Here is a 50,074-nt window from a genome sequence, read left to right as displayed (position 1 = left end):
CCAGGCCGACCGTGTACATGTGGTGCGCCCACACGACGAAGCCGACGACGCCGATCGCCACCATCGCATAGGCCATTCCGAGATAGCCGAAGATCGGCTTCTTCGCGAAGGTCGAGATGATGTGGCTGATGATGCCGAAGGCCGGCAGGATCATGATGTAGACTTCGGGATGACCGAAGAACCAGAACAGATTCAGGAACAGAGTCGGATCGCCGCCGCCCTCGGCCTTGAAGAACGAGGTGCCGAAGTTGCGATCGGTCAGCAACATCGTGATGGCGCCGGCAAGGACCGGCAGCGCCAGCAGCAGCAGGAACGCCGTGACCAGGATCGACCAGGCGAAAAGCGGCATGCGGTGCAGCGTCATGCCCGGCGCGCGCATGTTCAGGATGGTGGTGATGAAGTTGATCGCACCCAGGATCGAGGATGCACCCGCGATGTGCAGCGAGAAGATCGCGAGATCCATGCCCGCGCCCTGGTTGATCGTGAGCGGCGGATAGATCGTCCAGCCGGTGCCCACGCCGCCGCCGATCAAGGCGGACATCAGGAGCAGGATAAAGGCCGGCGGCAGCAGCCAGAAGCTGATGTTGTTCATGCGCGGGAACGCCATGTCGGGCGCCCCGATCATCAGCGGCACGAACCAGTTGCCGAAGCCGCCGATCAGGCCCGGCATGACCACGAAGAACACCATGATCAGGCCGTGCGCCGTCACGATCGTGTTCCAGAAATGGCCGTCGGGCGTGCCGTCGGCGCCGTTGAAATACTGGACGCCCGGCTGCATCAGCTCGAGGCGCATGTAGACCGAGAAGGCCGCCCCGATCAGCGCCGCCATGATCGAGAAGATAAGGTACATCGTGCCGATGTCCTTATGGTTCGTGCTGTAAAGCCACCGCCTGATGCCGGTCGGCGTGTGGTGGTCGTCGTGCCCGTGGGCGGAGTGGTCGTGGGCGGCGCCGTGCGCGGTGGCCATTCTTGATCTCCTGCGGAGAAGCGCTTAGCGGTTGGCGGGAGTGGCGGCGGAGGCGACATCGGTCGCGGGCGCGAGCCCGGCGGCCATCTTCTTGTCCGCAACCCATTTGTCGAAGTCGGCCCGCGAGACCACGCGGATACCGATCGGCATGAAGCTGTGGTTCTGGCCGCAGATCTGCGAGCACTGGCCGAAATAGAGGCCCTCTTCCTTGACGCTGATCCAGCCCTCGTTGAGGCGCCCGGGGATCACCGTCTTCTTGATGCCAAAGCCCGGGACCGTCCAGCCGTGCATGCTGCCGCCCTCGGCCGTGCCGATGATGCGCACCACGGTGTTGGCCGGGATCACCATCTCCTCGTCGACGGCGAGCAGGCGCGGCACCTGCGGCTTGGTCTTGGCGCGGTCGGCTTCGCTCAGCATGCGGCTCTCGACCGTGAAATCGCCCTGGTCGGGATAATTGTACGACCAGTACCACTGATGGCCGGTGACCTTGACCGTCAACGCCGCGTCGGTCGCCTTGTCGCTGTAATAGAGCAGGCGGAAGGACGGGATGGCGACCACCACCAGGATCAGGATCGGGATGATCGTCCAGGCGATCTCGAGCAGCGTGTTGTGCGTCACGGTCGTCGGGGTCGGGTTGCGACCGGCATGGAAACGCCACACCGCGTAAACCAGCAGCAGCAGCACGAAGACGCAGATGAGGGTGATGATCACCAGCAGCAGATCGTGCAGCGATTCCACCCGCTCCATGATCGGCGTGTAGGGCGGCGGGAAGTTCAGCTGCCAATCGTGCGGCACACCGATGACCTTCTGCGCCTGGGCCGGCGCAGCCAGGCCGAATCCGGCCATTGCCGCCAACAGTCCAACGACGCCCAATCCACGCTTAACGACCATGCATCCGTCCCCTCGGCGGTTCAGATCCGGCAGGCTTTTCCGACCCGCAAAATCCCCCGCATTTCAAACGGGTTAGTACCAGATATAGCCGTGGGTGGTAACGGGTTTTCGGCCTCCGTCGGTATGTGGCGGCCAGTCGCAGCCGCGCCCTGACGACACTGTACGCAGGTGCAGCATACCGCTCCGGAAGCGCCCCGAAGTTGCCGCTTGTCTTTCGGGGACCGGCCTATAAGGTCCCGCCCGCCGCGGCAGGACCGCGGAATCGCCTGAGGAAATCGTCATGCGGCTCGCCATTCTGACGCCCGTCCTTGCCGTCGTTCTCATGTTCGCAGGAGCAGCCTCCGCCATGGATAAGGAAAATACCCTCTACATCGACCTGAAGGACGGCCGCGTCGTCATCGAGATGCGCCCCGACCTCGCCCCCAAGCACGTCGCTCAGATCAAGAAGCTGGCGCGCGAGGGCAAGTATGACGGCGTGGTGTTCCACCGCGTGATCGACGGCTTCATGGCCCAGACCGGCGACCCGACGGGCACCGGCACGGGCGGCATGGGCGAGACGCTCAAGGCCGAATTCTCGAAGGAGCCGCACAGCCGCGGCGCGGTCTCGATGGCCCGCACCAACGACCCGAACAGCGCCCGCAGCCAGTTCTTCATCGTCTTCAAGGACTCGAACTTCCTCGACGGCCAGTACACCGTCTGGGGCAAGGTCACGTCCGGCATGGAGTTCGTGGACAAGATCAAGAAGGGCGCGCCGGGTTCGGGCGCCGTCTCCGCCCCGCCGGACAAGATGATCAAGGTCCAGGTCGCGGCCGACGCGAAGAGCTAGGCTCCTCGCGCCCCCGCTCATTCATCTACCTGGTGACGGTGTGGAAGGCCTTGGCAATGACCTGCCAGCGGCCTTCTACTTTTAGAAGGGTCAGATAGTCGGTGAAGTAGCGCGGCGGGATCTGGCACTCGACCTTGGCGAAGGCCGTCGCCGGGCCGGAAAAGTCGATCGAAACGATACGGTCGCGGCGCTCGCTGCCACTGTCCTTGGCCGACTTGCGGCTCTCGACCATATTGAACCAGTCGGCACGCGGCATGTCCGCGGCCTTGCCGTCGGGGCTGGCACTGTACAGGTGCGAGGCCGGATGGAAAGCCTCGCCCAGCTTCTTCGTGTCGCCCTCGTACAGGCCGTCGAAATAGACCTGAAGCACCTTCTCGATCGCCGCGACGTCGGAACTCATTCTTCCACTCCCTCGTTCAAATCGCGCCGTTGGGCGCCACCAGGATCTTGCCGTTGCGCCCGCCTTTGTCGGCATGCGCCAGCGCGTCCTTGATCTTCTCGATCGGATAGACCGTGTCCACCGGCGCGTACAGCGTCCCCGCCATGACCTGTCCGGCCAGCTCCGCGTAGATTTCACGGATCTTCGCCGCATTGCGCCTGGCGAGGCCGCGCCCCAGCATGAAACCGGTTAGTCTGACGCCACGGTAAATGAAGTTGCTGCGCCCCACCTTGGGGTCCTCGCCGCTCATCGAGCCATAGTGCACGACGGTGCCCTCGGTCGCTACGCACTCGACGAGGCGACCGGTCGCGGCGCCGCCGATCGCCTCGATCCCCAGCCGGATCGCGGCCTTGCCGGTCGCGCCCGCGACGCGGTCGGCGAGATCGTCGCCGTCGACCAGCACGACGTCGGCGCCCAGCGCCTTCAGTTCGTCCGCAAGCTCGGCGCGGCGCACGACATTGGCCGTGCGCAGGCCGCGCTGATGGGCCTGCACGATCAGCAGCCGGCCGACCGCCGAGTTGGCGACGTTCTGGATGACCCATTCGCCGGGCGCGAGATCGACGAAGTCCGACAGCATGAGCCGCGCCGTCGGCGGGTTGATGCGCACCATCGCGGCCTGGCGCAGGTCGATGCCGGCCGGCAGCGGGATGGCGTCGTCGCCCTTCACGCGCCGCTTCTGCGCCCAGTTCTCGCGCTGCAGGTTGATGACCGGGTCGCCCGCCTTCACGTGCTTCACGGCCGAACCGACCGCGGTGACCCGACCGACGCATTCGGCGCCAGGTGTCGCGGGTAGCGGCGGCTTCAGCCTGTAGCTGCCCTTGCAGAACCACATGTCCGCCGGATTGATCGGAAAGGCCAGCACATCGAACACGACCTCATCCGCTGCCGGTTCGCCGACGTCGGGTACGTCGGCGCAACGCGCCACGTCCCAGGGGGTCCCGTACCGATCGATCAGCACCTGCTTCATGCCGCGCCTCCGCCCGATGACCGCGGGCACTTTGTTGGCCCGTCGATTGCTTATATGGTTATTTGACAGGGGGTGAAATGCCGGATGGCGGTCAAGGCATTCGATGAGATGAACTCGGGCACGGACGGTTCGATCCGGGTGCCCTATCGAGGTGTCGCCGACTGGCTGGCGCGGACCTCGCCCGAACGGGTGGCGGCCACTCGTGCCGAAGTCGACCTTTTCTACCGTCGACACGGCATCACCTTCGGCGCCTACGGCGCGGCCGAAGGTTCCGAGACGACGATCCCCTTCGACATCATCCCGCGTGTCATCGCGTTCGACGAGTGGCAGTTCCTGCACAAGGGCCTGTCGCAGCGCGTGCGCGCCCTCAACGCCTTCTTGAGCGACGCCTATAGCCAGCGCGAAATCTGCCGCGCCGGCATCATCCCCGAAGAGCAGATCCTGATGAATGGCGAATTCGTTGCCATGGCGCAGGGACTGCAACTTCCCGGTGGCGTGCACGCCCACATCGCCGGCATCGACCTCGTCCGTGTCGGCGAGAAGGATTTCTACGTCCTCGAGGACAATGTGCGCACGCCGTCCGGCGTGTCCTACGTCCTCGAGAACCGCGAAGTCATGATGCGGCTGGCGCCGGAGCTTTTCGCGGCCATGAGCGTGCTTCCCGTGGCCGACTATTCCGAAGAGCTGCTGGCCACGCTGCGCTCCGTGTCCTTCAGCGACGATGCCGAACCCAACGTCGTACTGTTGACGCCCGGCCATTACAACAGCGCCTATTTCGAGCACGCCTTCCTGGCCGACGAGATGGGCATCGAGCTGGTGAAGGGTTCCGATCTCTTCGTCGACGAAAGCCGCGTCTTCATGCGCACGCCGCGCGGGCCGCAGAGGGTCGACGTGATCTACCGCAGGGTCGACGACGCCTTCCTCGATCCGCTGGCAATGCGGCCCGACTCCTTCCTCGGCGTCGCGGGCCTGCTGGGCGCCCTGCGCGCCGGCCGCGTGAACATCGTCAACGCGCTGGGCAATGGCGTGGCCGACGACAAGTCGACTTACACCTATGTTCCGGAGATGGTGCGCTTCTATCTCGGCGAGGAGCCGATCCTGCAGAACGTGCCGACCTGGCGCTGCGACCGACCCGACGACTACAAATACGTGCTCGAGCATCTCTCCGAGATCGTGGTGAAGGAAGTGCACGGATCGGGCGGCAAGGGCATGCTGGTCGGCCCGACCTCGAGCAAGGCCGAGATCGAGGAATTCGCGTTGCTGCTGAAGGCGCGGCCGGACAACTACATCGCCCAGCCGACCCTCTCCTTGTCGACCTGCCCGACCTTCGTGAACCAGGGCGTGGCGCCGCGGCACGTCGACCTGCGTCCGTTCGTGCTCTCGGGTAAGAAGATCACCATCGTGCCGGGTGGCCTCACGCGCGTCGCCCTCAAGGAAGGTTCGCTGGTCGTCAATTCGAGCCAGGGGGGCGGCACCAAGGACACCTGGGTGCTGGCACCGGACCAGGCGGATGGCAGATAGGCCCCTCCCATGTTGAGCAGCACCGCGAAGAATCTCTACTGGATGGGCCGCTACCTGCAGCGCGCCAAGTCGACGGCCCGGCTGATCGAGGCGACCCAGCGCATGGCCCTGCAGTCGCGCGGCGAGGAAGCCGCCGGCGTCGCGGCGATCTTCGGCATGGAGGACGAGTTCCGCCAGAGCCAGGCCCAGGGCGATCGTCTCGCCAGCCTGATCGACTTCCTGGTGCTCGACGAGAACAACCCCTCCTCCATCGTCAATTCGATCGGTGCGGCGCGGCGCAACGCCCGCGAGGAGCGCAACAACATCACCGTCGATGTCTGGGAGAGCCTGAACGCGCTCTGGCTCGAACTCAGCGCCCGCCTGCGCGGCAACCGCGCCACACTCGATCGCGGGGCGCTGATCGAGTCGGTGAAGAAGCAGGCGGTGATGATCTTCGGGGCGGCGCAGGTGACCCTGCTGCGCGACGAAGCCAACAACTTCCTGCAGCTCGGCGCCTTCCTCGAGCGCGCGGACAATACCGGCCGCATCCTCGACGTGAAGTTCCACCTGCTGCGGCCCGACGGCAATCCCAGCGCCGAGGGGCTCGACTACTTCGCCTGGTCCGAGCTGCTGGCCTGCATCGGCGCGGTGCGGACATACCGGCGCATCTACCGCAGCTCGCTCAATCCCATGAAGGTGGCGGAGCTGATGATGCTGCGGCGCGACGTGCCGCGTTCCGTCCATCACTGCCTCTGGATGGTCGACCTCAACATGCGCGAGCTGGCTGACACTTACGGCACGCATGGCGAGGCGGACCGGCTGGCCGGCGAGCTGCACGCGCGGCTGCGCTACGCGCGGATCGACAGGATATTCGACGTCGGCCTGGCGAAATTCCTGGGCGGTCTGCGTGGCGACATCGGCACGCTGTCGGACGAAATCGGCCGACAGTTCCTCCTGGATTGAGCAGAATGATGCGCTTTTCCGTCCACCACGCCACGCGCTTCCAGTTCGACCAGCCTTCCGGACATTCGATCCACGACGTGCGTCTCACGCCCAAGCCCGCGGCGGCGCAGCGCATCGTATCGTGGCGCATCGACGGGCCCGGCAAGAAGTCGGAATGGAAGGACGGGCACGGCAACCAGGTGACGACCTTCTCGGTCGCCCAACAGCACGACAACGTCGAGATCGTGGTGCAGGGCATCTATGAATACAGCGGTACCGACCAGTGGCTGCGCTATGTCGAGGAGCCGACCCTGCCGGCGCCCTTCTGGCTGCGCAACTCGGGCCTTGCGCGTCACGATGCGACCTTCGATCCGGTGATCGAGGGCTTCGCCGAGCGCGCCGCGGAGCCCGCGCAGCGGGTCACCGTCCTGCATGAGCTGATGGAGCGGATCTCGGCGCGCGTGGCCTACAAGACCGGGGTCTCGACCGTGGACACGACGGCCGCCGAGGCGCTGACGCGCGGCGCCGGCGTGGCGCAGGACGAGACCCACATCTTCATCGCCTGCTGCCGCCGCCTCGGCGTGCCCGCCCGCTATGTCAGCGGCTATCTCCGCAACGACGATCCCGAGCTGCATGTCGGCCGGACCAGCCATTCCTGGGCCGAAGCCTGGGTACCGGGGCTCGAATGGGTGGGCTTCGACCCCGCCAACGGCATCAGCCCCCGCGGCGACAGTCTGCGTGTCGCGGTGGGCCTCGACTATCGCGATGCCGCGCCGGTCAGCGGACGCCGGGTCGGCTTCGGCGATGCGAAGATGACGGTGGACTGTTCCGTCCGGCTGATCGACTAGGTGGGGTTTTCCCGGACGGTCCTGCGCCGCCAGAGCGTGGCGAGCAGCACGAAGACGTGCCGAGATTGAATGATCGCACCAATGGCAATGAGGACGACTGAAACGGTCAGCAGCGTGTGCTCGTAGCCGGTCGTGTTCACGATGCGGTCCGGCAGGCTGATCATCGCGACCGCGATTTCGGCGAACAGGCCGAGGACCAGCTGCGCTACCCCGTATTCATGGCACATCTCGTCGATATGCACCTGCCGCTGCTCGTCGGGCACGCCGGACACGCCGAACCGCTTGCGGATCACCCCCCGCTCCTCCAGCGCCACGCCCCAGCCGATCATGATCAGGGCGATCGTGGAGGCTATCGTGACAGGCTCGTGGGTGTCGGCATGCCGGTTCACGCTCCGCACGATGTCGATGATCGACAGCACTGTCGGGAACAGGATCATCACGTTGACCGCCGCGATGAAGACCGGGGAGATGACGAACCGCAGCGGAACCAACAGGAACTTCATCCAGGCCTCACTACCCTCTTGCCCTAGCGACGGTACGGCCCGCCCGACGATAAATACGGGTCGTCGCCTTGCGGAAAGCCGGCGTCGCGACTAGCTTCGCGCCGCTCATAAAAATGCCTGAAGGAGGCATATTCGTCATGGCTTTCATCGCCGATCGTCTCAGCCGCATCAAGCCGTCTCCGACCAATGCCGCGCAGGGCAAGTTCCTCGAGATGAAAGCGGCGGGCAAAGACGTGATCGGCCTGGCCGCCGGCGAGCCCGATATGCCGACACCGGACCACATCAAGGAAGCGGCAATCCAGGCGATCCGCAACAACGATACCAAGTACACGGCGGTGCCGGGCACGCCGGCGCTGCGCCAGGCGATCGTCGCCAAGATGAAGCGCGACCATGGCCTCGACTACAAGCCGTCGCAGACCGTGGTCACCTCGGGCGGCAAGCAGATCATCTTCAATGCCATGCTGGCGACGCTGAATCCCGGCGACGAGGTGATCGTGCCGGCGCCGTACTGGGTCTCGTACCCTGAGATGGTGCTGTTCGGCGATGGCACGCCCGTCATCGTGCAGTGCCGGGAGGAGAACGGCTTCAAGCTGACGCCGGAGGATCTCGACCGCGCCATCACGCCGAAGACCAAGTGGATCATCCTGAACTCGCCCAGCAATCCGACGGGTGCGGCCTACTCGAAGGCCGACCTCCGCGCCTTGTGCGATGTCCTGCTGAAGCATCCGCACGTGTACATCCTGACCGACGACATGTACGAGAAGCTCGTCTACGACGACTTCGAGTTCTTCACGCCGGCCCAGGTCGAGCCAAAACTGTACGACCGCACGCTGACCATGAACGGCGTATCGAAGGCCTACAGCATGACGGGCTGGCGCATCGGCTACGCGGCCGGGCCGCAGGAACTGATCAACGCCATGATCACCGTGCAGTCGCAGAGCACCTCGAACGCCAGTTCGATCAGTCAGGCCGCGGCCGTGGCCGCGCTCAACGGTCCGACCGACTTCATCCCGAAGAACGTTGCGATCTTCAAGCAGCGCCGCGACCTGATCGTGTCGATGCTGAACCAGACCAAGGGCCTGAAGTGCCCGCGTCCCGAGGGCGCCTTCTACGTCTATCCGTCGTGCGCCGGCACCATCGGCAAGAAGACGCCCGACGGCAAGGTCATCAAGGACGACACCGACTTCGTGAACTACCTGCTCGAGGCCGAGGGCCTCTCGGTGGTTCAGGGCTCGGCGTTCGGCCAGGGCCCGGCCTTCCGCATCTCCTACGCCACGGCGACGGAGCTTCTCGAAGAAGCCGGCCGCCGAATCCAGCGCGCCTGCGCCGCGCTGTCGTAAGCACTGCTGACCTAATTTCATCCCCGCCCGGCGTTTGACTCAGCCAGGCGGGGATGAAACGCTTTTCATGACAAGTGGGCTTCGCTCCGGCTGATCGTTCGGAAGCGTAACGTCTATTCTGCGACGTCCGTCCGGAGCTTCTGCGCTTTCTGCGAAGAAGGAGGACGTTGTCATGGCCGAATTCAGGACGGAGACGATCACCGGCGGCAGACCAGGCAGCGGCGCGCATCGCGTCGTCGCGCTGTGCGGGCCGTATCTGTCGGGCAAGACCAGCCTGCTCGAAAGCATCCTGTACGCGACCGGCGCCATCGGCCGTCGCGGCTCGACGCGCGCAGGCACCTCGATCGGCGACGGCGCCGCCGAAGCGCGCAAGCGCGGCATGGGCACCGAGATCAACGTCGCCTCGGTCGACTATCTCGGCGACCAATGGACCTTCCTCGACGTGCCGGGCTCGATCGAATTCCAGCACGACGCCTTCGCAGCCCTTGCGGTGTGCGATGCCGCCGTCCTCGTCTGCGAGCCCTCGCCCGAGCGCGTGATGACGCTCACGCCGCTCCTGAAATTCATCGAGGACCGGCACATCCCGCACGTCATCTTCGTCAACAAGATCGATTCCGCCGAGGTCCGCGTGCGCGACCTGCTTTCGGCGCTGCAGTCGGTGTCGCGACGCAGGCTGGTGCTGCGGCAGGTGCCGATCCGCCGCGCCGCCGCCGACGGCAGCGAGGAGACGGTGGGTTATGTCGATCTCGTGAGCGAAAGGGCCTATCGCTACCGCAGCAGCGGCGCCTCCGACCTGATCGAGATGCCCGCAGAGGTGCTGCCACGCGAGGCCGAGGCGCGGCGCGACATGCTGGAGACGCTCTCGGAGTTCGACGATGCGCTTCTGGAACAGCTCATCGAGGATATCGCGCCGGAAAAGTCGCTGATCTACCGCGACCTGCATGACGAGTTCTGCACCGACCAGATCTCGCCGGTCCTGCTCGGCGCCGGCGACCGCGAGAACGGCGTGCGGCGCCTCCTGAAGGCGCTGCGCCACGATACGCCCTTCGTCGAGCAGACCGCACAGCGGCGCGCCTTGCCTTCGCACGACGCTCCGACGGCCGAGTGTTTCAAGGTCCTGCATCAGAGCCACGCCGGAAAGCTTTCGCTCTGCCGCATCTGGTCCGGGACGATGGCCGAGGGACAGTCGGTCGGCGGACAGAGGATCGGCTCGATCCTGCGCCCGTTCGGGCAGAGGGTCGACAAGATCGCCGGCGCGCGCGCTGGCGAGATCGTGGCCCTGGCCAAGGTCGAAGCGCTGTCGTCGGGCCAGATCCTCAGTCCCGCGGGAATCGCCGCCTCGGCGGATTTCCCGGCGGCCGACGCCCCCGTGTTCGGCCTGGCCCTCTCGGCCCGCAACCGCAACGATGAAGTGAAGCTCTCGGGGGCCCTCCAGAAGATCGTCGAGGAAGATCCGTCGCTCTCCTTCGAGCAGCGCGGCGAGACCCATGAGCTGCTTCTCAGGGGCCAGGGGGAGATGCACCTGAAGGTTGCCGTCGACAAGCTCGCCGGGCGCTACAACGTCGCCGTCGAGACGACGACGCCGCGCGTCGCGTATCGCGAGACCATCCAGGCCGGCATGCAGCAGCATGCACGTTACAAGCGTCAGACCGGCGGTCACGGCCAGTTCGCCGACATCAAGGTCGAGATCAAGCCGCTGCCCCGCGGGTCGGGCTTCCGCTTCGTCGACCGGATCGTGGGCGGCGTGGTGCCCCGCAACTTCATTCCAGCCGTCGAGGAAGGTCTGCGCGAGTACCTGAAGGAAGGGCCGCTTGGACAGCCCGTGGTCGATCTCGAAGCAACGCTGTTCGACGGCCAATACCATGCCGTCGACAGTTCCGAGATGTCGTTCAAGATGGCCGCGCGCATCGCCATGAGCGAGGCCATGCCCAAGTGCAGACCGGTCCTGCTCGAACCCATTCTCCGCGTCACCGTCACAGGACCTGCCGAATCGACGCCGCGGCTGCAGCGGCTGATCTCGGGCCGACGTGGGCAGCTTCTCGGCTACGATGCCCGGCCCGACTGGCCGGGATGGGACGAGGTCTCGGCCCTGATGCCGGAGGCGGAGATCGCCGACATGATCGTGGAGATCCGGTCCGTCACACAGGGCATCGGCACCTTCCGCGTGGAGTTCGACCACCTGCAGGAACTGGCCGGCCGCACGGCCGAGCGCATCGTGGAGGAGACGAAGAAACGTCAGGCCGCCTAGTCACAAGGCGGTGAGATCGGGCCGACGGACCTTCCGGGCCGAGGTCCCGCTTCTCATATTCGCCCCGTGGAATGGTTCCACGGGAGTGATGTTCATGATCAACAGACGGTCTGTGATGGTGGGCGGCCTGGCGATGGCCACCGCATCGTCACTGGCCCGCGTCGCGAATGCCCAGGCTGGGCGCCCGACGCTGGTGTTCGTCGGCCACGAACTTTGAGGCGGCTGCAAGATCTGGCGTGCCCAGTCAGAGCCTGATTTCCTCAAGTCGGCCGCTTTCAAGAAGATGGACTATCAGGTCGTCCATCCGGCCAATGCAGACCTTGTGATGGTCGAAGGAAGCTGGCCCGTGCCGGCGAGACCCATCCGTGCCGCTTTCCTGCTCAGCGAGGAAGGCCAGAAACGCCCCAATGCCACGCCGCGCTTCATCCTCTTCCAGGATGGCAGGATCGTCCTCACCGTCACCGGCAACGGCGACTGGAAGGACAAGATGTGGCCGATGATCCAAGACGTGACGGCTACCAAGGCCTAGTTTCCGGCCGGGCCAGGTTGCTCCATAGTACCCTCGTGGGATTCGTCACGAGGGGGACGCAACTTGATGTTGAAGAGACGTAGTGTGATCGCGGCCGGCCTGTCGCTGGCCGCCGCGCCGGTGTTGGCGCGCACCGCCGCCGCCCAAGGCGCGACAAAGGGCACCAAGCCCATCCTGATCTTCGCCGGCGACGAGACATCCGAGGCCTGCAAGGTCTGGCGCACGCAATGGGAGCCGCTCTTCAAGCAGGCCCCGGTGTTCCAGAAGGTAGACTATCGCGTGGTGTTCCCGAAGACGCCGGCGCTCCTGTTGAAGCCTGCGAGCTGGCCCTCGGACCTGCGCTGGGTGCTCGACGCCTTCCTGATGAGCCAGGTCGGTGTCGAACAGGGCGCCGAGACGCCGCGCTTCTTCCTCGTGCAGAACGGCCAGATCACCTTCACCGCCGTCGGCAACAACGCCTGGCGCGACGTCATGTGGCCGACCCTGCTCGACGTGACCAATTCGCAGCCGTAAAGCCGCGTCACGGGGCAGTGAGCAGGGTTGATTTGCGACTGCCCGATGCCGGGCCCATCTAGAGGCACGGCGTAAACAGGAGCGAGGAACGATGCTGATCAAGCGCGCGAAAGGCTGGGAGCTTCCGGAGTCGAAAACGACGCCGGAGAGCCACTACCTCAACCGGCGCGCCATGGTGCGCGCGATGGGCTTCGGCGCGGCCTCGATCGCCCTGCCGGCCCAGCTCATGGCACAGGACAAGTCGGCCGATCCGTCGGCCGGGCTCTATCCGGGCAGGCGCAACGACCGGTACGGCGTGCCGACGCCGATGACCGCCGAGAAGCTGGCCACGACCTACAACAACTTCTACGAGTTCGGCACCGACAAGAGCATCTGGCGCGACGCCCAGAAGCTCGAGGTTCGGCCCTGGACCATCAAGGTCGGCGGCATGGTCGAGAAGCCGTTCGAGATCGGCATCGACGACCTCCTGGCCAAGGTGCAGCTCGAGGAGCGGGTCTATCGCCATCGCTGTGTCGAGACCTGGTCGATGATCGTGCCGTGGAGCGGCTTTCCGGTGCGCTCGCTGGTCGAGCTCTGCAAGCCGCTGGGCAGCGCCAAGTTCATCGTGATGAAGACCTTGTCCAAGCCGTCGGTCATGCGCGAGCAGCGCGACCTCCTCTACCCCTGGCCCTACACTGAGGGGTTGGCGATGGACGAGGCGATGAACGATCTCGCCTTCATCGCCACCGGCCTCTACGGCAAGCCGATGCCCAAGCAGAATGGCGCGCCGCTGCGTCTCGTGGCGCCCTGGAAGTACGGCTTCAAGAACGTGAAATCGATCGTCAGCGTCGAGTTCACCGACAAGAAGCCCAAGACGTTCTGGGAAGGGCTGCAATCCAGCGAATACGGCTTCTGGGCCAATGTGAACCCCGAGGTCGCCCATCCGCGCTGGAGCCAGGCCACGGAAAAGCCGCTGGGCAGCGACCAGCGCATCCCGACGCTGCTCTACAACGGCTATGCCGAGTTCGTGGCCGGGCTCTACACCGACCGCAAGGCGGAAAAACTGTTCATGTAGCCTGCCCTCCTTTGCCTCGCCGCGCCGGGCCGCTAAAACGGAGCCCGGCCGGACGAGGCCCCAGGAGGAAACGTGAAACTCAACCGTCGTACGACCCTGGCCGGCGCCGCCGCACTGGCCGCGGGCTCGCTGTCCAGGGCCGCCTTCGCCCAGGCCTACCCCAACAAGCCAATCAAGCTCGTCGTTCCCTTTGCGGCCGGCAGCGCCACCGACCTGACGGCCCGTGGTCTCGGCGCCAAGCTGCAGGATATCCTGAAGCAGCCGATCGTCATCGAGAACAAGCCCGGCGCCAGCGGTCAGCTCGGCGCCTCCGCCGTCGCGACGGCGCCGGCCGACGGCTACACGCTGATGATGGGCACCAACACGACCAACGCCGCCAACGGCGCCCTGTTCAAGAAGCTGAGCTACGATATCGACAAGGATTTCGCGCCGATCATGCGCTGCGTGATGGGCGTCAACGCGCTGGTCGTGAACAACGACCTGCCGATCAAGACCACGGCCGAGCTGGTCGAATATGCCAAGAAGAACCCCGGCAAGCTCAACTATGCCGAGGCCAGCGCCTCGCAGCGCCTCTCGGGCGAGATGTTCAACCAGCTGGCCGGCGTGAAGATGGAGCGGGTGCCCTACAAGGCGAGCCCGCAGGCACTGGGTGACGTGGCCTCGGGCCAGGTCCAGGTGATGTTCCCCGACCTGCCTCAGGCGCTGACGCAGATCGAGGCCGGCCGCGTGCGCGGGCTCGCGACCACCGGCCCCAAGCGCACGACCGTCACACCCAACCTGCCGGTGATCGCCGAAACGGTGCCGGGCTATTCGCTGGTCTACTGGCTGGCCGTCTTCGCGCCGGCCGCGACGCCGAAGGACGTCCAGAAGGTCCTCGCCGACGCCATCGCCGAGGCGCTGAAGGATCCGGCCACCGCCAAGGCGATGACGCAGGGCCGCATGGAGATCGCCCCGCTCGCGCTCGACGAGTTCGCGGCCTACGTGAAGAGCGAAACCGCCTGGTGGACCAAGGAGATCAAGGCCGCCGGCATCGAGCCGGAGTGAGCGACGCCATGAGCAAGGTCATCATCGAGAAGAGCGGCCCGGTCAAAACCATCTGGATGAACCGGCCGGAGAAGCGCAACGCGCTCGACAGCGAGCTGATGCGCGAGATGATCGAGGCACTGCAGGCGCCCGTCGCGCCAGAGGATCGCGTCGTCGTCGTCCGGGGCAAGGGCGACGTGTTCTGCGCCGGCCTCGACATGGCGGAGCGGCGCGAGACGATCGGCGGCGGCAATGCCAGCGGCATCGAGGTGATGCTGCGCGCGGTCGAGCTCTGTCCCCTGCCCGTCGTCGCGGTCGTCCATGGCGACGCCATCGCGGGCGGCAACGAGCTGGCGCTGCATTGCGATCTCGTGGTGGCGAGCCAGAAGGCGCGCTTCGGCATGTCGCTTGCGCAGGTGGGCCTGGCGCCCAACTGGTTCCTCGCCAAGAAGCTGATGGAAGTGCTGGGGCCGGTCACGACCCGCGAGATGCTGCTGCTGGGCGATCCCCTGCCCTCGACCAAGCTGCACGCGCTGGGCCTGATCGCCCGCTGCGTGCCGGCCGACCAGCTCGAGGCCGAGGCCTCGAAGGTCGTCGAACGGCTGGCGGCCAACGCGCCACTGTCGCTCAAGGCCATGAAGGCGCTGACGGTGAAGCAGCTCGAGTTCCGCGACGGCATCAAGCACGACGATGTCGACGCGCTCGTCCAGGCCGCGATGAAGAGCCAGGACGCGCAGGAAGGCATGAAGGCGCGACTGGAAAAGCGCACCGCGAAGTTCCAGGGAAAGTAACCATGTCCCTGCGGCTGCGCCTCGACAAACCCTGGCAGAAGCTGACCGCGGAGACCGCGCAGCGCCTGCCCGGCCAGCTCGGCGTCTATCAGGTGGCCGATGCCAAGGGCACCGTGCTGTTCATCGGCCAGGCCGGCGCCCGCTCGCCGTTCGGCCTGCGCTCCGAATTGCAGCGCGAGCACAAGGAACGCGGCGACGGCTGCCAGTTCCGTGTCGAAGTGAACCAGCAGTACCGCACGCGCTGGTTCGAGCTCTTGATGGTGCACAAGGCCGATCACGGTGCCCTGCCCCCCGACAATGCTAAGAACCCGCCGCCCCTGGGGCGGTTGAGTCCGTCTTGAAGCATCACCCTTTCTTCCTCCTCTCCCCGCTAGGGGGAGAGGCAGGGTGAGGGGGCGATGCACCACCTGTAACCCCCTCACCTGACCTCTCCCCCTATCGGAGGAGAGGAACAAGAGGAGAGAGAAAATGGATTTCGAACCGTCCGAAGAGCAGCAGATGCTGATCGAGCAGGTCCGCCGGTTCGTGCGGGAGGAGATCATTCCGCTCGAAGCCAAGCTCGATCCCGACGCCTCGGAACTCGATCCCGCAGATCATGCGCGGCTGGTCGAGAAGACCAAGGCGATGGGCCTGTTCGGCATCGACATCCCCAAGGAGTATGGCGGTCCCGACATCGACATCGTGACGCGCGTGCTGCTGGCCATCGAAATGGCGCAGCATCGCGCCGGTCTCTACGTGCCCTGCTACGGCACCTTCGGTGGCGCGGGCCTCGCGCAGATCTTCGAGGCCAACGACGACCAGAAGGAGCGGTATCTCTATCCGACCCTGCGCGGCGAGAAGAAGGCCTTCTTCGGCCTGACCGAACCGTCAGGCGGCAGCGATCCCGCGCGCGCCATCCAGACCAGGGCCGAGCGCAAGGACAATGGCTGGGTATTGAACGGCGCCAAGATCTTCATCTCCAACGCCGACCGCGCGCAGTACGGCATCGTCTTTGCCCGCACCGATTCGTCGAAAGGCCGCGCCGGAATCACCTGCTTCATCATCGACAGCGACACGCCGGGCTTCCATGTGCGCCGCGTGGTGCACACCTTGCGCTCCTCACATTATGCGACGGAGCTCGAGTTCAAGGATTGCTGGGTGAGCGATCACCAGGTGCTGGGCGAGGTGAACAAGGGCTTCGCGGTCGCCAACGACCGGCTGACCCGCCAGCGCATCCCCTATGCCGCGGGCTGCATCGGCGTCGCCATCGCCGCGCACGAGATGGCGATCGAATGGGCCAAGATGCGCACGACCTTTGGCGAGAAGCTGTCACATCGCCAGGCCGTGCAATGGATGCTGGTCGACAATGAGATCGACATCCGCACCGCCAGGCATTTCACCCTGGAAGCCGCCGAGAAGGCGCGCCGCGGCCTGCCCTTCAGGATCGAGGCCTCGATCGCCAAGCTGACCGCCTCCGAGGGTGGGGGCCGCGTGGTCGACCGCGCAATGCAGATCCATGGCGGCATGGGCATGACCAAGGACCTGCCGCTGGAGCGCTGGTACCGCGAGATGCGCATCCGCCGCGTCGGCGAAGGCCCCAGCGAGGTGCAGCGCATGGTGATCGCGCGCGAGATCCTGGGGAGCAACCTTCGATGAACGCCGCACCCGGCCCCCTCTCAGGCATCAAGGTCATCGAGTTCGGCCAGAACCTGGCCGGCCCCTATTGCGGCCAGATCCTGGCCTTCCTGGGTGCCGAGGTGATCAAGGTCGAGCGGCCCGAGGGCGACGATGCGCGCAAGTGGGGCCCTCCCTTCGTCGAGGGCGATGCGACGGGCTTCATCGCACTGAACCGCGGCAAGAAATCGATCACCTGCGACCTCGCCGATCCGGCCCAGCGCGAGGCCCTGATCGAGCGCATCGGAACGGCAGACATCTTCGTGCACAACCTGCGTGCCGACGTGCCGGCGAAGTTCGGTTTCGACGGCGCCACGCTCACCAAACGCTTCCCGCGCCTGATCTATGCCGACCTGGGCGCCTTCGGCCATGCCGGGCCGTGGAAGGATCGGCCGGGTTACGAGCCGATCATCCAGGCCGTCGCCGGCCTCATCTCGCTGAACGGCGACCCCACGGGGCCCGAGGCCCGCATCGGCGTCTCGATCATCGACCTGTCGACCGGCATGTGGACGGCGATCGGCGTGCTCGCGGCGCTGGCAAAGCGCACCGCCACCGGCGAAGGCAGCCTCGTGAACACCTCGCTGTTCGAGAGCGGGCTGATGTGGGCATCGAACCATGTCGCCGGCTGGTCGGTGACCGGCAAGATGCCGCCGCGCCAGGGCACCGGCCATCCGTCGCTGACTCCGTACCAGGCGTTCGAATGCAGCGACGGGCCGCTGATGATCTGCCCGGGCAACGACCGGCTGTGGCGCAAGTTCGCCGAGGCGCTGGGCCAGCCCGAATGGCCCGACGAGGAGCGCTTCCGGACCAACGTCCAGCGCGCGGAGCGGCGCGAACTGCTGCTGGGCATGATCGCCGACATCATGAAGGAGCATCCCCGGGCCTATTGGCAGGCCAAGCTCGATGCGCTGGGTGTGCCCAATGGCCCGCTGAACACCGTGCCCCAGGTGATGGAGCTGGCGCAGGTTGCGGCGCTGGCGATGTTCATGCAGCCCTACGCCGGCTCGAACGCCCTGTTTCACGGCCTGCCGCTCAGCATCGATGGCCAGCGGGCCGGCGGAATGGAAACGGCGCCGAAGATCGGCGAGCACAACGGGACGGATTAGCCGACGAAGCTCAGGCAGTAGTCGCGCACCTGCTGGAGGGGGATGCGCGCGTGGCTCTGCACGATGATGAACTTGCCGCCGGGATCGGTGCCATTCGGCAGCCTGACGAGGCGCTCGAAATCGTCGGCGCCCCAGACGCAGGATTGTTCCGAGAACAGCTGCACATCGGACGTGTAACAGGTGTCCCACTCGGCGTGATAGTCGAAGAGCGTGCCGCTGATCTCCGCTGCGCTGGTATAGAGGGAATATTCCGTCCACGGCACCTGGAACGGCTTGCGGGCCTTCCAGAGCACCAGCGAGGTCATCGCATTGAAGCGGGGCCCCCGCAGCTGGTCGAGGGTCATCCGGGCCAGGTCGCCGTGCAGGATGTTCGGCGTGACCGAGAGGCCATGCGACCTCGGATCGTAGGGAACGCCGATCACCTCCGACGCGCTCTGCCACCAATCGTGATGCTGCTTGGGTTCCCAGCGGGACAGAGCGCGGTCATATTGCACGAAGGTCCGCGAATCGAAGTCGCCAACGCAGCAGACGTCGGAATCGAGCGTGAAATAACCCGCGAATCCCAGGACCGCCGGCACGTGCAACTTCACGATCTGCTGTCGGTACCAGCCGGTCATCCAATAGAAGGAACTGAAGGCCGGGAAGAAATCGCGCTCTCGGCGGACGGTCACTTCGATGTTCGGAAAACGCGGCAGATTGGACCGCAGCAGGTCTGCGTCGCGGTTGGGAGCAATGATCAGGAGTTCGAAGGGCTTGCTGTCGCGCCAGTGCTTGGCCAGCGACTCGATCAGGAGACCGGCACGCTCCAGATCGCCCAGGCGCTTGATGTTGCGCAGGGCGAGCGGGAGGATTCCTTGTCTGATCTCAGAGAACATTCGGGGCTACACTCTCCAACTATATATGGGCATCGCCAACTCCATATCAATCGATAGGTTAAATCATTGCACTAGCCACTGAGCGGCAGATCGACCCACGTCCGCAAGAGGGGATCGCTCCATGCAGGGCGCAAAAAAAACGCCGGGCCCAAGGGCCCGGCGAGTCAAACAGGGAGGCTTCACGTCTGGGAGACGTGGGATCATGAGGATCCCGAGTTTCGAACGCGATCAGCCGAAACCGTTCGTGTCGAAGACCTGTATTTAACCTATGCCTCATGAGCGGGAATGGCAGTGGTGAAGTTTTGGACACTGGCATGCGGCATGCGCATGCCTTTCACCAACTATGCAATCCTGCACGTCTGACGGATCAGAAACGTGTCTCCGCCACCTTCCGCAGCAAGAAATCACGGAACACGGCGATGCGCTTCGAGTGCCGCAGTTCCTCAGGATAGGTGAAATACACATCGGTGGTACGGACATTGAGATCCGGCAGCAGCATCTCGAGCTTGGTCGATTCACGCGCCAGATAGTCGGGCAACGAGGCAATGCCGAGACCGGACTCGACGGCGCGGAAGATGCCGTAGGTGTTGTTGACCCGGAGCACCACGAGCCGCGGATTCTGGTCGGCATTGCCCTCGCGCAGCAGCCAGTTCACGTCCTGGACGGGCGCGCGTGCATCCTCGCCGAAGATGATGAGCCGATGCTGGTCGAGTTCGTCGATCGTGGTGGGCTTGCCGTATTTCTGGACGTAGCCATGCGAGGCGTAGACGTGGCTGCGGACCGTCAGCAGGTGACGCTGCACGAGTCCTGGCTGGCGCGGCATGACCATGCGGATGGCCACGTCGGCCTCGCGCATGCCGAGGTCGAGCTCGTTGTCGGACAGCACGAGGCTGACGTCGATCTCGGGATAGAGCGCGATGAACTCGTGCATCTGGGTCGTCAGCCAGGTCGAACCGAAGCCCACCGTGGCGTGAATCTTGAGCCGCCCGGCGGGCTTGTCCTGGTTGGCGCGCAACAGGGCCTCAGCGGTGTTGACCTTGGCGGCCATGTCGCGCGCCGTGCGGTAAAGCAGCTCGCCCTGCTCCGTCAGGATGAGACCGCGCGCATGGCGATGGAACAGCATGACGCCGAGCTGCTCCTCGAGCGCGCCGATCTGGCGCGAGATCGCCGACTGGCTGAGCTTCAGCGATTCGCCCGCATGGGTGAAGCTGCCGGCATCGGCCACGGCCTGGAAAATCCGCAGCTTGTCCCAGTCCATTTCATTGCCTCCCTGTCCCTGCCTGCTGCTTCATTCGGCGGCTTGGGCGTGGCGCGTGTCCTGTCCCGCCAGCCACCGCTCGGCCTCGAGGGCGGCCATGCAGCCGGTGCCCGCGGCCGTCACCGCCTGCCGAAAGACCTTGTCCTGCACGTCGCCGGCCGCGTAGACGCCCTCGATGTTGGTCCCGGTCGAATCCGGCCGGGTGATCAGATAGCCCTCGCCGTCCATCTCGAGCTTGCCCTTGAACAGCTCGGTATTGGGCGAGTGGCCGATCGCCACGAAGAAGCCGTCCGTCTTGACGTCGTGCACGGCCCCCGTCTTCACGTTGCGCAGTCGCGCACCGGTGACGATCGGCGCCGGCGTCTTCTCGCCGAGAATCTCGTCGACGACGTGATCCCAGACGACCGTCACCTTCGGGTTCTTGAACAGGCGATCCTGGAGGATCTTCTCCGCGCGGAAACTGTCGCGGCGGTGGACCAACGTCACCTTCGAGGCGTGGTGCGTCAGGTAGAGCGCCTCCTCGACGGCCGTGTTGCCGCCGCCGACCACGACCACTTCCTTGTTGCGGAAGAAGAAGCCGTCGCAGGTCGCACAGGCCGACACGCCGCCGCCGCGGAACGTCTCCTCGCTGGGCAGGCCCAGCCACTTCGCCGTGGCGCCGGTCGCGATGATGAGGGAATCGGCCTCATACCGGTCCCCTGAATCGCCCAGGCAGACGAACGGACGCCTGGTCAGGTCGACGTCCACGATCGTGTCGAAGAACAGCTTCGTGCCGACATGCTCCGCCTGCTTCTGCATCTGCTCCATCAGCCACGGGCCCTGGATCACATCCGCGAAGCCCGGATAGTTCTCCACGTCGGTCGTGATCGTGAGCTGCCCGCCGGGCTGGATTCCCTGCACGAGCATCGGGTTCAGGCTGGCGCGGGCAGCATAGATCGCCGCCGTGTAGCCGGCTGGTCCCGACCCCAGGATCATTACCTTGCTGCGATGAGTTTCTGCCATGTGTGCTCCGCATCCCGCCAACCGCATATCTTCGACATATATGCAAACCTCGCCGGAGTTGCACGGATAGATGTCGATTTCACACGCAATTGTTCACAGCCAACCGGCGAATTCTCGCAACTTTATTGCGCGCCCGGCACGGTTCTGGCATAGACCGCGGCCAACGGAGGAAAACGGATGGCTCGGGCCAAGCTCGATCGAATTGACCGGCGAATTCTCAGCGACCTGCAGTCCAATGGACGCATGACGAACGTGGAACTGGCCGAACGGGCCGGGATATCGGCGCCGCCCTGCCTGCGCCGCGTGCGCGCCCTCGAGCGGGCCGGCATCATCAAGGGCTACCATGCGGAATTGAGCCCCGAAGCGCTGGGCTACAGCGTATCCGTGTTCGCCCTGGTGGGGCTGAACAGCCAGGCCGAAGCCGACCTCAAGTCCTTCGAGGAGCTGATCGCCAAGTGGGACGAAGTCCGCGAGTGCCACATGCTGGCCGGCGAGGCCGACTTCCTGCTCAAGATCGTGGCAGAGACTTGGGACGACTATCAGAAATTCCTCACGACCCGCCTCACCTCGGCGCCCAACGTCAGCCACGTGAAATCCATGATGGTGTTCCGCACCGCCAAGGAAGTGCCCGGGGTTCCCATTTCGACGGAGGCGTAGAGTGACCGACGTCACCTTCGAGATCCTGCACCGCGTGGCCGACGCCTTCGCCCGGCGCGACGTCGACGGGATCGTCGATTCCTTCGCTGAGGACGGTGAATTCCGCAACGCCAAGGGGCCCGACTACTGGGGCCAGAGCTTCAAGGGCAAGGCGGCGATCCGCAGCTACTTCGAGCCGCTGTTCGCCAGCACCGGCGACGTGAAGTGGACCCACACGAATGAGTTCATCTGCGGCGACCGGGCGGTGACCGAATGGCACCGGACCGCCACCTTGGCGAGCGGCGAGCGCCAGGAATGGCTGGGCTGCGACCTCTATACCTTCCGCCGCGGCCTCATCGTCATGAAGGACACTTACATCAAAGTCGTCGTCTGAGCCCCTTGCAGGGAACGCTGTGTATTGATAGCGTGGTTAAATACACAACGTTGTCACAAAGACCGAAGGTCGCGAGCCATGCGGAATCTGCTCCAGGCGTCCAAGATCCTGCTGCTCGATCTGGCATCGACGCTGCTGTTCCTCGCCATCTACGTCCTCACCGGAAATCTCTTCCTCGCCGTCGGGCTCGGCATGGCGCTGGGCATGGCCCAGATCGGCTGGCAGCTCGTCCACAGGCAGCCGGTCGAGGCGCTGCAATGGCTCAGCCTCGTCATCATCTTCACCTCGGGCGCCGCCACATTCGTGACCGACGACCCGCTCTTCATCATGCTGAAACCCAGCGTCATCTACGTCATCGTCGGCATGGTCATGCTGAAGCGCGGCTGGATGACCCGGTACCTGCCGCCGATCGCGCAGGCGACCGTTCCCGACCTCGCCATCACCTTCGGCTATGTCTGGGCCGGGCTGATGTTCTTCTCGGCCGTGCTCAACATCGTGCTCGCGCTGGCGCTCGACGTCACGAGCTGGGCGGCCGTGAAATCGGTCTGGGCGATCGGCAGCAAGATCTGCCTGTTCGGCATCCAGTACGCCATCATGAAGTCGACCGGCATTCGCCGGGCGCGCGCCATGATGGCGGCTAGTTGAACTGTACGCCCACCACTTCGTAGGACTTGCCGCCGCGAGGCGTCTGGACCTCGACGGTATCGCCGACGGTCTTGCCGATCAGGGCCCTGCCGATCGGCGACGTGATGGATATCCGGCCCTTGGCGAGGTCCGCCTCATAGGGGCCGACGATCTGGTACTTCACCTTCTCGTCGGTGTCCTCGTCGGCCAGGCGTACGGTGGCGCCGAACTTGATGACCTTGCCGGTGAGCTTGGAGAAGTCGATCACCTCGGTCCGCGAGATGATGTCCTCGAGCTCGGCAATGCGTCCCTCGATGAAGCTCTGCTTTTCGCGCGCGGAGGTGTACTCGGCATTCTCCGAGAGATCGCCATGCTCGCGCGCCGTCGCGATCGCCTTGATGATCGCCGGGCGCTCCACGCTCTTCAGCACTTTCAGTTCCGCCTCGAGGCGCTGAAGCCCCTCGGCCGTCATCGGAATACGTTCCATTTCCAAATCGTCCTTGATCACTCGTACGGCGTCAACGCCCAACAACGCAGCCGGAAACGGAGTGCAGTCCGGCGCGTTGCGGGCGGGAGCGGAGGTGAAAGGGCCTAGAAGGCAGTCTTGAAGTAGGATTGCAGCGGCGCCACGTCGAGGGCGCCCTCCTTTACCGCAGCAATGCCCTCGACCGCCGCCTTGGCGCCGGCGACCGTCGTATAGTAGGCAATCTTGTGCATCAGGGCGGTGCGCCGGAGCGTGAAGCTGTCGGTCAAGGCGCCCGCGCCGTCGACCGTATTGAAGACGAGCTGCACCTTGCCGTCCTTCATGAGGTCGACGATGTGCGGCCGGCCCTGAAGCACCTTGTTGACCTGCTGCGCCTCGATACCGTGCTTGTGCAGGAATTCCGCCGTGCCGCGGGTCGCCACCACCTTGAAACCCAGATCGACCAGGCGCTTCACCGGCTTCACCATGGCCTGCTTGTCCTGGTCCTTGACCGAGACGAACACCACGCCCTCGACCGGCACCTTGCTGCCGGCGCCGAGCTGCGACTTTGCGAACGCACGGCCGAAGTCCATGTCGAGACCCATGACCTCGCCCGTCGAGCGCATCTCGGGCCCCAGGATGATGTCGACGCCGGGGAAGCGCGCGAAGGGAAACACCGCCTCCTTGACCGCGATGTGCTTGCCCTTCGCCTTCTTGATGCCGAGCGACTTCAGCGCCTCGCCGACCATCAGGCGGGCCGCGAACTTGGCGATCGGCTGGCCGGTCGCCTTGGCGACGAACGGCACGGTACGGCTGGCACGCGGATTGACCTCCAGCACGTAGACGTCGCCGTCCTTCACGGCGAACTGCACGTTCATCAGGCCGACGACGTGCAACGCCTTGGCCATCGCCTCGGTCTGCCGCGCGATCTCGGCCATGATCCTGGACGACAGGGAATAAGGCGGCAGCGAGCAGGCCGAATCGCCGGAATGGATTCCCGCCTCCTCGATGTGCTCCATGATGCCGGCGACGAAGACGTTCTGGTCCTTGTCGGCCAGGGCATCGACGTCGACCTCGATGGCATCGCGCAGGTACGAATCGATCAGCACGGGATTGCTACCCGAGACCTTCACGGCGTCGCGCATGTAGCGCTCGATCGCCGCGCGATCGTAGACGATCTGCATGGCACGACCGCCCAGCACGTAGGACGGGCGAATCACCACCGGATAGCCGATCCTCTCGGCGATCTCGATCGCCTTCTCCTGCGACGTCGCCGTGCCGTTGTCGGGCTGGCGGAGCTTCAGCTCCTGGATCAGCTTCTGGAAGCGCTCGCGGTCCTCGGCGAGGTCGATGGCGTCGGGCGACGTGCCCAAAATCGGGATTCCCGCGGCCTCGAGCGGCTTGGCGAGCTTGAGCGGCGTCTGGCCGCCGAACTGCACGATGAGACCCAGCAGCTCGCCTTTCGAGCGCTCGACCTCGACCAGCTCGATCACGTCCTCGGCGGTCAGCGGCTCGAAGTAGAGCCGGTCAGCCGTGTCATAGTCGGTCGACACGGTCTCGGGATTGCAGTTGACCATGATGGTCTCGTAGCCGGCCTCGCGCAGGGCGTAGACGGCGTGGACGCAGCAATAGTCGAACTCGATACCCTGGCCGATGCGGTTGGGACCGCCGCCCAGGATGATGACCTTGCGCCGGTCGGTCGGCTGCGACTCGCACTCGGCAGGCCGCACGCCGTCGCCCTCGTAGCAGGAATAGAGGTAGGGCGTGCGCGATTCGAACTCGGCGGCGCAGGTGTCGATGCGCTTGAAGACCGGGCGGACGCCGAGCGCGCGGCGCTTCTTCGCCACGCTGGCCGCCGGCTGCTTCGTGAGTTCGCCCAGCCGCTCGTCCGAGAAGCCCTTCTTCTTGAGGTCGAAGAACGCCTTGGCGTCCTTGGGCAGGCCTTCCTTCCGGACGCTCGCTTCGATGGCGACGAGCTGCTCGATCTGGCGCAGGAACCACGGCTCGTACTTGGACGCCCGGGCGATCTCCTCCACGGTGAGGCCGTGGCGGAAGGCCTGGGCGATCACCAGGATGCGGTCAGGCGTCGGCAGGGCCAGCGCGCCGGCGATGGCGGACTTGTCGGGCGCGCCCTTGATCTCGACTTCGTTCAGGCCGGTGAGGCCCGTCTCCATCGAACGCAGCGCCTTCTGGAGCGACTCCTGGAACGTCCGGCCGATGGACATGGCTTCGCCGACGCTCTTCATCGACGTGTTGAGCAGGGCTTCGGCGCCAGGGAATTTCTCGAAGGCGAAGCGCGGCATCTTGGTGACGACATAGTCGATCGTCGGTTCGAACGAGGCCGGCGTCTCGCCGGTGATGTCGTTCAGGAGTTCATCGAGCGTGTAGCCCACGGCCAGACGTGCCGCCACCTTGGCGATCGGGAAGCCCGTCGCCTTCGACGCCAGCGCCGAGGAACGCGAGACGCGCGGATTCATCTCGATCACGACCATGCGGCCGGTCGCCGGATCGACGGCGAACTGCACGTTCGAGCCGCCGGTATCGACGCCGATCTCGCGCAGGCACGCGATCGAGGCATCGCGCATGATCTGGTATTCCTTGTCGGTGAGCGTCAGCGCCGGCGCGACAGTCACCGAATCGCCGGTATGCACGCCCATCGGATCGACGTTCTCGATCGAGCAGATGATGATGCAGTTGTCGTTGCGGTCGCGCACGACCTCCATCTCGTACTCTTTCCAGCCGAGCACGGATTCCTCGACCAGCACCTCGCCGACCGGCGAGGCGTCGACGCCGCCGGCCACGATCTCGAAATATTCGTCGCGGTTGTAGGCGATGCCGCCGCCGGTGCCGCCCAGGGTGAAGGACGGGCGGATGATTGCCGGCAGGCCGACGCGCTCGAGCGCCGTCGTCGCCTCCTCGCGATTGTGCACGACCTCGCTCTTGGGGCATTCGAGCCCGATCTTCGTCATGGCGTCGCGGAACAGCAGCCGGTCCTCGGCCTTGTCGATGGCCTCGGCATTGGCGCCGATCAGCTCGACGCCGTACGTCTTGAGCCGCCCGTCACGATGCAGTGCCATCGCCGTGTTGAGCGCCGTCTGGCCGCCCATGGTCGGCAGGATGGCGTCGGGCTTTTCCTTCTCGATGATGCGCGCCACGAAGTCGGGCGTGATCGGCTCGACATAGGTCGCGTCGACCAGGCCGGGATCGGTCATGATCGTGGCCGGGTTGGAGTTGATCAGAATGACGCGATAGCCCTCGTCCTTCAGCGCCTTGCAGGCCTGGACGCCGGAATAGTCGAACTCGCAGGCCTGACCGATGACGATCGGGCCGGCGCCGATGACGAGGATGGATTTGATGTCAGTGCGCTTGGGCATGATTACCTGTCACTTGCCCTTGCTCTTGTCGATCATCTCGACGAACCGGTCGAAGAGATAGTGGCTGTCGGTCGGGCCGGGCGAGGCTTCGGGGTGATACTGGACCGAGAAGGCCGGCTTGTCGGTGCAGCGCAGGCCTTCATTGATGCCGTCGAACAGCGAGACGTGCGTCACCTCGGTGTTCTCGGGCAGCGATTCGGGGATGACGCAGAAGCCGTGGTTCTGCGACGTGATCTCGACCTTGCCGGTCGTCAGGTCCTTGACCGGCTGGTTGGCGCCGCGATGGCCGCGCGCCATCTTGCGGGTCTTGCCGCCGAGCGTCAGCGCCAGGATCTGGTGGCCGAGGCAGATGCCGAACAGCGGCACCTTCCTGTCGAGCACGGCCTGGATGGCGGGCGAGGCATAGACCGCGGTCGCTGCCGGATCGCCGGGGCCGTTGGACAGGAAGACGCCGTCGGGCTTGTGACGCAGGATGTCCTCGGCCGTGGCCGTGGCCGGCACCACCGTGACCTTGCAGCCGGTGTTGGCGAGACAGCGCAGGATGTTGCGCTTGGCGCCGTAGTCGACCGCGACGACGTGATACTTCGGCTTGATGAGCTTGCCGTAGCCTTTGCCCAGCGCCCACTTGGTCTCGTCCCAATCGTAGGTCTGCTTGGTCGTGACCTCGAGGGCCAGGTCCATGCCGTCGAGACCCGGCCAGTCCAGGGCGATCTGGCGCATCTTCGGAATGTCGAACTTCCCGTCCGGCGCATGCACGACCACGCCGTTGGGCGGGCCGCCGTCGCGGATGCGGCGCGTGATGGCGCGCGTGTCGACGTCGCAGATACCCGGCAGATTGTGGCTCCTCAGCCAGTCGTTGAGCGGCTTCACCGACCGCCAGTTGGCGGGCTCGGTGATGTCGCCGCGCAGGACGACGCCACGCGCGGCCGGCGTGATCGTCTCGATATCCTCGAGATTCGTGCCGACGTTGCCGATATGCGGAAAGGTGAAGGTGATGATCTGGCCGGCATAGGAGGGATCGGTGATGATCTCCTGGTACCCGGTCATCGAGGTGTTGAAGCAGACCTCGCCCACGGCATGGCCGGCGGCGCCCACTCCCTTGCCCCAGAAGACCGTGCCGTCGGCCAGCACCAGCGCGGCCGTGGCCCAACGCGGCGCGGCGTCGTTCGCGCCGGCGGTCTTAGGTGAAGTCATGATGATTTTGCCCGTTCGTGCGGCTCGCGCGGCCTCGCCCCGGACCCAGCATGGGCGAGGCGATCGGCAAGCCGGGCGGGTTGTAACCAAGCTGCCGCAGAGGGTCAAGGCACCGAAGGCAGCCAATTTCTAAGCTATTTCAATAACTTATTTGCTTTGCCAACAGCGGCTGAGGCGATTAGTTTCCGCCCCTTAGCCTTCCGGCGAACCAACGGGACCCAAGCGATGCTGCGCGAGAAACTGACCGAAGCGATGAAAGAGGCCATGCGCGCCAAGGATCAGGCGGCGCTGGGCACGATTCGGCTCATCCTGGCCAAGCTCAAGGACGTCGACATCGCCGCCCGCACCGAGGCCAGCCGCGAGGGCGTGGCCGACGACAAGATCCTGTCCATGATGCAAGGCATGATCAAGCAGCGGAATGAATCGATCGCGCTCTATGAAAAGGGCGGGCGCACCGACCTGGCGGAGAAGGAAAAGGCCGAGATCGCCGTCATCGAGCGCTTCCTGCCGCAGCAGATGGACGAGGTCGCCGTCGAGGCCGCCGTGCGCGAGGCCATCGCCGCCGCCGGCGCCACCTCGATCAAGGACATGGGCGGCGTCATGGCCGGCCTGAAGGCCAAGTATGCCGGCCAGATGGACTTCGCCAAGGCGTCGGCCGCGGTGAAAAAGGCTCTCGCCGGCTAGCCCGACGCACCAAAACGGCGGCGACGGGCGGCAGCGCCTTCTGAGGCGCGAGAGCCCGCACGATGCAGAAAAGACAAGAACTCATGAGGCGCCACTGGATTGGCGCGCTCCACAGAGACGCCTTGGGCCTCCTGGAGAGCGGTCTGGAACTTGATCCACTGCCAGTGGAGAAGAATGTCCAGTCCACCCGACATATCTCTACATATTATGTCGAGCGCACCTTACATATTTGAGGCATGGCCTTCCCTCCGGGCTTCCTCGACGAACTGCGCGCGCGCCTCAGCCTGTCCGACATTGTCGGCCGGAAGGTATCGCTGAAGCGCCGGTCGGGCGCCGAGTATGCTGGCCTGTGCCCCTTCCACAACGAGAAGTCGCCGTCCTTCACGGTCAACGACAAGAAGGGCTTCTACCACTGCTTCGGCTGCGGCGAGCACGGCGACGCCGTGGGCTTCGTCATGAAGACCGAGGGGCTTTCCTTCCCCGAATCGGTCGAGAAGCTCGCCCGTGAGGTCAACCTGCCGGTGCCGCGCGCGACTCCCGCGGAGCGCGAGCGCGCCGACCGGGCGGCCACGCTGCAACAGGTCGTCGAGCTGGCCGCCCTCTGGTTCCAGAAGCAGCTCCGCCTTCCCGTGGGCCGCCAGGGACTCGACTACCTGAGGGGGCGTGGACTTTCCGACGTCGTGATCGACGACTTCCGCCTGGGCTTCGCCCCGGATTCGCGCGACGGCGTCATCGCCGCCCTCAAACGCGAGAACGTACCGATCGAGAAGATCGTCGAGGCCGGGCTCGCCATCCAGCCCGAGGACGGGCGCGAACCCTATGACCGTTTCCGCGGTCGCGTGATGTTCGTCATCAACGACCGCCGCGGCCGGGCCATCGCCTTCGGCGGCCGGGTCATGGGTGTTGGCGAGCCCAAGTACCTGAATTCGCCGGAGACGCCGCTCTTCCACAAGGGCGCAAACCTCTACTGCCTCGACCGGGCACGGCAGGCCGCGACCAAGGACCAGCCGGTCATCGTCGCCGAGGGCTACATGGACGTAATCGCCCTGCATGGTGCTGGCTTCACGGGCGCCGTGGCGCCGCTCGGAACCGCCCTCACCGAGGGCCAGCTGGCCGAGCTCTGGAAGCTGGCCGATGAACCCTATCTCTGTTTCGACGGCGACAATGCCGGCCGTCGCGCCGCCTCCCGTGCCGCCGAGCGGGCCCTGCCCCTGCTGCGCCCCGGCAAGAGCCTGCGGTTCCTGACCCTGCCGGCCGGCGAGGATCCCGACAGCCTGGTCCGGACGCGTGGGCCCGAGGCGGTACGTCGTGTGCTCGACCTCGCACGGCCGCTGTCCGACGTGGTTTGGGAACTGGAAATCGAGGGCAAATCGACCGATACGCCGGAACGGCGGGCCAGCCTGCAGCGCAGCGTCGAACAGCGGGTGGCCGAGATCGCCGACCCCATGGTCCGCGAGTATTACCGCACGGAGATGCGCAACCGGCTGAACCGGATGCGCCGGCCGGAGGCGCCGGCCTGGCAGCCCGGCGGGGGCGGCCGCAAGCCGTTTCGTCGTCCTGGCGATCCCGAGCCCGCGCCCTTTGCCGCAGGATCCGCAGCCCGCCGGGCCGGAGAGGGGCTCGATGGCTCCCGCCAGGAGCGGGTCCTGCTGGGCGCCCTGATCGAGCGGCCCGCCCTGCTCCACGTCCTGGCGGAGGACCTGGCGTCCCTGCCGATCGGCCATCCCGAACTCGCCCGGCTGCGCAGCGGGCTGCTGGATGCCCTTTCGCTGGTCCCTTCAGGGGTGGACCCGGCTGCCGACGAGGCGGCGGGCGACCCCTCTCTCGAGGCGCAGCTGATCGCACAGCACCTCGAACGGATCGGGCTCGGCCGTCTGGCCGCCGCCGCCCAGGCCAAGGCCCGCGAGGCCTTCCGCGACGATCCGGCCGATACCGACGGCTGGGTCGGCCAGTGGCGCCGCGCGGCGCGCCATCTCAGCCACCTCCAGGGCGGCCCGGAGGAACTGAAACGGGCCGAGGAGGCCCTTGCGGAAGACATGTCCGAAGAGAATTTGCAGCGACTCCAGGCCATCCTCGATCGCATGCGGCGCGAAAACATCGAATCCAATGCCATATAACGGGGCCGCGCAGATTCAGGGGCTTGCCCCTATCGCTGCTTGCACTGAAGCCCCATATAGTAGAAGGGTAGTTTTTGCGGGGCCGCCCTCCCGCCTCCCCTTCTTGCAGCCAAATAACGGCCCTTTGGCCGTTCTCTCCGTTTGTCGCACCCAAGGATTTGAGTAAATGGCGACCAAAACCGCGACCGTAGCGCAGCCCGAAGCCACCGACGCCCGCGAGGAGGGACCCGATGCCCCTCTGCTCGACTCCCTTGGCGCCGAACTCAAGAAACTCGTCCAGAAGGGCAAGGAGCGGGGCTACGTCACCTATGACGAGCTGAACGCCGCCCTGCCGCCCGACGAAGTGTCCTCCGAGCAGATCGAGGACACGATGGCGATGCTGTCCGAGGCCGGGGTCAATGTCGTCGAGGCCGAGGAGCCGGAAGACACTGCCTCTGCGACGCAGGCTGAACCGGCCAAGACGGCGGTGGTCGCCGCCGAGGCGACGGGCGAGGATGAGGAGCTCGGGCGCACCGACGATCCCGTCCGCATGTACCTGCGCGAGATGGGCAGCGTCGAGTTGCTGAGCCGCGAGGGCGAGATCGAGATCGCCAAGCGCATCGAGGCCGGCCAGGACAAGATGATCGGCGGCATCTGCGAGAGCCCGATGACGATCACGGCGCTGCTACACTGGCGCGACGCGATCAACGAAGGCCGCATCCTGCTGCGTGACGTGATCGACCTCGAGGCAACCCAGGGCGGCGGCGCCCCCGGCGAGGGCAAGGGCGTGAACGCGGCAGCGGCCGCTCCCGCCGCGCCCCCGATGCCGCGCCCGGCCATGATGCCGAAGCTGGTGCGTCCGGCGCCACCGGCGGTGAACGGCGAAGGCGGCGAGGCGCCTGCAGCGGAAGGGGCCGAGGAGGATGACGAGAACGCCCTCTCCCTGTCGGCGCTCGAGGAGAAGCTCAAGCCCGAGGTACTGCGCACCCTCACCAAGATCTACAAAGTCTATATCGAGATGTCGAAGGTGCAGAACCGGCGCCTGTCGACGCTCGCGCGCGGCCAGAAGCCCAGCGCCGACTTCGAGAAGAGCTACGAGAAGCATCGCAAGAAGATCGTCGAGCTGGTGCGGACGGTGCACATCAACGCCGCCCGCATCGAGCAGCTCAAGCTGTCGCTGTACGACCTCAACCGCAAGCTGATGATGCTTGAGGGCAAGCTGCTGCGCACGGCCGAGAGCTTCCGCATCTCGCGGCAGGATTTCCTCGAAAATTATCTCACGCACGAGATCGATCCCAACTGGCTCGAGAAGGTCGGCAAGCTGTCCGGCCGGGGCTGGAAGGATTTTGCCAAGAAGCGCGCGCCCGAGATCGAGAAGATCCGGTCCGAGATCAAGGACATCTCCGATCACTGCGGCGCGCCGATCTTCGAGTTCCGCCGCATGTGCAAGACCGTCCAGGACGGCGAGCGCGAGATGATGCGGGCGAAAAAGGAGATGATCGAGGCCAACCTGCGCCTCGTGATCTCGATCGCCAAGAAGTACACGAACCGCGGCCTGCAGTTCCTCGACCTCATCCAGGAAGGCAACATCGGCCTGATGAAGGCGGTCGACAAGTTCGAGTACCGCCGGGGCTACAAGTTCTCGACCTACGCCACGTGGTGGATCCGCCAGGCCATCACGCGGTCGATCGCCGACCAGGCGCGCACCATCCGCATCCCCGTGCACATGATCGAGACCATCAACAAGCTGGTCCGCACCAGCCGCCAGATGCTGCACGAGATCGGCCGCGAGCCGCAACCCGAGGAGCTGGCCGAAAAGCTCGGCATGCCGCTCGAGAAGGTGCGCAAGGTCCTGAAGATCGCCAAGGAACCGATCTCCCTCGAAACGCCGATCGGCGACGAGGAGGACAGCCATCTCGGAGACTTCATCGAGGACAAGAACGCCGTCATCCCGCTCGAGGCGGCGATCCAGGGCAACCTGCGCGAAAGCACGACGCGAGTCCTGGCGACGCTCACGCCACGCGAGGAGCGCGTGCTGCGCATGCGCTTCGGCATCGGCATGAACACCGACCACACACTGGAGGAGGTCGGCCAGCAGTTCTCGGTCACCCGCGAGCGTATCCGCCAGATCGAAGCCAAGGCCCTGCGCAAGCTGAAGCATCCGAGCCGCTCGCGCATGCTGCGCAGCTTCCTCGACGAGGGCTGAGAAAGACCGCGATCGGAGATCGAAGCCGGGGCTTGTCCCCGGCTTTTTCATGTCTCTCGCGATCGCCTCACTCGCGATCGGCGATCCGTACCAGCGACGGCAGCAACCCGCTCACCGTCATATGGAGCTGGCGGATCTCCTCCATGACGGCAGACAGGTTTTCCTGGACGGCGGCGCAGTGCCGCGACGCCTCGTTGCGCGCATCGTCCAGGCCGGGATCGATGGCATAGGGATGCCCGAGGGCGCGCCCGCATTCCGCCAGCACGTCCAGCAGTACGGATGGCGCATCCGACTTGTGGGCCGGATGCATGAAATCCCGGGCGGCATGTTCGATCCGCTCCAATGCCGTGACAAGACCATCGACTTCCATGGGAGTCTCCTCGGCCGACAACGGGGACGCTGTGATCTTCACCGATGCTGTCACCGGGCTCCCCCGCGCACAAGCCCGCCCGCCGTCACCCGGTCAGTGCAGGTGCCTGGCCAGCCAGGACGGCTGGCGACGCAGAAAGGCCTCCAGCCTGGCCTCGTAATCGGCCGCAACGGCGTCTCGGACCGACGGCCGGGCCGCCAGCGCCTGTCGCCAGGTCTGCACCTTCGGCAGGCCCTCGAACACGCCGAGATCGATGAAGCGGTCGAAGACGTCGAAGTAGCGGAAAGCCGGCGCGAAGACCGCATCGACCAAACTGAAGCGCTCGCCCGTGAACCACGGCCCCACCCCGAGTTCTCCTTCGAGGCGCACGAACTTCTCGCGCAAGATCCGGGCCTTGGCCTGGAAGGTCGCCTGGTCCGGCGTCGTTTCCACGGTCCAGATGTCGGCCAGGATCGACGAGCCGAACTCCATCCACGCGCGATGCCTTGCCCGCACGAGGGCGTCCTGGGGATGAAGCTTCGGGCCGCGAGTCTCATCGAGATATTCGACGATGACGGCGCTTTCGAAGAGTACCTCACCGTCGACTTGCAGAAGCGGCACCTTGCCGAGCGGCGAGATCGCCTTGAACCACCCCGGCTTGTCGGCAAGGTCGACATCACGCCGCTCGAAGGGAATCCCCTTCTCGGCCAGCGCGATGGCCGCGCGTTGCACATAAGGACAGAGGTCGAAGGAAACGAGCGTCAGCATGCCTGGACTCCATATTGATGCATTTGCATTTATATGGAGCCTGGACTTGATGCAAATGCATTTATTGTTAGAGTGTCCGCATGAGTTCGCCCGCCCCGCCCGATGCCGTCATCCGTGCCTGGGCCCGCCTGGAACGAGCCCATCGGGCCGCACAGTCGACCGTCGAGGCACGCCTAAGGAAAGCCGGACTGCCTCCCCTCGCCTGGTATGACGCCCTGCTCGAACTGGAGAGGGCCGATCCGGCGGGCCTGCGTCCCTTCGAGCTGCAGAAGGAGATGCTGTTTGCCCAGTACAATCTCTCGCGCCTCATCGATCGCCTCGAAGCAGCGGGCTACGTTGCGCGCTCGGCAAGCGAAGAGGATGGTCGCGGCCAAAGACTGACCATCACCAAATCCGGCCGAGCGATCCGCCGCCGCATGTGGCCCGTCTATGCGGACGCCATCGCCGCCGCCGTCGGGAGTCGTCTTTCGGAATCCGAGGCGACCACCCTGGGTGATCTTCTCAGTCGTCTTTACGTCAGGGCCTGATCAGCCGAACCGCAGCAGGGGCACGGCGACCGCAGCCAGCAGGACGGCCGCGATGCGCGTGCGCGTGAAGGGTTCCCTGAGCCAGAAGACGGCGATAAGCACCGCGAAGATCGCGCTCGTGTCGCGGAGCGCCGCCGCCGGGGCGATGGGCGCATGGCTCCAGACCCAGAGGATGAGCAGGTAGGATCCCATGGCCGCGACGGCGATCGGCAGGGCGATCGCCCAGTGTGCCCTCACCTGCGCCCAGGGCGGCCCGCCGCGACGCTGCCGCCATGCCATGGCCGCCGCGTTGGTGATCGATACGACGAAGCCATAGGCCCAGGGCGACCCCGAGAGCCGCACGCCCTGCGCATCGCACATGACGTAGGCCGCGGTGCCGACGCCGGCCGCCAGCGTCCATGCCATCGCGGCCCGTGTGATCCCCTGCCCTCTCGCGGTGTCCCAGGCGAGGACACCGAGCGCGAGCGAGATGATCAGGATGCCGAGAAGTCCCGCGGGCCCAAGGCGTTCGCCCATCATGACGGCCGCGAGCGGCACAACCATCAGCACCGCCAGAGACCGGACGACGGGATAGACGAGGCCGAATCCGCCAAGCTCGTAGGCGCGCAGCAGGGCCGACACGGTGAGGACGTTCATCAAGGTCGACGCCGCGATCCAGCCGCATGACGCCAGGCTCGGGAGCCCGGACCAGAAAAGCGCCGGGACCACGAGCAGGGCACCCAGAACCATCTGGGTCGTCATCACCTGCGGGGGACTGCGGCTCGCCTTCACCGCGGCGTTCCAGCCCGCATGCAGGACCGCACTCAGCAGGGCCAGGGAAACGTCCGTCAGATCCATCGTTCAGGCCGGCCGCGGCGCCACGATAACCACGCAGTAGCGCGCGGGCTTCGGCGTCGGATTGTGATAGGTGATCGGCCGATCGAGGATCATCGCCAGGCAGTCGCCGGCACCCAGCTCAAAGCGTTCCTCCCCCAGCATGACCTCGATCAGGCCCTGCAGCACCCAGACCTGCTGGTGGGCGACGTCGGATCGCGCCGCCGTCTCGTAAGCCACGCGTGCACCTGGGGGGAAGATCACCTCGACGATCTGGATGGGTGACGGAAATCCATCCGGCGAGACGTTGCGGCGCCGATATCCCGAGGCGGGATCGCGCCATTCGACTTGGTCAGCCCGACGGGACACGGGGTGCGGCGGCGCAGCCGGTGCCTCGAAGAGCGTCGCCAGGGATACGCCGAGCCCCGTCGCCAGCTTCTCGAGGACGACGGCGGTGGGACTGCTTTCGCCGCGCTCGACCAGGGAAATCATCGAGCGGCTGACCCCGCTTGCTTCAGCCAGAGCCTCCAGGGAGAGGCCCCGTCGGCCGCGCAGTTCGCGGACACGGGCAGCGATCCGTTCGTTGATGCCGCGGTCTGCATTCTCTCTCATAGTGGAAATACTATCCATTATATTGGACGACGCATCAAGGAAATGAGAGCTGCGCTAAAACGGCAGGCGAATGCGAGGGGGGCTTGGAGTCGAGATGAAGGACATAGTCGATGAGCTGCGTGCCCAGTGCCGGGACCATCACGGCCCGGCCGGTGAGAACACGGACGCCCTCGAGGGCGATGTGCGCTGGCGAGCAGCGGCGGAAATCGAGACGCTGAGGCAGACGGTATGGCAGGCGATCGAAACGGCGCCGAAGGACGAAGGCCCCATTCTGCTTTTCTGCCCGGGCTTGGCAGGTCATGTCGCCGAGGAGGTCGTTGTCGGCACCTGGAAGTTCGACGCGAACCGCCGCTCCCTCGGCTACTGGGTAAGCGACGTCGGAGCACTGGATCCCGGCTTCGCCGAAACCGGGCCGTGGATCGAATATCGCGAACTCCAGCCCCGGCAATGGGCTCGCCTGCCGGCGCGCCCCGGCCGGAAATAGCCCAACAAAAAAGGCGGCCATGAGGGCCGCCTTTTCCGTTGTCGGTATCAGGTCTCAGGTGCGCGGCGGCAGCGGAACCTTGGAGTCCGTCAGGATCTTGACCAGGACGGGAATGCCCGCCGCGTAGTCACCCGCATCGCACTTGGCGATCGCCTGAGGAGCCGGACCGGACGGATCCGTGCGGTCGAGTTCCCGCCACTTCTTGGCGAGCGCGCGGCAGTAGGCGGCGTCATCCATCGGAGCGGCAGCCATCGTCTGCGCGATGACGATCTCGACACGGCGGTTCTGCGGCTCGCGAACGTTCGGGCCGGTCTGCACGAGCAGGCCCTGTTCGCCGCGGCCGACGACGGCGATCGCGGTGGCGGGCACGCCCTGCTGGACGAGCGCGTCCTTGACCGCATTCGCGCGGCGCAGCGACAGCGCCATGTTGTAGGTCTCGCTACCCGACGTATCGGTATGGCCGGTGGCCGTGATGCGCGCACCACCCTTCGTCTTGAAGGCAGCAGCAGCCTGGCCGACGACGTTCGTGGCCTGCGGATTCAGCTTGGCGCTGTCCCAATCGAAGAAGACCATGAAGCTCTGAGGTGCCGGCGGCGGCGGCGGCGGCGGCGCAGTGGCCGGCGCGGGTTCGTCGCAAGCGGCGATCATGAACGTGGCGGCAAGTAGAACAAACAATTTCTTGAGCATAAGCCCCTCTCCCCTATGGCCATTTAGCCGTTCGCAATATGCAAAACTGCCACTGCGTGAGCAATGCAAAAAAACTTCACAGGGACTGTTCTCAGCTCATCCGCGAGCAAATAGCGCAGGTGCCGTCGCTCCGCATGTTCCCGCAACCCCCGAGCGAATGCGCCGTTGTGATGCTGCAATATCAAACGGAGGATTTCCGGTGAAGCAAGTAGCAATCATTATCATCGCCGCCTGCTCGTTCGTCGCGGGTTGTGCCTCCTACACCGAGCGTGTCGTCGAGAAGCCCGTTCCCGCCCGCACCGCCGAGCGGACCGTCGTGTACGACAACACCACCCCGGTTCCGACCCAGACGACGACCGTCTACACGACGCGATAGGGAACCTTCCCATGGCGAAGCTGATACTGTTAGCGGCTGCCTGTATCCTGGCCGCAGGCTGCTCGATCCAGAGTGAGCGAGTGGTCGAGAAGCCGGTCCCGGCGCAGCAGACGGTCGTCTACACCCGCTAGCCGATCTTCAACTGCGCGGCTACGCGGCAAGCTTGTAGAGTTCGGCCACGTTGTCGCGCAGGATTCGTTTCCTCAGTTCGGGCGTGAGGTGGGCAGTTTGCTCCGCGATGACATCCTGGCTCCAGGGCCACGTCGAGTCACTGTGGGGAAAATCATTGGCCCACATGAGTTGATTCGGAGACAACAGGTCGGCGAACTGAAATGCCGTCCAATCGTCCTGAAACGTCAAAGTGATGTGATCGCGGAAATATTCGGAGGGCAGCCGCTCCAGTTCCTTGCCCTTCATCCAGTACCGATGACGCTTGTACGCGTGATCCATGCGGTACATGAAATGCGGCGCCCACCCGGCGTCGGCCTCGACGCAGACAACGCGTAACCCGGGGTGTCGCTCGAATACACCGCTGAAGACCAGCATGCCCATGATGTCCTGGCAGCCCCGGATGATGGAAAGGAAGCCGTTGATTTTGGGACCGCGCGGCTTCGACAGCGAGTTGTCGCCCGAGGTGGTGAGGATATGCCATGACAAGGGCAGCTCGAGGGCGACGGCGGCTTCCCAGAACGGGTCGTAGACCGGATCGTCGTAATCCTTTTCGCCGGGATTGCCCGGCATCATCACGCCCCGGAATCCCATCGCCTCGATCCGTTCGAGGTCGGCGATGCCCTCCTTGACCGTGCGCATTGCCGTCTGGCCCATGCCGACGAGCCGGTCGGGTGCATAGGCGCAATAGGACTGGAGCCAACGATTGTAGGCGTCGAAGCAGGCCTTCTTGAAGTCGAAGTCGGGATGGTTGCAGATCAGCATGCCCACGGTCGGATAGATGATCTCGGCCGCGACACCATCCCTGTCCTGATCCTGCAGGCGGGTGGAAGGATCCCAGCCGCTGCGGTGCAGGTCCTCGAACTTGGCGCCGCCGATCCTGATGTCCTTGGGCGCGACGCCGGCGGCTGCGATCAAGCCCATCGGCACCGGCGTCTTCATGCCGTCCACGACGTAGATGTCACCCATTCCGTCGTGGCGCACGACGTGCGGCGCGCGCGCGCGATAGGCGGGGTCGATATGGTCGCGGTAGCAGCCAGGTGGCTCGGTGATATGGGAATCCGCAGAAATCGGGCGCCAGTCCATCCGTTCCTCCATTTTATCCGGTCGAGGGTAGGCAGAGGCCCGGAGGCCCGGCAAGCTGCGGAACTGCCTCCGTTTCGGCCGGCGGCAGCGGTTGAACCGCCCCCAACCGTGTGGCATACCCCCGCCGCGCGCTGCCGTAGCTCAGTGGTAGAGCACCCCCTTGGTAAGGGGGAGGTCGACAGTTCAATCCTGTCCGGCAGCACCAGCGCTTCTTCCTCCTTGACGATCAAGGGGATGCCGGCCCTTCTCGTTGGGTGTTAAAAACGGTCCGAGATGGCGCAAAGCAATAAAGTTGCATGGGTCGGCGCTGGCGCACTCGCGGTCGCCGTGATCTCGCTTGCCATCGTGTTCGGCTTGCCCGATCTCCAGGTCGGCAGCGCCCAGAACAGTTCCGAGGTGAACGGCCCGCTGATTTCGCGAGGCTACACCGATGCGCCGGCAGGCACGGCGGTCATCGCCGGCGACCCGGTCGGCGGCTCGGTCCTCAGCGAACTGCGCATCAAGAACGGCCAGGCCGTCAAACGTGGCGAGATCATCGCGGTGCTCAACAACTACGCCACGGCGGACGCCGAAGTGCGCAGGATCGAATCGGAGCTTGCCAAGGCGCGCCGGCAGCGCGAATCGATGATTTCTGGCTACAGGACCGCCGAGATCGCGCTGCAGGAAATATCGGTGAAAACGGCGTCCGAGGAGAACCGGCTCAAGGAACTCGAACTGTCCCGGTCGAGTGTGCCTCCCGACCAGAAGCAGCTCCAGTCCACACTCTCCCAACAGTCGCTGGAGCGCGAGGAAGCGAAGCTCAAGTTCCAGAAGGAAGTGCTCGCGGCCGATCTGGCGCAGACCGAATCCAATATCGCCATCCTCGAAGCCAAGATGGACGAAGCCAAGATGGAGCGCGAGCTCGCCATGGTGCGCTCGCCGCTCGATGGTGTCGTGGTCGACATCTATACGCGTCAGGGTGAGCGGATCTCGTTCAGGGGCATCGCTAAGATCGTCGATCTCAACCAGATCCGCATCTTCGCCGACGTGGACGAAATCCACCTGCGCAGCGTGAAGCCGGGCGGCAAGGTCGAGTTCACCTTCCAGGGCAGCCGCACCATTCATGTCGGGACGATCACCCGCACGCCGCTGACGGTGAAGCGCACGAAGCGGTCGGAAGCAGACCTCGGCGAATCCAATGCGCGGCTGGTCGAGGTGGAGATCAAGCCCGACGACCCGCAGAGCATTCCACAGATGCTCGGCCGCGAAGCCCGCGTCGTCTTCCAGTAGCGGGCTGAGCGAAGCTCAGCCCGGTGATCCCGCTTCCCCCGGAAGGAACGGAGCGCCGCCGTCAGGCGACGGCGGCCTGCCTGGGCTGCCGGTATTCGTACACGATGACCGCTGCCAGGATCGCCAGGCCGATCAGGCGCGCGGCAACGAGGCCGCCCACCCAGTCGTCGATGATGCCCGGAAAGGTGAGCGCGATGCCGGCCACGCCACAGATGACGCGCGTGCCGACGCCGAGGGGCCGCCACAGATGGCCCTGCGCCGCCGCCGCGAGCGCCACGATGCCGCCCGTTGCGCCCAGCGTGACCCACGGGATCCAGAGCCAGCTCATGTTTTTCGGCGTCTCGAGCAGCAAGCCGGTTCCGATCGGATCGAGCACGAAGATGAATGGTACGAGGAAGGCCGGCAGCGCATACTTCCAGCTCTGCAACGTGGTCACGTAGGGATCGGCGCGCGTGATCGTGGCGGCCGCGAACGGGGCGAGCGCAGTTGGCGGCGACACTTCCGAAAGCACGGCGTAGTAGAAGATGAACATGTGCGCGGCGTAGTCCGGGATGCCGAGCTTGATCAGCGCAGGCGCCGCGATGACCGCACACATGATGTAGGAGGCCGTCACCGGCACGGCGAGTCCGACCACCCAGACGATCAGCGCCGTATACATCGCCGTCCAGAAGACCGAGCCACCGGCCAGGTCGATGACGATGGACGAGAACTTAAGCGCGAGACCCGTCTTGGTGATGACGCCGACGATGAGGCCGGCGCAGGCACAGGTGGCGGCAACGCCCAGCGCCTGGATCGAGCCGTCGGCCAGCGCCTGGAAGAGCCGGCCGGGCCAGAGCGCCGTGTCGGCGCGCATGTAGCTCACCAGGATGGCGAGCAGGATCGACCAGAATACGGCATAGGTCGCCGAGAAGCCCCACACCATCAGCACGACCACCGAGATCAGCGACGTGAAGTGAAAGCCGTAGCGCGTCATCAGCTGCTTCATCGTCAGATCGACCGTCGGATCGACGGCGCGCAGCCCATACTTGCGCGAATCGATCTCGGTCATCATCAGCAGGCCGAAATAGTAGAGGCAGGTGGGAATGAGCGCCATCCGCACGATGTCGAGATAGGACATCTTCAGGTATTCGGCGATCAGGAAGGCGGCGGCGCCCAGCACCGGCGGCGACAGGATGGCGCCGAGGCCACCCGCCGCCAGCAGGCCGCCCGCCGCCGACTTGCCGTAGCCCGCCTCCTTCATGATCGGCCAGGCGACGGTGCCGATGGTCACCGTGGTGGCGACGCCCGAGCCCGAAGGACCGCCCAGCAGGAACGACGACAGAACGACCGCACGGCCGGCGGCATTGGGCTGGCCCTTCATGGCGCGCAGCGAGAAATCGATGAAGAAGCGTCCTGCGCCGGACGCCTGCAGGATGGCGCCGAAGATCGTGAACAGGATGATCAACGTGGCCGAGACGTCGATGGCCGAACCGAAGATGCCGTTCAGGGTCATGTATTCTTCGGCGATCATGTCGGACAGCGGATAGCCCTTGTGCGTCCACGGGGCGGGCAGGTAGTTGCCCCATAGAGCGTAGGCGAAGAACACGATGGACAGGATCGGCATGATCCAGCCGGTTGCCCGACGGGTCGATTCGAGAACCAGCAGGATCAGCAGACCTCCGATCACCAGATCGGTCTGGGTCGGCGAGACATAGCGGTCGAGGAAGTCGTCGGACGCGGCAAAGTCCGTCCAGCTGCCGCCCGTCATCATGTACCAGATGACGACGATCGACAGACCGGCCGCCACGATGTCCCAGGGAGCGACCCGGTTGCGCCAGCTCTTCGCCGCCGGGAACAGCAGGAAGACCAGCGACAGCGCATAAGCGACATGGATCTCACGCAGCGACTGCGTGTCGACGGTCGATGCCGCGGCGTAGAGGTGGAAGATGGTCATCGTGAAGGCGAGGAAAGTGAGGACCTTGCCCCACCAGCCCACGAACCTGTGGATGCCGCCTTCTTCCTGCTCGACGAGCTCCTCGATCTTGCGCTTTTCCTCGTCGCTCAGCAGCTCGGCCTGGACCGTCATCGTTCTTCCCACCCCAAAATGGAAACGGGGCCCTCCTGTTGGAGGGCCCCGCTAGTATTCCTGTCTTTACGACAGCTTGATGCCCTTCTCGGCGAAGAATTTCATCGCGCCGGGATGGAACGGCACCGACGAGTTCGTAGCCTTCTGGTTCTCCGGCGTCATGTCGATCGCTGCCTTGTGCGTCGCCACCAGGTCGGCCTGGTTGTCCCAGAGCGTCTTCGTGATCGTGTAGGCTTGGTCGTCGCTCATGGAAGCCGGCACGACGAGGATGTTCCAGATCGCGATGACCGGCACCGCCGCATCCTGGTTCGGATAGGCCTTGGCCGGAATCTGGCTGGCCGCGAAGACGGGGCCGTACTTCTTGTTCAGCGCCGGCACCAAGTCGGCCGTCGAGATCAGCTTGATCTTGATGCCCTGGGTCGCCGCCAGATCGGTGATCGCCGCGACCGGCGGCCCGCCGTTGAAGAAATAGCCGTCGAGCTTGCCGTCCTTCATGGCATTCGTGCTCTCGGCCGGCGACAGGCGTTCGCGCTTGATGTCGCTGAGCTTCAGGCCGAGTTCGTCGATGATACGCAGAGCCATCACCTCGGATCCGCTGACGGGGGCGCTGGTCGAGATGCGCTTGCCTTTGATGTCGGACAACTTGTTGATCCCGGTGCCCTCCATGGTCACGAAATGCACCAGGTTGGGATAGACCACCGCCAGGGTGCGCGATTCGACCGGCTTGCCGACGAACTTGTCGAGGCCCTTGATGGCATCATAGGCCGTGTCGCACTGGGTCAGTGCCATCTGCGCCTTGCCGTCCCGGATCATGTGCATGTTGGCGACCGAGCCTGCCGTCGCCTCGGCGGTGACCGCCCAGCCCGGCACCTTCTTGCTCAGGATGTTCGCCATCGCGCCGCCGAGCGGATAGTAGACGGCACCCGTGGTGCCCGTGGCGATCGAGAACTGGGCCTGAGCAGCGGCCGGCAATGCTCCCCCGACCAGACCAAAGGCGCTGGCGGCCGATCCGGCGGCGATGAACTGACGTCGATTCATATGAAGCTCCCTGATGTTCGTTTCTCTCCCCGAACTGGCGCGGAAGAAACCACGCCTGCCGAATGGAGGCAACACGCACAAATAGCGGGTTTTCGGAATGCAGCCTCCGCTTGCCAGAATCGCCCAAGAACCAGGCAGTCATCGGTGCTGACCTGACGGCTGGGGACGAAAAACCCGGGCGAGGAGCCATATCACGCGAGCTTGCGGTAGTATTCTGACAAGGCCGGCCCGGCCTCGATACAACCCCTTCGGCGACAAGGATCGCCACGTCGGCGTTGCGGCGGGGAGCTGCCTTTAATTGAAATGATTGCCGTGTATGCTCGACGCGTGGTTCACAATCTGACCTTGGTCCATCTGCTGTTGGTCGGAGCGGCCGGGGGCTGCATCTACCTTTCGCTGCGCGAGGTGCGGCGGCGCTATATCTCGACGTGGCGCCTGTTTGCTCCCGCCATCCTCGCGCTGTTCGCGGGTGCCATCCTCTCCCTCCTCCAGTTCGCCGAACACCAGCCGCCGTGGCTGTTCGGCGCCGCGCTCGCCGCCGGATTCGTTGTTGGCGCGGCCCGCGGGATTATGATCGGCATCAGGCACGACATGTACCGGCCACAGGTGAACCTCACGCAGGCCGCCAAGCTCCTTCTCGTTTGGGTGGCGGTCCTCCTGGGTGCCGCCGTCGCCGTGGAGTGCCTGGGTGCGTTACTGGCCAGTCCGCACCTGGAGATTTTTCGCCTGGGAGCGGCGCTCGTCGCCATGTTCTGTGGAAGTGCCATGCTCGGCCGGGCATTGCTTCTGACCATCCGGCTGCACCGCGCCGACCGCGGCAGCAGTTAGGGATCTCGCCGCGGCGCCAGGGTGAAGGATTCGAAAAAGCGTCGGGTCGCCGGCGCCGTCTGAACCCCGGCCCTTCCGACCACGATGAGCTGATAGAGCGTGTCACCCGCATAGATGGCGCGGGTTGCCAGGATCCAGCCATCCTCCTCGTGGACGAAATCACGTGCCGGGGCACCGGAGACGGTCAGCTGCCGGTCGGCGAGCAGGTGGCCGGGCCGGCCGTCTCGGCTGTTCAGCAGCATTTGCGCTGGCGTGAGGTCCGCCGGCATCTTCCGGTAGGGCGTGTGGGAGAAGAAATATTCGGTGGCGCCCAGGGTGACGGTGCGCTCGATCTGGTCGGCGACCTCTCCGGTACCATTGACCGTCACCTCTTGTACCGATCGCTCGGGCGGGCCGGGCATCTCGACCTTGAACTTGCTCTCGTTCACCTCAGTCCATTGCTGCGCTGAGACCGGCGCCACAACGCCCGCGGCCAGTATCAAGCTGCTTGCCAGCGCGACAGTAAACCCGCGCACGACCCGCGATAGTGCCATTTCCTTCCCCCGCTCTCCCCAGAGCTGCTGCCAGTTTCACACGACCAACCGGATTGCGCAAAAAAGCCCCGCTTCCTTGCGGAAACGAGGCACCGCTCCTTTGGGGAGAGACAATGGGTGATGAAGCAGGGCTATCCCCTTCTCACCGACCAGGCGAGGGGGCATGACGCGCCGCTGCTCAAGGCTGGCCAAGGTCGGCCTGCCTTGATCGCAGGCAGGCGGCCGGCAAATGGCTCTCCGGCCGGAACCCCGTCTCCTGGCCCCCGTTGCACGTCCAACCGACACTTAGGGGGCCGGTGGGGCCCATTGGCATCAAGGAGCCGTGATTCATGCCGGACGCACAGGTGCGGATCAGCGCAGAGGAGAAGCGTCTCCTCAGGGCACTGTCCGTCGGCCAAACCGTGAGGCTGCCGTCGGCGCACCGGCTGCGCCTGGAATTGCTGGGGCTTTTGCATGACGGGCCGAGCGGTCCCCGGCTTACATCTTTGGGCAAGCGTTACGCAGAAACTGCCGTCACGGAAGATGAAAACAAGGGCGGGAGCACGGCAAATGGGTCGGCGGTCAAGCGTGACCGGCTAGGCCGGCGCATGCCTCACGGCCGTGCCCTGCCGTTCTGAGTGACATCCATGCCGATACGGCCTGGGCCTGCCTCTTCGTTCGTTAGGGGACCGACCGGCAAACGGGCGCATGCGTACAGTCACGGCCATTCCAAGGCCGATCAACAGGCTACGCGTGCGAGTCACCGCGGTGTCCCGGCGAACGAGGAAATAGCTGCAGTGACGTCTGCCTTCGAACCGAAGAACCTTTTCCTTTCCGCCCTGCCTGCCGCCGAACAAATCCGGCTGAGGCCCCATCTCGCCTTCCACCGGCTATCCCAGGGACTGGTGCTCCAGGAACCCGAGCAGCGGATCGAGCACGTCTATTTCGTCGAAAGCGGCATGATCTCTCTGGTTGCCATGATGCAGGACGGCGCGGCCATCGAGACCGCGACACTCGGCCGGGAAGCCATCCTGGGATCTCTCTCCGCGCTGGGCAATCATACGGCTGGCACGCGGGCCATCGTCCAGATCGACGCGACGGCCTGGCGAATATCCGTGGCCGACTTCCGCTCTGCCGTCGACCAAAGTCCTGTCTTGCGTAAGATGGCGCTGTTGAGCAGTGAGCTGATGCTCGCCCAGATGCAGCAGACGGCCGCCTGCAATGCCCTCCACACGGCCGATCGGCGCCTGTGCCGCTGGATCATCCAGGTTCGGGATCGCATCGATGAGGATGTGATTCGGCTCACGCACGATTTCCTCGCCCAGATGCTTGCGGTGAGGCGCCCCACCGTCAGCCTGATCGCCTACGGGCTTCAGCAGGCGGGCTTGATCCGGTACCAGCGCGGCAAGATCGCGATCCTCGACCGCGCCGGACTCGAGCGCGGCGCCTGCGAATGCGTCGGGGTTTTGCGGGAGAAAACGCGCCGCATCATCGGCGGCGTGGCCTGAATTTTACCCGTGCAGTCGGTTGGTGAAGCGCGCGTTTCCCAGCCCCGTGCCGATCGTCAGCACGCCCCAGCGGAAAACGTCCTTCAATTGAGGGAGTTCGCTCAGGCCCTGCACCACCGCATCGTTGTGGATCAGGACAACGGGTTCGTGCCCGTGGATGCGCGGCAGCCGGCCGGCTAGGGCCGATACGAGATTGAAGCCGTCCTCCTGCCAGTTGCCCGGAAGATTCTGTCCGCCGTTCAGGATCGCACCGCGGCCGTCGATGAAGCCAGGACAGGCGATTCCCATGAACGGCGCAAGCTTGAGCTTCGCGTCAATCGCCCGTTGCACGAGACTGTCGGTCATCTCGGCCAGGCGGGCGACGGCTTGGTCCCGCGTCGGTCCGTCGTCCCGGTGGCGCCAATGCAGCATCTTCCAGACGGCGGCTTTGGAAACGTCGCCTTTCTTCATCCCGAGTTCGACGATGCCGACCCGAAGATTGGTGCCGCCAATGTCGGCGGCGAGGATGGCATCATGCCCGGCCAGCACCCAACTCGGGGCGAGCTGTGCGGCACCGATCAAGCCGGCCTCGTCGGGATGATGGCCGATCGGAATCAACTCTATGGAAGTCCCTTCGCCGGCGAGCAGGACCTGGGCACGTCCCATCGCAAGCTGGCCGATATGGCTCGAACTCAAGCCACCTCCGATCACGATGCGCTCGGTTTCCTGCCAGCCTTCGAGACGCAGGAAGCGTTGCACGACGGTCGCCAGTTCATGGGCGAATTCCTCGATGGCGGTATGGACGAGACCTGCCGCCACCGTGTCGGTTCCCGCCAGGACCTTTTCGAGCCTCGATTTCGAGATCTCGCTTGTCGGCGTGTCGCCGAATGGGTCCTCGTCGAGTGACGAAGCGACGCGCTCGCGCCAATCGTCGAGGATTGCGCGAAAGGCGCGACCGCTGGCACGGTCGCCCACGAATCCTTCTTCATCCCGCAATTCCTCGTTGTAAGTGTCGACGGTCACGGCCGGGAGCACGCGGGCGCCGTGTCCCAGCACGGGGGAAAGTCCACCCGGTTCGGACGATGATGGGAAGGAGCTTTCCGCGCTCCTGCCGACCGGTTCATCATGCACGCCGATACTGTCCACCGGTTCCCTCCCGAAGCGGCCCCCGGGGCCGCAGCGAATCCAACGGCATCAGCGCCTCGGAGTTGCCCGCAACGATCCGCTCACCGGCTCGTTGGCGCCGCATGTCGCGATCCTCCTCGACCGAGCAATTGATGAGCGGGCATGGATTGACGCGGGGGACACGGGCAATGCTGGTCCTCCGTCGTCAGCGCTGTGGCAAGGGCTTCCGCTTCGTCGACGCCCAGGGCGCCACGATCACGGATGCGCCCACGGTCTCTCGGCTCAGATCTCTCGCCATGCCCCCCGCCTATGTGAACGTGCGCTACGCGGCGAATCCCACGGCGCACCTGCAGGCGGTCGGCGAGGACGCCGCCGGGCGCCTTCAGTATCGCTATCATCCGAACTGGCATCGGGTTCGCGAAATCATCAAGGCCCGCAAGCTCCACAACATCGCAAGGACCCTGCCCGCCATCAGCCGGAAGGTGCGACGCTTTCTGCGCGCCGAATCCGCGGATTCGCGTCGCGCAGCAGCGGCGGTCGTCTATCTCGTATCGAAGACCGCATTGCGGGCCGGGAGCGACTCCTATGCGCGCGAACGCGGGACGCGCGGCGCGACGACGCTCCTCAAATCAAACGTGGAAATCGACGGGCTGACGGTGCGCCTCCACTTCCGCGGCAAGGGCGCCAGGATGGTGACCCGCGAAGTCCGGGACCGGACTCTGGCCGCCACCTGCAGGAACCTGCTGGTACTGCCGGGCCGGCGCTTGTTCCAGTATCGCGACGCCGACGGCGCCCTGCACGTCGTGCGAGCCGCCGACGTGAACGCCTTCCTGCGGGAAGTATCGGGCGTGCGGGTATCACTCAAGGATTTCCGCACCCTCGTTGCTTCGGCGGGCGTCATGAAGGCCCTTGCGGCTGCGCCGCCCGCGAGAACGCTTCGTGCGCGCAAGGCGTTGCTTCGTGACGCCATAGCCGCCGCCGCCCAGGAGCTCGCCAACACGCCGACCGTTTGCCGCAAGAGCTACGTCCACGAGGCGGTCATCGCGGCCTTCGAGCAGGGAGAATTACCGCCGGCAGCCGGTCGCACCCTCGAAGGAACCGCGCAGGCGCTGGCGAGAGTCGTTGCACGGCATCGCTGACCTAGAGCGGGCCACCGCCGCGGAAAAGGCTCTTGATCCGGCGCCGCGTGGACTCGCGGTCGGCCGCTTGGCGCGCTCGCCGCTCGAGCCATCTCTGGCCGACCGGGAACGCGAACTTCAGCGCAAGACCATAAGCCACCGCGAACGTTAGGGTACTCCCCAGGATCTTGGGCAGGGAGACTTCGAGACCACTTGCACAGATCGAGTAGACATAGGCGAGCGCCGTTCCTTGGCGCACCATCCACGGAACGTCGAACGAAAAGAAAAACCGTATCACGAGGGCGACCATCAAGCCGATGGCAAAGACGCCTCCCAGCATGCCAGGGAAGCCGAGATCCACGTAGTTCTCGGCCATGTAGCCAACGCTGATGGACGTGCCACCGCGCATGTTCTCCAGCACATCCACCCGGGTCAGGCGGATGAATACCTCGGTGTCCGAGAGAGCCTGCTTGTCGGGAAACAGGAAGCGTGGCTGGAAGACATGACTGAGAGCGTCGCCCCATTGACGCATCGTCGACTTTTCGGCGCTCGCAAGATCAACGTTGATCACCAGACCGGTGATGTCCACATAGGCCAGACGTTCCAGCAGGGCCTTCGAGGCCAATCCCCAATCGATGTCTGCAATACCAACGATGCGACCGAGCATGTAGCCAACGCGGTCGGACAATGTCGTCTGAAAGGCTTGCGAGTCTGCACCGCCCGTTGCCATTTCGCGGTATTCGAACTTCACCGAGGTCCAGAACAGAGCCAATGCCACCAGTCCGAACGTGGCCAGAAGGGCATAGCCGGTCGTTCGCGGCGTCCACCTGATCTGGGCGGCCAGCGCTGCGGTGCCGAGGAACACGAAGACGCCGCGGAAGTCGCCGAGCAGGCCCGTCATGCCCGAAAGGATTTCGACCCCGAGCACGGCAAACAGGAAGGGCCATCCACGCCCCACAGACATGACGGAAGTAAACAAGAGAAACGCCGCCATGATCTTGAAGCGGGCGATGGCGTCGAAGAACTGATAGAGAGCACCGCCAAAGGTGAGGCTCGCCATTTGGGTGATCAGGTTGGACCCTAGGTAGACTAGGAATACGTCGACCGGCCGCCAGTACAGGTGGGCTGCCCAATTCTCCTCTGTCGGCGGTTGGATGCCCCCCAGCACCACCTTGCACGCGAAGGCAAGCGTCACCGTCGATGCCAGCATGTACCAGTAGGCTTCGACCACCCAGGGCCCATAGATGCTCTGCGCCATGGGCTCGCCGTCGACGAGGGCAAGGAACGCGCGCGCGAACACCTGCAACCATTGGCAGAGAAGGTAGTAGGCAATGGCTGCGGGCATGGTCGGGGTGCCCACCAGTCGCAGAATGAGCCAGGGGGTGAAGGCACCGGCGGCCAGGGCCAGGGGGTCCGGGCAGGCGGGCGAGATAAAGATGAAGAGCAGCCCGAAGCCAAACGCGACCCTCCGCAGCATCGAGTAGTCGAGGCGCGGAGCGATCTGGATGGGAGTAGCGAGCGTCGAGGCCATGGCCGACGTATCTGCCTTTTGGTCTGCCAGAGTTTCCTAACCGATTTACCGCACCGGTACAGCAGAAAACCGGATTGCGCCCGGGGCATGCCCTTTACAGGCGTCCGCGATGCCCCGCCAGTCCCGATACCGTACCCAATGCCGCAGCTGGTTTCCGGAACACCGGCAAAGAAAAAGGCGGTCCGTGAGGACCGCCTTCTTCCCTGTTGAGGGTCGTCCAGCTTACTGGATGACGATTTCGACGCGGCGGTTCTGCGGCTCGCGGACGTTCGGGCCGGTCTGCAC

General features: G+C 65.1%; 52 protein-coding genes and 1 tRNA gene. 31 read left to right on the top strand and 22 right to left on the bottom strand.

What is annotated here, in order from left to right:
* Positions 1-967, bottom strand: a 967-nt coding sequence (locus EPO41_RS18215; protein ID WP_296327834.1) for a cbb3-type cytochrome c oxidase subunit I, incomplete at its 3' end; no start/stop codon positions are given.
* A gap of 24 nt (positions 968-991) precedes the next feature.
* Entirely contained in the window at positions 992-1,858 is an 867-nt protein-coding gene (gene coxB / locus EPO41_RS18210; RefSeq protein WP_296327831.1) for a cytochrome c oxidase subunit II, read from the bottom strand.
* A 280-nt stretch (positions 1,859-2,138) separates the two neighbouring features.
* On the opposite strand from coxB, the gene EPO41_RS18205 reads away from it, so the two are divergent.
* Entirely contained in the window at positions 2,139-2,684 is a 546-nt protein-coding gene (locus EPO41_RS18205) for a peptidylprolyl isomerase (RefSeq protein WP_296327828.1), read from the top strand.
* Positions 2,685-2,709: 25 nt separating this feature from the next.
* Here EPO41_RS18205 and EPO41_RS18200 read toward each other — a convergent pair whose 3' ends face one another.
* Together EPO41_RS18200 and EPO41_RS18195 are read right to left on the bottom strand one after the other, a co-directional pair.
* Positions 2,710-3,084: a nuclear transport factor 2 family protein gene (locus EPO41_RS18200; protein ID WP_296327826.1), complete on the bottom strand. Its 375-nt coding sequence runs from the start codon at positions 3,082-3,084 to the stop codon at positions 2,710-2,712.
* A 16-nt stretch (positions 3,085-3,100) separates the two neighbouring features.
* Positions 3,101-4,090 (bottom strand): zinc-dependent alcohol dehydrogenase family protein, encoded by a 990-nt coding sequence (locus tag EPO41_RS18195; protein WP_296327822.1) that lies wholly within the window; start codon positions 4,088-4,090, stop codon positions 3,101-3,103.
* 151 nt (positions 4,091-4,241) lie between these two features.
* On the opposite strand from EPO41_RS18195, the gene EPO41_RS29770 reads away from it, so the two are divergent.
* Genes EPO41_RS29770 through EPO41_RS18180 form a run of 4 tightly spaced genes read left to right on the top strand, consistent with a single transcriptional unit; the run spans position 4,242 to position 7,380 of the window.
* Positions 4,242-4,472 (top strand): hypothetical protein, encoded by a 231-nt coding sequence (locus EPO41_RS29770; protein ID WP_363247088.1) that lies wholly within the window; start codon positions 4,242-4,244, stop codon positions 4,470-4,472.
* The gene (locus tag EPO41_RS18190; RefSeq protein ID WP_363247092.1) at positions 4,373-5,611 is read left to right on the top strand and encodes a circularly permuted type 2 ATP-grasp protein; all 1,239 of its coding nucleotides are present in this window, start codon (positions 4,373-4,375) and stop codon (positions 5,609-5,611) included. Before EPO41_RS29770 ends, EPO41_RS18190 begins: the two co-directional genes overlap by 100 nt.
* 9 nt (positions 5,612-5,620) lie before the next feature.
* Positions 5,621-6,553, top strand: coding sequence for an alpha-E domain-containing protein (locus EPO41_RS18185; RefSeq protein WP_296327817.1), 933 nt, complete (start codon positions 5,621-5,623; stop codon positions 6,551-6,553).
* A 5-nt stretch (positions 6,554-6,558) separates the two neighbouring features.
* Positions 6,559-7,380: a transglutaminase family protein gene (locus EPO41_RS18180; RefSeq protein ID WP_296327815.1), complete on the top strand. Its 822-nt coding sequence runs from the start codon at positions 6,559-6,561 to the stop codon at positions 7,378-7,380.
* Here the strand turns inward: EPO41_RS18180 and EPO41_RS18175 are convergent.
* A complete protein-coding gene (locus EPO41_RS18175) occupies positions 7,377-7,883 on the bottom strand; it encodes a hypothetical protein (protein ID WP_296327812.1) in 507 nt (168 codons plus the stop codon). The genes EPO41_RS18180 and EPO41_RS18175 overlap by 4 nt on opposite strands.
* Before the next feature lie 137 nt (positions 7,884-8,020).
* On the opposite strand from EPO41_RS18175, the gene EPO41_RS18170 reads away from it, so the two are divergent.
* From EPO41_RS18170 to EPO41_RS18120, 11 genes are all read left to right on the top strand, one after another.
* On the top strand, positions 8,021-9,223 hold the full coding sequence (locus tag EPO41_RS18170) for a pyridoxal phosphate-dependent aminotransferase (protein ID WP_296327809.1): 1,203 nt from the start codon (positions 8,021-8,023) through the stop codon (positions 9,221-9,223).
* 172 nt (positions 9,224-9,395) lie between these two features.
* The gene (locus EPO41_RS18165; protein WP_296327806.1) at positions 9,396-11,471 is read left to right on the top strand and encodes an elongation factor G; all 2,076 of its coding nucleotides are present in this window, start codon (positions 9,396-9,398) and stop codon (positions 11,469-11,471) included.
* A gap of 94 nt (positions 11,472-11,565) precedes the next feature.
* Positions 11,566-11,688, top strand: coding sequence for a hypothetical protein (locus tag EPO41_RS18160; protein WP_296327803.1), 123 nt, complete (start codon positions 11,566-11,568; stop codon positions 11,686-11,688).
* Positions 11,689-11,754: 66 nt separating this feature from the next.
* The gene (locus EPO41_RS18155; protein ID WP_296327800.1) at positions 11,755-12,000 is read left to right on the top strand and encodes a hypothetical protein; all 246 of its coding nucleotides are present in this window, start codon (positions 11,755-11,757) and stop codon (positions 11,998-12,000) included.
* Between the two features lie 66 nt (positions 12,001-12,066).
* Positions 12,067-12,513: a hypothetical protein gene (locus EPO41_RS18150; protein ID WP_296327797.1), complete on the top strand. Its 447-nt coding sequence runs from the start codon at positions 12,067-12,069 to the stop codon at positions 12,511-12,513.
* A 91-nt stretch (positions 12,514-12,604) separates the two neighbouring features.
* The gene (msrP, locus tag EPO41_RS18145; protein ID WP_296327794.1) at positions 12,605-13,567 is read left to right on the top strand and encodes a protein-methionine-sulfoxide reductase catalytic subunit MsrP; all 963 of its coding nucleotides are present in this window, start codon (positions 12,605-12,607) and stop codon (positions 13,565-13,567) included.
* Between the two features lie 72 nt (positions 13,568-13,639).
* Entirely contained in the window at positions 13,640-14,611 is a 972-nt protein-coding gene (locus EPO41_RS18140; protein ID WP_296327791.1) for a tripartite tricarboxylate transporter substrate binding protein, read from the top strand.
* 8 nt (positions 14,612-14,619) lie between these two features.
* A complete protein-coding gene (locus EPO41_RS18135; RefSeq protein WP_296327788.1) occupies positions 14,620-15,381 on the top strand; it encodes an enoyl-CoA hydratase-related protein in 762 nt (253 codons plus the stop codon).
* Positions 15,382-15,383: 2 nt separating this feature from the next.
* A complete protein-coding gene (locus EPO41_RS18130; protein WP_296327785.1) occupies positions 15,384-15,722 on the top strand; it encodes a hypothetical protein in 339 nt (112 codons plus the stop codon).
* Positions 15,723-15,849: 127 nt separating this feature from the next.
* Positions 15,850-17,016: an acyl-CoA dehydrogenase family protein gene (locus EPO41_RS18125; RefSeq protein WP_296327782.1), complete on the top strand. Its 1,167-nt coding sequence runs from the start codon at positions 15,850-15,852 to the stop codon at positions 17,014-17,016.
* Positions 17,013-18,140 carry a CoA transferase gene (locus tag EPO41_RS18120; protein ID WP_296327779.1) on the top strand — a complete coding sequence of 376 codons (1,128 nt, stop codon included), beginning with the start codon at positions 17,013-17,015 and terminating at the stop codon, positions 18,138-18,140. The genes EPO41_RS18125 and EPO41_RS18120 overlap by 4 nt, the downstream gene beginning before the upstream one ends.
* On the opposite strand, the gene EPO41_RS18115 is transcribed toward EPO41_RS18120, so the two are convergent.
* From EPO41_RS18115 to trxB, 3 genes are all read right to left on the bottom strand, one after another.
* Entirely contained in the window at positions 18,137-19,015 is an 879-nt protein-coding gene (locus EPO41_RS18115) for a DUF6492 family protein (protein ID WP_296327776.1), read from the bottom strand. The genes EPO41_RS18120 and EPO41_RS18115 overlap by 4 nt on opposite strands.
* Positions 19,016-19,382: 367 nt before the next feature.
* A complete protein-coding gene (locus EPO41_RS18110) occupies positions 19,383-20,273 on the bottom strand; it encodes a LysR family transcriptional regulator (RefSeq protein ID WP_296327773.1) in 891 nt (296 codons plus the stop codon).
* Positions 20,274-20,303: 30 nt separating this feature from the next.
* Positions 20,304-21,275: a thioredoxin-disulfide reductase gene (gene trxB / locus EPO41_RS18105; protein WP_296327770.1), complete on the bottom strand. Its 972-nt coding sequence runs from the start codon at positions 21,273-21,275 to the stop codon at positions 20,304-20,306.
* Between the two features lie 177 nt (positions 21,276-21,452).
* Here trxB and EPO41_RS18100 point away from each other — a divergent pair, with 177 nt between their 5' ends.
* The 3 genes from EPO41_RS18100 (at position 21,453) to EPO41_RS18090 (ending at position 22,950) form a co-directional block, all read left to right on the top strand.
* Positions 21,453-21,932 carry an Lrp/AsnC family transcriptional regulator gene (locus EPO41_RS18100; RefSeq protein WP_296327768.1) on the top strand — a complete coding sequence of 160 codons (480 nt, stop codon included), beginning with the start codon at positions 21,453-21,455 and terminating at the stop codon, positions 21,930-21,932.
* A gap of 1 nt (position 21,933) precedes the next feature.
* Positions 21,934-22,305 carry a nuclear transport factor 2 family protein gene (locus tag EPO41_RS18095; protein WP_296327765.1) on the top strand — a complete coding sequence of 124 codons (372 nt, stop codon included), beginning with the start codon at positions 21,934-21,936 and terminating at the stop codon, positions 22,303-22,305.
* A gap of 78 nt (positions 22,306-22,383) precedes the next feature.
* A complete protein-coding gene (locus tag EPO41_RS18090; RefSeq protein ID WP_296327764.1) occupies positions 22,384-22,950 on the top strand; it encodes a septation protein IspZ in 567 nt (188 codons plus the stop codon).
* On the opposite strand, the gene greA is transcribed toward EPO41_RS18090, so the two are convergent.
* The 3 genes from greA to carA all read right to left on the bottom strand — a co-directional run bounded on the left by greA (position 22,943) and on the right by carA (position 27,960).
* Complete coding sequence (gene greA, locus EPO41_RS18085; RefSeq protein ID WP_296327762.1) at positions 22,943-23,416, bottom strand: transcription elongation factor GreA; 474 nt, start codon at positions 23,414-23,416, stop codon at positions 22,943-22,945. The two genes, EPO41_RS18090 and greA, sit on opposite strands and share 8 nt — an antisense overlap.
* A 104-nt stretch (positions 23,417-23,520) precedes the next feature.
* Complete coding sequence (carB, locus tag EPO41_RS18080) at positions 23,521-26,766, bottom strand: carbamoyl-phosphate synthase large subunit (RefSeq protein ID WP_296327759.1); 3,246 nt, start codon at positions 26,764-26,766, stop codon at positions 23,521-23,523.
* Between the two features lie 9 nt (positions 26,767-26,775).
* Positions 26,776-27,960 (bottom strand): glutamine-hydrolyzing carbamoyl-phosphate synthase small subunit, encoded by a 1,185-nt coding sequence (gene carA, locus EPO41_RS18075; protein WP_296327756.1) that lies wholly within the window; start codon positions 27,958-27,960, stop codon positions 26,776-26,778.
* Between the two features lie 225 nt (positions 27,961-28,185).
* Between carA and EPO41_RS18070 the strand changes: the two genes are divergently transcribed.
* The 3 genes from EPO41_RS18070 (at position 28,186) to rpoD (ending at position 32,946) form a co-directional block, all read left to right on the top strand.
* Positions 28,186-28,644 carry a GatB/YqeY domain-containing protein gene (locus EPO41_RS18070; protein WP_296327753.1) on the top strand — a complete coding sequence of 153 codons (459 nt, stop codon included), beginning with the start codon at positions 28,186-28,188 and terminating at the stop codon, positions 28,642-28,644.
* Positions 28,645-28,880: 236 nt separating this feature from the next.
* A complete protein-coding gene (gene dnaG, locus EPO41_RS18065) occupies positions 28,881-30,761 on the top strand; it encodes a DNA primase (RefSeq protein ID WP_296327749.1) in 1,881 nt (626 codons plus the stop codon).
* 166 nt (positions 30,762-30,927) lie between these two features.
* Positions 30,928-32,946 carry an RNA polymerase sigma factor RpoD gene (gene rpoD / locus EPO41_RS18060; protein ID WP_296327747.1) on the top strand — a complete coding sequence of 673 codons (2,019 nt, stop codon included), beginning with the start codon at positions 30,928-30,930 and terminating at the stop codon, positions 32,944-32,946.
* Positions 32,947-33,013: 67 nt separating this feature from the next.
* Here the strand turns inward: rpoD and EPO41_RS18055 are convergent, their stop codons facing one another.
* Positions 33,014-33,316 (bottom strand): hypothetical protein, encoded by a 303-nt coding sequence (locus EPO41_RS18055; RefSeq protein ID WP_296327744.1) that lies wholly within the window; start codon positions 33,314-33,316, stop codon positions 33,014-33,016.
* A gap of 93 nt (positions 33,317-33,409) precedes the next feature.
* Entirely contained in the window at positions 33,410-34,063 is a 654-nt protein-coding gene (locus EPO41_RS18050; protein ID WP_296327743.1) for a glutathione S-transferase family protein, read from the bottom strand.
* Positions 34,064-34,143: 80 nt separating this feature from the next.
* Here EPO41_RS18050 and EPO41_RS18045 point away from each other — a divergent pair, with 80 nt between their 5' ends.
* Positions 34,144-34,590, top strand: coding sequence for a MarR family winged helix-turn-helix transcriptional regulator (locus EPO41_RS18045; protein ID WP_296327740.1), 447 nt, complete (start codon positions 34,144-34,146; stop codon positions 34,588-34,590).
* Here the strand turns inward: EPO41_RS18045 and EPO41_RS18040 are convergent, their stop codons facing one another.
* Both EPO41_RS18040 and EPO41_RS18035 read right to left on the bottom strand, forming a co-directional pair.
* On the bottom strand, positions 34,591-35,427 hold the full coding sequence (locus tag EPO41_RS18040; RefSeq protein ID WP_296327737.1) for an EamA family transporter: 837 nt from the start codon (positions 35,425-35,427) through the stop codon (positions 34,591-34,593). It lies immediately after the preceding gene.
* A 3-nt stretch (positions 35,428-35,430) separates the two neighbouring features.
* Positions 35,431-36,015, bottom strand: a complete 585-nt coding sequence (locus EPO41_RS18035; RefSeq protein ID WP_296327734.1) for an XRE family transcriptional regulator — start codon at positions 36,013-36,015, stop codon at positions 35,431-35,433.
* Between the two features lie 94 nt (positions 36,016-36,109).
* Here EPO41_RS18035 and EPO41_RS18030 point away from each other — a divergent pair, with 94 nt between their 5' ends.
* Positions 36,110-36,499, top strand: a complete 390-nt coding sequence (locus EPO41_RS18030; RefSeq protein WP_296327732.1) for a hypothetical protein — start codon at positions 36,110-36,112, stop codon at positions 36,497-36,499.
* Positions 36,500-36,553: 54 nt separating this feature from the next.
* Here the strand turns inward: EPO41_RS18030 and EPO41_RS18025 are convergent, their stop codons facing one another.
* Positions 36,554-37,186, bottom strand: a complete 633-nt coding sequence (locus EPO41_RS18025) for an OmpA family protein (protein WP_296327729.1) — start codon at positions 37,184-37,186, stop codon at positions 36,554-36,556.
* Positions 37,187-37,385: 199 nt separating this feature from the next.
* On the opposite strand from EPO41_RS18025, the gene EPO41_RS18020 reads away from it, so the two are divergent.
* Entirely contained in the window at positions 37,386-37,562 is a 177-nt protein-coding gene (locus EPO41_RS18020; protein WP_295145686.1) for a hypothetical protein, read from the top strand.
* A gap of 150 nt (positions 37,563-37,712) precedes the next feature.
* On the opposite strand, the gene EPO41_RS18015 is transcribed toward EPO41_RS18020, so the two are convergent.
* Positions 37,713-38,870 (bottom strand): amidohydrolase family protein, encoded by a 1,158-nt coding sequence (locus EPO41_RS18015; protein WP_296327725.1) that lies wholly within the window; start codon positions 38,868-38,870, stop codon positions 37,713-37,715.
* Positions 38,871-38,946: 76 nt separating this feature from the next.
* Here EPO41_RS18015 and EPO41_RS18010 point away from each other — a divergent pair.
* Together EPO41_RS18010 and EPO41_RS18005 are read left to right on the top strand one after the other, a co-directional pair.
* Positions 38,947-39,021: transfer RNA gene (locus tag EPO41_RS18010), tRNA-Thr, on the top strand.
* Positions 39,022-39,089: 68 nt separating this feature from the next.
* Complete coding sequence (locus tag EPO41_RS18005) at positions 39,090-40,085, top strand: HlyD family efflux transporter periplasmic adaptor subunit (RefSeq protein ID WP_296327722.1); 996 nt, start codon at positions 39,090-39,092, stop codon at positions 40,083-40,085.
* A 61-nt stretch (positions 40,086-40,146) separates the two neighbouring features.
* Here the strand turns inward: EPO41_RS18005 and EPO41_RS18000 are convergent, their stop codons facing one another.
* Positions 40,147-42,150, bottom strand: coding sequence for a TRAP transporter fused permease subunit (locus tag EPO41_RS18000; protein WP_296327720.1), 2,004 nt, complete (start codon positions 42,148-42,150; stop codon positions 40,147-40,149).
* A 66-nt stretch (positions 42,151-42,216) separates the two neighbouring features.
* Positions 42,217-43,188 (bottom strand): TAXI family TRAP transporter solute-binding subunit, encoded by a 972-nt coding sequence (locus EPO41_RS17995; protein WP_296327717.1) that lies wholly within the window; start codon positions 43,186-43,188, stop codon positions 42,217-42,219.
* 327 nt (positions 43,189-43,515) lie between these two features.
* Between EPO41_RS17995 and EPO41_RS17990 the strand changes: the two genes are divergently transcribed.
* Positions 43,516-44,016 (top strand): hypothetical protein, encoded by a 501-nt coding sequence (locus tag EPO41_RS17990; RefSeq protein ID WP_296327714.1) that lies wholly within the window; start codon positions 43,516-43,518, stop codon positions 44,014-44,016.
* Here EPO41_RS17990 and EPO41_RS17985 read toward each other — a convergent pair.
* On the bottom strand, positions 44,013-44,549 hold the full coding sequence (locus EPO41_RS17985; RefSeq protein ID WP_296327713.1) for a hypothetical protein: 537 nt from the start codon (positions 44,547-44,549) through the stop codon (positions 44,013-44,015). The genes EPO41_RS17990 and EPO41_RS17985 overlap by 4 nt on opposite strands.
* A gap of 329 nt (positions 44,550-44,878) precedes the next feature.
* Between EPO41_RS17985 and EPO41_RS17980 the strand changes: the two genes are divergently transcribed.
* Both EPO41_RS17980 and EPO41_RS17975 read left to right on the top strand, forming a co-directional pair.
* Positions 44,879-45,166 carry a hypothetical protein gene (locus tag EPO41_RS17980; RefSeq protein WP_296327710.1) on the top strand — a complete coding sequence of 96 codons (288 nt, stop codon included), beginning with the start codon at positions 44,879-44,881 and terminating at the stop codon, positions 45,164-45,166.
* 159 nt (positions 45,167-45,325) lie between these two features.
* On the top strand, positions 45,326-46,036 hold the full coding sequence (locus EPO41_RS17975; protein ID WP_296327708.1) for a Crp/Fnr family transcriptional regulator: 711 nt from the start codon (positions 45,326-45,328) through the stop codon (positions 46,034-46,036).
* Positions 46,037-46,039: 3 nt separating this feature from the next.
* On the opposite strand, the gene EPO41_RS17970 is transcribed toward EPO41_RS17975, so the two are convergent.
* Complete coding sequence (locus EPO41_RS17970; RefSeq protein WP_296327706.1) at positions 46,040-47,038, bottom strand: ROK family protein; 999 nt, start codon at positions 47,036-47,038, stop codon at positions 46,040-46,042.
* A gap of 290 nt (positions 47,039-47,328) precedes the next feature.
* Here EPO41_RS17970 and EPO41_RS17965 point away from each other — a divergent pair, with 290 nt between their 5' ends.
* A complete protein-coding gene (locus EPO41_RS17965; RefSeq protein ID WP_296327704.1) occupies positions 47,329-48,279 on the top strand; it encodes a DNA topoisomerase IB in 951 nt (316 codons plus the stop codon).
* 1 nt (position 48,280) lies between these two features.
* Here EPO41_RS17965 and EPO41_RS17960 read toward each other — a convergent pair whose 3' ends face one another.
* Positions 48,281-49,789 carry a hypothetical protein gene (locus EPO41_RS17960; protein ID WP_296327701.1) on the bottom strand — a complete coding sequence of 503 codons (1,509 nt, stop codon included), beginning with the start codon at positions 49,787-49,789 and terminating at the stop codon, positions 48,281-48,283.
* Positions 49,790-50,074: the final 285 nt, after the last annotated feature.

This window comes from Reyranella sp. (genome assembly GCF_004297265.1).
Lineage (GTDB): Bacteria > Pseudomonadota > Alphaproteobacteria > Reyranellales > Reyranellaceae > Reyranella.
This window is presented reverse-complemented; position numbering and strand designations above follow the sequence as displayed.

Bases quoted from the DNA above. Each gene is read 5' to 3' on its own strand.
- coxB (WP_296327831.1), bottom strand. From the start codon at position 1,858: ATGGTCGTTAAGCGTGGATTGGGCGTCGTTGGACTGTTGGCGGCAATG.
- EPO41_RS18205 (WP_296327828.1), top strand. From the start codon at position 2,139: ATGCGGCTCGCCATTCTGACGCCCGTCCTTGCCGTCGTTCTCATGTTC.
- EPO41_RS18200 (WP_296327826.1), bottom strand. From the start codon at position 3,084: ATGAGTTCCGACGTCGCGGCGATCGAGAAGGTGCTTCAGGTCTATTTC.
- EPO41_RS18195 (WP_296327822.1), bottom strand. From the start codon at position 4,090: ATGAAGCAGGTGCTGATCGATCGGTACGGGACCCCCTGGGACGTGGCG.
- EPO41_RS18185 (WP_296327817.1), top strand. From the start codon at position 5,621: ATGTTGAGCAGCACCGCGAAGAATCTCTACTGGATGGGCCGCTACCTG.
- EPO41_RS18180 (WP_296327815.1), top strand. From the start codon at position 6,559: ATGATGCGCTTTTCCGTCCACCACGCCACGCGCTTCCAGTTCGACCAG.
- EPO41_RS18175 (WP_296327812.1), bottom strand. From the start codon at position 7,883: ATGAAGTTCCTGTTGGTTCCGCTGCGGTTCGTCATCTCCCCGGTCTTC.
- EPO41_RS18170 (WP_296327809.1), top strand. From the start codon at position 8,021: ATGGCTTTCATCGCCGATCGTCTCAGCCGCATCAAGCCGTCTCCGACC.
- EPO41_RS18165 (WP_296327806.1), top strand. From the start codon at position 9,396: ATGGCCGAATTCAGGACGGAGACGATCACCGGCGGCAGACCAGGCAGC.
- EPO41_RS18160 (WP_296327803.1), top strand. From the start codon at position 11,566: ATGATCAACAGACGGTCTGTGATGGTGGGCGGCCTGGCGATGGCCACC.
- EPO41_RS18155 (WP_296327800.1), top strand. From the start codon at position 11,755: ATGGACTATCAGGTCGTCCATCCGGCCAATGCAGACCTTGTGATGGTC.
- EPO41_RS18150 (WP_296327797.1), top strand. From the start codon at position 12,067: ATGTTGAAGAGACGTAGTGTGATCGCGGCCGGCCTGTCGCTGGCCGCC.
- msrP (WP_296327794.1), top strand. From the start codon at position 12,605: ATGCTGATCAAGCGCGCGAAAGGCTGGGAGCTTCCGGAGTCGAAAACG.
- EPO41_RS18135 (WP_296327788.1), top strand. From the start codon at position 14,620: ATGAGCAAGGTCATCATCGAGAAGAGCGGCCCGGTCAAAACCATCTGG.
- EPO41_RS18130 (WP_296327785.1), top strand. From the start codon at position 15,384: ATGTCCCTGCGGCTGCGCCTCGACAAACCCTGGCAGAAGCTGACCGCG.
- EPO41_RS18125 (WP_296327782.1), top strand. From the start codon at position 15,850: ATGGATTTCGAACCGTCCGAAGAGCAGCAGATGCTGATCGAGCAGGTC.
- EPO41_RS18120 (WP_296327779.1), top strand. From the start codon at position 17,013: ATGAACGCCGCACCCGGCCCCCTCTCAGGCATCAAGGTCATCGAGTTC.
- EPO41_RS18115 (WP_296327776.1), bottom strand. From the start codon at position 19,015: ATGTTCTCTGAGATCAGACAAGGAATCCTCCCGCTCGCCCTGCGCAAC.
- EPO41_RS18110 (WP_296327773.1), bottom strand. From the start codon at position 20,273: ATGGACTGGGACAAGCTGCGGATTTTCCAGGCCGTGGCCGATGCCGGC.
- trxB (WP_296327770.1), bottom strand. From the start codon at position 21,275: ATGGCAGAAACTCATCGCAGCAAGGTAATGATCCTGGGGTCGGGACCA.
- EPO41_RS18100 (WP_296327768.1), top strand. From the start codon at position 21,453: ATGGCTCGGGCCAAGCTCGATCGAATTGACCGGCGAATTCTCAGCGAC.
- EPO41_RS18090 (WP_296327764.1), top strand. From the start codon at position 22,384: ATGCGGAATCTGCTCCAGGCGTCCAAGATCCTGCTGCTCGATCTGGCA.
- greA (WP_296327762.1), bottom strand. From the start codon at position 23,416: ATGGAACGTATTCCGATGACGGCCGAGGGGCTTCAGCGCCTCGAGGCG.
- carB (WP_296327759.1), bottom strand. From the start codon at position 26,766: ATGCCCAAGCGCACTGACATCAAATCCATCCTCGTCATCGGCGCCGGC.
- carA (WP_296327756.1), bottom strand. From the start codon at position 27,960: ATGACTTCACCTAAGACCGCCGGCGCGAACGACGCCGCGCCGCGTTGG.
- EPO41_RS18070 (WP_296327753.1), top strand. From the start codon at position 28,186: ATGCTGCGCGAGAAACTGACCGAAGCGATGAAAGAGGCCATGCGCGCC.
- dnaG (WP_296327749.1), top strand. From the start codon at position 28,881: ATGGCCTTCCCTCCGGGCTTCCTCGACGAACTGCGCGCGCGCCTCAGC.
- rpoD (WP_296327747.1), top strand. From the start codon at position 30,928: ATGGCGACCAAAACCGCGACCGTAGCGCAGCCCGAAGCCACCGACGCC.
- EPO41_RS18055 (WP_296327744.1), bottom strand. From the start codon at position 33,316: ATGGAAGTCGATGGTCTTGTCACGGCATTGGAGCGGATCGAACATGCC.
- EPO41_RS18050 (WP_296327743.1), bottom strand. From the start codon at position 34,063: ATGCTGACGCTCGTTTCCTTCGACCTCTGTCCTTATGTGCAACGCGCG.
- EPO41_RS18045 (WP_296327740.1), top strand. From the start codon at position 34,144: ATGAGTTCGCCCGCCCCGCCCGATGCCGTCATCCGTGCCTGGGCCCGC.
- EPO41_RS18040 (WP_296327737.1), bottom strand. From the start codon at position 35,427: ATGGATCTGACGGACGTTTCCCTGGCCCTGCTGAGTGCGGTCCTGCAT.
- EPO41_RS18035 (WP_296327734.1), bottom strand. From the start codon at position 36,015: ATGAGAGAGAATGCAGACCGCGGCATCAACGAACGGATCGCTGCCCGT.
- EPO41_RS18030 (WP_296327732.1), top strand. From the start codon at position 36,110: ATGAAGGACATAGTCGATGAGCTGCGTGCCCAGTGCCGGGACCATCAC.
- EPO41_RS18025 (WP_296327729.1), bottom strand. From the start codon at position 37,186: ATGCTCAAGAAATTGTTTGTTCTACTTGCCGCCACGTTCATGATCGCC.
- EPO41_RS18005 (WP_296327722.1), top strand. From the start codon at position 39,090: ATGGCGCAAAGCAATAAAGTTGCATGGGTCGGCGCTGGCGCACTCGCG.
- EPO41_RS18000 (WP_296327720.1), bottom strand. From the start codon at position 42,150: ATGACGGTCCAGGCCGAGCTGCTGAGCGACGAGGAAAAGCGCAAGATC.
- EPO41_RS17995 (WP_296327717.1), bottom strand. From the start codon at position 43,188: ATGAATCGACGTCAGTTCATCGCCGCCGGATCGGCCGCCAGCGCCTTT.
- EPO41_RS17985 (WP_296327713.1), bottom strand. From the start codon at position 44,549: ATGGCACTATCGCGGGTCGTGCGCGGGTTTACTGTCGCGCTGGCAAGC.
- EPO41_RS17980 (WP_296327710.1), top strand. From the start codon at position 44,879: ATGCCGGACGCACAGGTGCGGATCAGCGCAGAGGAGAAGCGTCTCCTC.
- EPO41_RS17965 (WP_296327704.1), top strand. From the start codon at position 47,329: ATGCTGGTCCTCCGTCGTCAGCGCTGTGGCAAGGGCTTCCGCTTCGTC.
- EPO41_RS17960 (WP_296327701.1), bottom strand. From the start codon at position 49,789: ATGGCCTCGACGCTCGCTACTCCCATCCAGATCGCTCCGCGCCTCGAC.